Below are 57671 nucleotides of genomic sequence, written 5' to 3'. Positions count from 1 at the left end.
CTGCGCGATGGTCCGCCGCCGCGCAAACCCTGATGTTTTACGACGATTGATCCGATCAAGATGCCGACCGAAACCGCTTATGCCAAGGTGAACCTGGCCCTGCACGTCCGCCGCCGCCGCGAGGATGGCTATCATGAGATCGAAAGCCTGTTTGCCTTCGCGCGCGACGGTGACGTGCTGGCGGCGGAACATGCCCCGCCCGGCATGATCGCGCTGACGATCGACGGGCCGTTTGCCGTCGGGCTGGATGCGGGCGAAGGCAATCTGGTGGTGAAGGCGGGCCGGGCGCTTGCGGCTGCGGCGGGCGGCGGCAGGGGCGCGTATCTGCACCTCACCAAGAAACTGCCGGTGGCGTCGGGCATCGGTGGCGGTTCGGCGGATGCGGCGGCGGCGCTCCGCCTGCTTGCCCGACTGTGGGGATTGGACATCCCGGCGGGCGATCTTGCGGCCATCGCGCTGTCGCTGGGCTCCGACGTGCCGGCCTGCGTTTCCAGCATCACCCAGCGGGTCGGCGGTCGCGGCGAGGCGCTGGCGGCGGCTGAACCCGCCGGGCTTGGGCGCGCGCCGATGCTGCTCGTCAATCCCGGCGTGCCCGTGTCGACCGGGCCGGTCTTTGCAGGATGGGACGGGGTGGATCGCGGACCGCTGGCGGTAGGCGACCTGCCCGGCATCGTCGCGCATGGCCGCAACGACCTTCAGGCCCCGGCCATCCTGATCGCGCCGGTCATTGCCGAGGTTCTTAGCGCACTGGAAATCTGCAAGGGCGTGACGCTCGCGCGCATGTCGGGCTCGGGCGCCACCTGTTTCGCGCTGTTCAACGATATTGGCGCTTGCGCGACAGCGGCCGCAGCTCTGCAAACTGCACGGCCCGACTGGTGGGTGATGGAAACGGAGATCAGGCAGGCATGACCAACGAAGCCTTCACACTGCTGTCGGGCGGCGATGCGCCTATCCTCATCATCGCGGACCATGCCTCCGCCCATGTGCCGGCGGACATCGACCTTGGCATTCCGTCCGCATTGCTTTCCAACCATATCGCCATCGACATCGGCGTGGCCCCGGTGGCCGCGCTGTTGACGCAGGCGCTTGGCTGCACGGCCATTCTTGGCGCTGTCTCGCGCCTTGTCATTGACCTCAACCGGGATGAGGATGCACCCGGATTGCTGCCGGTCATGAGCGATGGCCACGCCATTCCGGGCAATCGCAGCGCCGATCTGGCCGAACGGATGATCCGCTTTCACCACCCCTATCATCATGAGGCGGAGCGCCTGCTCGACGGCATGACGTCACCCTTCATCCTGTCGCTCCACAGCTTCACGCCCTCGCTGGCAGCGAACCCGGAGGAGGCGCGGCCATGGGATATCGGCGTGCTCTATAATCAGGATGATCGCGGCGCGCGCATCGCCATCCCCATGCTGGAGGCCGCCGGCCTGCATGTCGGCGACCAGCAGCCCTATTCCGGGCATGAGTTGAATGCATCGATGGACCTGCACGCGGAAGGCAATGGCATCCCCTATCTGGGGGTGGAGATGCGGCAGGATCTGGTCTCCGACGCTGCCGGACAGGCCCGTTTCGCGAAAATCCTGGCCCCTGTGATCCGCGAATGCCGCAATAGCCTTGCGTAAAGCGTCCCTTTTTGGAAAGAGGCGCGCGAAAGAAGGGTTCTGCAATGACACATCATTTCGACAAGGCAAAACTTCCCAGCCGTCATGTTTCCGTCGGTCCCGAGCGCGCGCCGCATCGCAGCTATTATTATGCGATGGGCCTGACCGAGGAAGAGATCGCCAGGCCCTTTGTCGGCATTGCCTCCGCCGGGAACGACTCCGCGCCCTGCAACACCACGCTCGATCTGCAGGCGGATTTCTGCCGCCAGGGCGTGAACGAGGCGGGCGGCATGCCGCGCCGGTTCAACACCATCACCGTGACCGACGGCATCGCCATGGGCCATCAGGGCATGAAAAGCTCGCTGGTCAGCCGTGAAGTGATCGCGGACTCGGTGGAGCTGTCGGTGCGCGGCCATTGCTATGACGCGCTCGTCACCTTCGCCGGCTGCGATAAGTCGCTGCCCGGCATGATGATGGCGATGCTGCGCCTCAACGTGCCGTCGATCTTCGTCTATGGCGGGTCGATCCTGCCCGGCCGCTATCATGACCGCGACGTGACCGTCGTGGACGTGTTCGAGGTGGTCGGCAAATATGCCGCCGGCACCTGCCCGCTCAAGGAGGTGATCGCGCTGGAGAAGGTCGCATGCCCCGGCCATGGCGCCTGTGGCGGTCAATATACCGCCAACACCATGGCCTGTGTCGGCGAAGCCATCGGCCTGTCGCTGCCCAACAGCAACATGGCGCCCGCGCCCTATAAGAGCCGCGAGGAGATCGCGGTCGCCGCCGGGCGGCAGGTGATGGAGCTGCTGGCGAAGAACATCCGCCCGCGTGACATCTGCACCCGCGAAGCCTTCGAGAATGCCGCGCGGATCGTCGCGGCGACCGGCGGCTCCACCAACGGCGCGCTGCACCTGCCCGCCATGGCCAATGAATGCGGCATCGACTTCAGCCTGTTCGACGTTGCCGAGATATTCAAGACAACGCCTTACATCGCGGACCTGAAACCGGGCGGCAAATATGTCGCCAAGGATATGTATGACGCCGGCGGCATCTATATGCTGATGAAGACGCTGTTCTCCAACGGCCTTCTCCATGGCGACTGCATGACCGTCACCGGCAAGACGCTGGCCGAGAATATCGACGAAGTGACGTGGAACCCCGAGCAGAAGGTGATCTACGACGTCAAGGCGCCGATCACCCCGACCGGCGGCGTCGTCGGCCTGAAGGGCACGCTGGCCCCCGATGGCGCGATCGTGAAGGTCGCGGGCATGCACCGCCTGCAGTTCGAAGGCCCGGCGCGGGTGTTCGAATGCGAGGAAGATGCGTTCCAGGCGGTCGAGCATCGCCAGATCCAGGAAGGCGAAGTTGTCGTCATCCGCTATGAAGGGCCAAAGGGCGGCCCCGGCATGCGCGAGATGCTGTCGACTACCGCCGCGCTCTATGGCCTTGGCATGGGCGAGAAGGTGGCGCTCATCACCGACGGGCGCTTCTCCGGCGCGACGCGCGGCTTCTGCATCGGCCATGTCGGCCCGGAAGCGGCGGAGGGCGGGCCGATCGCACTGGTCGAAAATGGCGACATCATCGCCATCGACGCCGAAGCGGGCACCATCGACTTGAAGGTGGACGAGGCCGTGCTCGCCGAGCGCCGCAAGGCATGGACGCCGCGCCGGAATGACTATCAAGCCGGCGCATTGTGGCGCTATGCCCAGAATGTCGGGCCCGCCTATAAGGGCGCGGTCACGCATCCTGGAGCGAGCGCCGAAACGCATGTGTACGCGGATATTTAGGGTGCAAACCCATTATTGACGAGGATCGAGACATGCTTGTCCGGGATGCTGTGGGAGGAGAAGCGCGAGAAACTGGGTCTTCACCCCGTTTGAGCGTTTCGACGCTCCACAGCGCCCGGACAACCATGCCCTGCGGGTGGGACGGAAATCGGCGCTGCTGCGGTCGGCCGATTGCCAGATACCCCCGGTATCTGGCTGCTCGCCCTCCCTGTCAGCACCGATTTTCGTCTCCATCTCGACCTCGTCAATAATGGGTTTGCACCCTAAAGCCCTGCTGCCGCTCCTCACCCTTGCTGCGTGCAGCGGCGGGGAAGGGGGCGGCAATGCCCTGCAGCGGGTGGAGGCGGAGGCCGCCGCGCGTGGCGACACGCCGCTGCCCTGCCGCACGGGCGGGGCGAAGACTCTTCAGCCCGCCTGCCTTGTCGAGCGGAGCGACGGGCCGGAGGGCGGGATGCTCACCATTCGCCATCCCGATGGCGGCTTTCGCCGTTTCCGTCTTGTCGATGACGGGCGCGGCCTTGTGTCGGCCGATGGCGCCGATCCGGCAAAGGTGCAGATTATCGGCAATCGCATGATCCAGGTCGATGTCGGGCAGGACAGCTATCGCCTGCCCGCGACCATCGGCGCGGCGGGGCGCTGATGTCATGACAGGCCTTGCCATCCTAACCGCCGACGAGATGCGCGCTGCGGAACGCGCGCTGTTCGATACCGGCATTCCCGAATATGACGTGATGGAGCGTGCCGGCGCCGGCGCTGCGGACGCGATCTGGCGTGCGGGCGCGCGCCGGGATGCGCTGATCGTCTGCGGCCCCGGCAATAATGGCGGCGATGGCTATGTCGTCGCCCGGCTGCTGCGCGATCGCGGTGTTCCGGTCCGGGTTGCGGCCTGCGCCGATCCGCGCACGCCCTCGGCCATCGCCGCTCGGGCCGCATGGGGCGGGCCGGTGGAAGACATCATGACGGCGGCGGCGGCGACGCAGCTGGTCGATGCGCTGTTCGGCACCGGGCTTGCGCGCGGGCTGGATGCGCCGCTGGCCGCGCGCCTGAACGAACTGGCGGGCAAGGCCGCGATCAGCCACGCCATCGACCTGCCGAGCGGGCTGGCAACGGACAGCGGGGCATGCCTGTCGCCGGTCCCGACCTTCGACCTGTGCATCACCTTCGGCGCGCTCAAGCCTGCCCATATGTTGAGGCCCGGCAGCGGAACCTTCCGCCGCCTTGTCTGCGCGGAGATCGGCATCGACACCGGCCCTGCCCGCATGCATCGCCTGGAAGCGCCGTCGATCGGCGCGCCGGATGCCGATGCGCATAAATATAGCCGCGGCCTTGTCGCGATCGTTCCGGGGCCGATGGTCGGCGCAGGCGTGCTGGCGGCGTGCGCGGCCGCGCATGGCGGGGCGGGGGCTGTCCGTTATCTGGAACCCCATCCGACCGCCGGGTTGCCGGAGGCCGTCGTCAGGCTGGATGCGCCAACGCCCGCGCATATTTGTGAACGGCTTGCGGAAAAGCGGGTCGGTGCGGTGCTGGTCGGCCCCGGCCTTGGCCGTGACGATGCCGCGCGCGCGCGCCTGCGTGCGGCGCTGGCCGGTGGGCATCCCGCCATCGTGGATGCCGATGGCATCATGTTGCTGGCGGAGATGGATCTTGGCCTGCTCCCCCCGTCCGCCATCCTCACCCCGCATCAGGGCGAATTTGCCAGCCTGTTCGGCGACCTGCCCGGCAGCAAGGTCGACCGGGGCCGCGCCGCCGCCGCACGGAGCGGCGCGGTGCTTGTCTACAAGGGGCCGGACACGGTGATTGCCGCGCCCGATGGGCGTGTCGCCGTCGCGCCGCCCGGCTCATCCTGGCTGTCGACGGCGGGGACCGGCGACGTGCTTGCCGGGCTGTGCGCCGCGCGGCTGGCCGTGGGCGGCGATCCGTTCCGCGCCGCCTGCGAAGCCGTCTGGCTTCATGGGGAAGCTGCGCGTCTTGCCGGGCCGGCGCTGATTGCCGACGATCTTGCCTTTCACATTCCGGCGGCACTCGCTAGTCGCCTGTGATGACCGATACCGACCTGATCCTGCGCGTCGCCGCCAAGGGCGACGGCGTCACGGCCGATGGCCGCCATGTGCCGCTGTCCGCGCCCGGCGACCGGCTGGACGCGGCGAGCGGGCTCATCCCCGGCCCGCACCATGCGACGCCGCCCTGCCGCCATTTCCCCGACTGCGGTGGGTGCCAGCTGCAGCATCTGGACGATGAAAGCTATGCCGCCTTCGTCGCGGACCGGGTGTCGGGCGCGATCTCCGGGCAGGGGCTGACCGTCGATGCGATGCATCCGCCGCATCTCTCGCCGCCGCGCAGCCGCCGCCGTGCCGCGCTGCGGGCCGTGCGTTCGGGGCGGAAGATCGCCATCGGCTTCGCGGCGGAGGGCAGCCATCGCATCATCGACATGACGATGTGCGAAATCCTGCACCCCGCGCTTTTCGCGCTGCTCGATCCGTTGCGCGGCCTGCTGGCCACATTGCTGCCCGACCGCGCCACCGCGCAGGTGAAGTTGGCCCTGATCGACCAGGGCATCGACCTGCTGCTGGAGGGCATAGAGGTCGAAGGGCTGGCGCAGGACGAGGCGCTGACGGACTTCGCGCTGACGCAAAAGCTCGCCCGGCTGACGCTCGACGATGGTTTCGGGCCGCAGACGCGATGGGAGCCCGAGCCGGTCACGATCAGCTTCGGCGGCGTGCCCGTGGGCTTTCCACCCTATGCCTTCCTGCAGGCCACGGCGGATGGCGAGGCGGCATTGCTGGACGCGGTGCGGCCCGCGCTCGCCGGTGCCTCGATCATCGCGGACCTATTCGCCGGCCTCGGCACCTTCGGGCTGGGGCTGGGTGAGGGGCGGGCGGTCTATGTGGCGGAGGCGGCGCGCGATCACCTGCTCGCGCTGAAGGCCGCCGGGCAGCGTGCCGGCCGACGCCTTGCCGCCGATCATCGCGATCTTTTCCGCCGCCCGCTGACGCCGACGGAGATCGACCGCTTCGGCGCGATCATCCTCGATCCGCCCCGCGCCGGCGCGCGCGAACAGGTGGTGCAACTGGCGGCATCGCATGTTCCGGTGATCGCCTATGTCAGCTGCAATCCCTCCAGCTTCGCGCGGGATGCCAGGACGCTGGTCGAGGGCGGCTATGTGCTGGAAAGCGTGCGGCCGGTCGGCCAGTTCCGCTGGTCGACCCATGTTGAACTGGCGGCGATTTTCAGGCGCGCATAGGGGTCGGACTCGTCGGCTATGACGGCGTGCCGCTCCGGTGCGCCGACTAGCCCTGGGCCATGGCGGCATCCACCATGGCCGTCCAGATCGCTTCCACGCTCTCATGCGCCGATACGCCGGCAGGACTCTGCGCTGCGCTGGCCTCATGCCCGATGCGGCACTGGTCCGGACTTGGCGAACGGATGGCGAGAAGGGCGGCGCGGGCGTTTTCGCGATACATGCGGCGGAGCAGTTCCGCATCCGGATCGTCCCAGTCCCAGTCGGGCTGGACGGTATCGTACATGGCGCGCGCCGCGCGTTCGATCGGTGTCATGCCAAAGCCCTGTCAGACGAAATGGATCGCCCCGGCTGCGTTTCTTCCAGAACGCTGCCGGGGCGATCCATTTTCCGATTATTTCTTCAGCGTGACGACCACATTGCTGCGGCGCGGCTTGTCTTCGGCCTCACGGTACAGGCTCGCCATCGGCTCGTCGTCCACGGCGATCACCGCTTCGGCGGAAAAGCCGTTGAAGGCGGTGCGCATCGCGCAGCCATAGGCGCCCAGCATGCCGACCTCGATATAGTCGCCGGCCTTGATGTCGGCGGGCAGCATGAACGGGCCGGCCATGTGATCGGCATCGTCGCAGGTCGGGCCGTAGAAGCTGAACGCCTGCATCGGCGCTTCGCTGTCCTCCTCGCGCAGCAGCGCGACGGGGAAGCGCCAGCCGACATGGGCCGCATCATACAGCGCGCCATAGGCGCCGTCGTTGATGTAGAGTTCGTCGCCACGGCGGCGTTCCACGCGGACGATCAGCGAGCTATATTCCGCGCTCAGCGCCCGGCCGGGTTCGCACCACAGTTCCGACGAATAGCTGACCGGCAGGCTTTCGAACCCGCGATGGATCGCGTCGAAATACAGCTCCAGTGCCGGCGGTTCCATGCCGGGATAGACCGACGGGAAGCCGCCGCCGACATCGAGGATGTCGACCGTGACCGAAGCGTCGACAATCGCTGCGCGCACGCGCTCGATTGCCTGGGTGTAGGCATGGGGGCTCATCGCCTGGCTGCCGACATGGAAGCAGATGCCCAGCGCATCGGCCGCCTGGCGGGTGGCCATCAGCAATTCCCTGGTCTCGCCCGGCTCGGCGCCGAATTTCGAGGCAAGGCTGAGCATCGACATGTCGGAGGAGACGCGCAGGCGCACGCACAGCTCCAGGTCGGTTGCATTGCCGGTGGCGCGCATGATCTTTTCAAGCTCGTCCATCGTATCGAGCGAGAAGGTGCGCACGCCATGCACATGATAGGCTTCGGCAATCGCTTCCTCTGCCTTCACCGGATGCATGAAGCACAGTTTCGCCTCGGGCAGGGTCGCTGCCACCAGACGCACCTCGGTGATGGAGGCGACATCGTAATGCGTGATTCCGCTTTCCCACAGCACCTTCAACAGGTCGGGCGAGGGATTGGCCTTTACGGCATAAAGCGAGCGCCCCGGAAACTTCGTGGAGAAGAATCGGGCGGCGCGGGCCGCAGCCTGCGGGCGAATAAGCGTTACCGGTGCTGCCGGTTTGAGGGCAATTGCTACCCCCAGCGCGCTGGGATGCTCGTACAATTCAAGGGACCTCCAGTGTATTCAAGACTATCAAGCTGCCTTGCGGTGGAAGTCCCATGGGGCAGCGGGGGCTCGATATATGGGGTAGGGGCCCCCCTGTAAAGCGCTGCCGAAAAATTTCTTGTAACAGTAATGTCACGAAAGGCGGTGCTTGAAATCCTCATAGGAAAAGCGCCGAATCTCGCGCAATTCAGCGGTTTGGCTGTTCCACAGCCAGATGTCGGGCAATGGCACGCCGTTGAACATGGTCGTCTTGACCATGGAATAATGCGCCTGGTCGAGGAAGGCGATTCTGCCGCCCGGTTCAGCCGTGCCGGGAATGCGATAATCGCCGATGATGTCGCCGGCGAGGCAGGAGGGGCCGCCAAGGCGCACGACAGCGCCCTCAGAGGGCTCATGGAGCATCGCGGGGCGATAGGGCGCCTCGATCACGTCGGGCATGTGACAGGTCGCGGAAATGTCCGTGATCGCCACCGGCATGCCATTGTCGATCACGTCGAGAATCTCGCCGACAAGGATGCCGGCATCCAGCGCCATCGCCTCGCCGGGTTCCAGATACAGGTCGAGCCCGGTCTGCGCGCGAATCCCGCGCAGGAAGTCGACCAGCCTGTCGCGCTGATAGTCCGCGCGGGTGATATGGTGGCCGCCGCCGAAATTCAGCCATTTGAGCGCGGCGAAATACGGTGCGAGTCGCGACTCGATGGCCGCCCATGTGCGCTCCAGCGGCAGGAAGTCCTGCTCGCACAGCGAATGGAAATGCAGGCCGGAAACGCCCTCCAGATGTTCGGGGCGCAGCTGGTCGATCGGGAAGCCAAGGCGGCTATGTGGTTGGCAGGGGTCGTATTTCGCGACCTCGCCCTCGGCGTGCAGCGGATTGATCCGCAGGCCGATGTCGAACGTCTCGCCCGCCGCCCGCGCAGCCTCGATCTGCGGGCGGAAGCGCGCGATCTGATAGGGACTGTTGAAGATCACATGATCCGAGATGCGCAGGATTTCCGGCAGGTCCTCCGCCTTGTAGCCCGCGCAATAGGTCGCGACTTCCTTGTCACCGTTCGGGCCGGCATATGCCTCACGCCCTAGCCGCGCCTCATAGAGGCCGGACGCGCACACGCCGTCCAGATGCTCGGCCACCAGCGCGCCCAGCGACCACATGGAAAAGGCCTTGAGCGCGCCCAGGATGCGGATGCCCGCCCGATCGCGCACATCCTTCAGGATCAGCAGGTTGCGCTTCACCGCAGCCTCGTCGACGACGAAGCTGGGCGAGGGGACGCTGTAGAGATCGAAGCGCGCAAAGGCGCCGGGATCGCCGGCCTTGGTTTCCATATTGGTTCTCGTCATTCCCGCGAAGGCGGGAATCCATCTCCCGACGTCGCGACTGGGGCTATGGCAGGAGATGGGTCCCCGCCTTCGCGGGGATGACCAGAATCAGAAGTCGAGCGGCGCGTCCAGTTCCTTCACTTGCCAGGGCAGGCCGTGCAGGTTCAGCATGTCCATGAACGGATCGGGATCGAACTGCTCGATGTTGAACACGCCACCACCTTCTGCTTCCGGGGCCTTCCACGCGCCGGTCAGCATCATGGCCGCGCCGATCATCGCGGGGACGCCGGTGGTGTAGCTGACGGCTTGGTTGCCGGTCTCGGCATAGGCGTCTTCATGATCGCAGATATTGTAGACATAGACGGTCTTGGGCTTGCCGTCCTTCTCGCCGGTCGCGATGTCGCCGATATTGGTCTTGCCCTTGGTGGTCGAGCCGAGCGAGGAAGGCTCGGGCAGCACCGCTTTCAGGAACTGCAGCGGGATGATTTCCTGCCCGTTGTAGATCACCGGGTCGATCCGCGTCATGCCGACATTCTGCAGCACTTCGAGATGCTTGAGATAGGCGTCGCCAAAGGTCATCCAGAAGCGGATGCGCTTGATTTCGGGATAGAATTTGGCGAGCGACTCCAGTTCCTCATGATACATGAGGTACATGTTCTTCGGGCCGACCTGTTCGAAGTCGAACGCCTGCTTGTGCTTGAGCGCCGGGCCTTCCACCCACTTGCCGCCTTCCCAGTGACGCGACGGCGCGGTCACTTCGCGGATGTTGATCTCCGGGTTGAAGTTGGTGGCGAAATGCTGGCCATGGTCGCCGCCATTGCAATCGAGAATGTCGAGCGTGTCGATCCGGTCGAGCAGGTGCTTCTTGATGTAGCTGGCGAACACGCTGGTCACGCCGGGGTCGAAGCCCGAACCTAGCAGCGCCATGATGCCGGCGTCCTTGAAGCGCTCCTGATAGGCCCACTGCCAGCCATATTCGAACTTGGGCGTGTCGCGCGGCTCGTAATTGGCGGTGTCGAGATAATCCACCTTGGTCGCGAGGCACGCGTCCATGATGTTGAGATCCTGATAGGGCAGGACGAGGTTGACGACCAGCTTGGGCTGGACCTTCTCGATCAGCGCGATGGTCTGCGCAACGTCATCGGCATCCACCTGCGCCACGTCGATGGTGACGCCGGTGCGCGCCTTCACCGATTCGGCGACTTTCTCACAGCTGACGATACGGCGGCTGGCGAGGGTGATGTGCGAAAAGATGTCGCTGTTCATCGCCATCTTGTGCACCGCGACCGACCCGACGCCGCCCGCGCCGATGACAAGAACCTTGCTCAATTCCACTGCTCCATCTCTGACCGCGCCGACGCGCGAAAGCGCCCATATAGGGGCTCGTCATGACAGCGCAAAGTCAGAGTGAACGGTGCCGGCAAAGGAATGCGCCGGCGCGGGCCATCGCTCCAGCCCGCATCATGATGCGCGGGGGCCGGCGCAAGGCCCATAAAGAACCATAAGCAGCCTTACCGGTCGGCGGCTTCGCCATCGGAAGGTGGCGGCGGCATTTCATCGCGGGTCAGGACGCCGTCATGATTGGCGTCGCGATCGTCGAACAGGGCAAGCGCCGCTGCCGAGAACTCGGCATGGTCGATCATGCCGTCATCGTTGGAATCCTCGTAGCGCGGCATGCCGTTCGGAGGTGCCACGGGTTGCATCGCGGGACCGCGCTGCGCCATGCCGCCTTGCCCGGCCCGGCCGCGACCTTCGCCGGACGATGGCCCGCCGGCGCCGCGATGGCCCCCGCCAAAGCCCTCGCCGCCAAAACCACCACCGCCGCCGAAATCGCCGCCCTGGCCGCCGCCCGGCCCCCTGCGTCCGCGTCCCTGTTGCTGGCCGGCGGGGCGATCTCCACCGCCGCCGCTGTCGGGCGAAATATGCATCAACGCCCGCACCGGGATCAGCCCGTCGCCGTCCGGATCGCGCGCGGCGAAATCGCGATCGAGCCAGGCCGTCATTTCCGCGCGCGTCACCTTGCCGTCGCCATCGCTGTCCGCTGCGAGGATGCCGGCGGGAGGCGGCGGCGGGGGCGTTGCGGCATCGGCGCCGGTGTCGGCCGTCTGGGCAGTGGCAAGAAGGAGCAGCGGCAAGATCATCGTCGGCAAGGGTCTGGTCCTCGAATTATCATCGGCGCACTCCTGCGCAGCGCAGTTTGCCGGCATATTTCAATTCATGTCAGTATTTGGCGAAGGCTCGGACCGGCGCCTGCTTCGGGGGGATGATCCGATCGGGACATCGGGCCCGGTCGGCGCGCGGCGCGATCGGGCGGGGTGTCATGATGCAGCCCATGGTCGCCAGCAGTGGCTATTGGCACCCCTTGCCGGTGGCCTTGCAAAAGGCGGCCATGGTCTCGCCCTTGAAATCGACGGTGCCGACCAGATCCATGGTGGCCTTCATGACATCGGGGGTGGCCGCCTTCATGCGGGCGGCCGCGGGGCTTTCATAAAAGGCGACGAGCGTCTTCAGGTCGTCCTCGCCCAGCCGCTCGGCAAAGGCTCGCCCTTCGGCCTGCAGGATGCGATCCTGCCCCTTGCGGGCGATATCGGCGGCGGTGGCGCGCAATGTCGCCACATCTGCAGCCGACAATTCGGGATGCGCCGACACAAGCTCTTCGGTTTCCCTGGCGGCGACGGCGGGCAGCACGCTCGCAAGCGTGCCCGATCGGGCGAGCCTGATCCCCAGGGCTTCGGCCTGTGCGGTCGGCGCTGCAGCCAGCAGGAGCAGCGCCGCGATCATCACGCGGCCTTCCGCAACTCCAGTTCCAGCCGGTCCCAGATCTCGACCAGGGCATGCACCAGGCCGCGCATCATCGCTTCATCATGGGCGGGGCCGGGGGTGAAGCGCAGGCGCTCCGTGCCGCGCGGCACGGTGGGATAGTTGATCGGCTGCACATAGACGCCATATTCGGCGAGCAGGATGTCGCTGATCCGCTTGGCCTTCACCGGATCGCCCACCATCAGCGGGACGATATGGGTGGTGGACGGCATCACCGGCAGCCCGGCATCCGCCATCAGCTGCTTGAGGAGCGCGGCAGATGCCTGCTGGCCGTCGCGCTCGACGCTCGACTGCTTGAGGTGGCGCACGCTGGCCAGCACGCCCGCGACCAGCACCGGCGAGAGCGACGTCGTGAAGATGAAGCCCGGCGCATAGGAACGGATGACGTCGATGATCATCTGGTCCGCCGCGATATAGCCGCCCATCACGCCAAAGGCCTTGCCCAGCGTGCCCTCGATGATCGTCAGGCGATCGGCCACGCCGTCGCGCTCCGAAATGCCGCCGCCGCGTGGGCCGTACATGCCCACGGCATGGACTTCGTCCAGATAGGTGAGGGCATTGAATTCATCGGCCAGGTCGCAGAGTTCCGCGATCGGGGCGACGTCCCCGTCCATCGAATAGACGCTTTCGAACGCGATCAGCTTGGCCGCTTCGGGATCGGCGGCTTCCAGCAGCTCGCGCAGATGGGCGAGGTCATTATGGCGGAAGACCTGCTTCTCGCAGCCCGAATTGCGGATGCCCGCGATCATCGAGGCGTGGTTCAGCTCGTCCGAAAAGATGATGCAGCCCGGCAGCAGCTTCGCCAGCGTCGCCAGCGTCGCCTCGTTCGAGACATAGCCGGAGGTGAAGAGCAATGCACCTTCCTTGCCGTGCAGGTCGGCGAGTTCGCCCTCCAGATCGACATGGTAATGTGTGTTGCCGCCGATATTGCGGGTGCCGCCGGAGCCGGCGCCGACATCGTGCAGCGCTTCTTCCATGGCGGCGATCACCTTGGGATGCTGCCCCATGGCGAGATAATCGTTGGAACACCATACGGTGATCGGCTTAGGGCCATTGTGGCCGTGGAAGCAGCGCGCATTGGGGTATGCGCCCTTGTTGCGCAGGATATCGATAAAGACACGATACCGGCCTTCACTGTGCAGCCGCTCAATAGCTTGGCTGAAAACATGTTTATAGTTCACTGCGTCTGTCCGCATCGCCATGTCTTTCAATTCCGGCGCATTAGCCTCTGATGGCGCGCAATGCCAGTGATAACGGCTCGCAGACCATAAGTATTATCCCGATCACGCCCTGCGACATGGGCGATCGGGGCGATATGGGAACATCACAGGCCTTCGATCCGGCCAAGGCCATAGGCCGCCAGCGAGGGGCGCAGCGCCTCGATATCGGGATCGAGCCGGGTGAAGACGGCGATGCCGCCCTCGAACGCATCGGGCCATGGCTGGTTGCGGGTCAGGTGTACGACGCGCCGGGCGATGCCGCCGCCGCCATGCAGGAATTGCAGCGGCCGGGGCGAGACGGCTTCCAGTTCCGCCTGCACCAGCGGGAAGTGGGTGCAGGCCAGCACGACGACATCCATGCGGTCCCCGCCGGGCTGGTCGAACAGCCCGTCCAGCGCCTCCCGCGCGATGTCGAGGTCCAGCGGTTCGCCGCGCAGCTTGGCTTCGGCCAGCGCGACCAGCCCGGCGGAACCATGGCGCAGGATCAGGCAGTCGGCGCCATGATCGGCCGCCAGCCGGTCGACATAGGGCTGGCGCACGGTGGCTTCGGTGCCCAGCACGCCGATCACGCGGTCGATCGAGCGCAGCGCGGCGGGCTTGATCGCCGGCACGGTGCCGACGACGGGAATGTCGAGCGCCGCCCGCACCGCCGACAGCGCGATGGTGGAGGCGGTGTTGCAGGCGATGACCGCAAGCCGCGGCCGGTAACGCTCCACCAGCCGGCCCAGCAACGCGGGAACCCGCGCGGCGATCTCCGACTCGCTCTTGGTGCCATAGGGGTAGCCGGCGCGGTCGGCGGCATAGACCACCGGCGCGGTCGGCAGGAGCACGCGGGTGGGCGCCAGAATCGAAAGCCCGCCCACGCCGGAATCGAAGAACAGCAATGGAGCGGTGGGCGACAGCGTCATGATGGCCGGGCTTAGCGCAGATGCCGGGCCGGCAAAAGAGAGCATGATGGGGGCAGATGAGGGCACGCATGACGGGGCGCATGGCGGGATAGGGGGCATGCGTCGCGCGATCATGGCACGCTGCCCCTTTGCGCGGGCGGACGGCCCCCCTATGATCCGCGCCGTTGAACAAAGGGGATATCATGCAGATTCTGTGGTTTGTGCCGGCGCTGGTGCTCGTCATCGGCTATGTGCTCGGCTCGATCCCGTTCGGGTTGCTGCTAACGCGCATGGTGGGCGGCGGGGATCTGCGCGCCATCGGATCGGGCAATATCGGCGCGACCAATGTGCTGCGCACCGGGCGCAAGGGCGTCGCCGCGCTGACGCTGCTGCTGGACATGGGCAAGGGCGCGCTGGCCGTCGCCATCGGCGCACGGCTGCTGGATGGCGGCGGGACGATGTGCGGGGTGATGGCCTTTGTCGGCCATTGCTACCCCCTGTGGCTGCGCTTTGCCGGGGGTAAGGGCGTGGCGACGATGATGGGTGTCGTTCTGGCGCTCTATTGGCCCAGCGGGCTCGTCTTCGCGGCAGTGTGGATCGGCGCACTGCTGGCGCTGCGCTATTCCTCGGTCGGCGGCATGGCGGCGGCGATCAGCGCGCCGCTGGGGGTGCTTGCCATGGGTCGGATCGGGTTGCTGCCTGCCTTTCTGGCGATGGCGCTGATCGTGCTGTGGCGGCATCGCGCCAATATCGCGCGGCTGGTGGCCGGGACGGAACCCAGGGTCGGCAAGGGCAAGGCCGCCGGCACGCCATCGGCAACCCCGCCGGCATGACCTCGCTCACCAGGGATGGGCTGGACATGCTGCGCCTGATCCGCTCGGCGCAGATCGGCCCCGTCGCCTACAGGCAATTGCTTGCCCGCTTCGGATCGGCGGGCGCGGCATTGGCGGCCATCCCGGCACTGGCGGCGCGGGGCGGCGGGCGGGCGCCTCGCCTGGCGGACGAAGGCGCGGTATTGCGGGAAGTGGAGCGGACGCAGGCGCTGGGCGCGCGCTATCTGTTCCTGGGCGCGCCCGATTACCCGCCCCTGCTCAACCATATCGAGACGGCGCCCCCTGCGCTGATCGTCCGCGGCGATGCGGCCCTGGCCGGGCGGGCGACCGTCGGCATGGTCGGCGCGCGCAATGCTTCGGCGGCGGCCTGCCGCTTCGCGCGCATGCTGGCGCAGGATCTGGGCGCGCGCGGCGGGATCATCGTGTCGGGCCTGGCGCGCGGCATCGACACGGCCGCGCATATGGGGTCGCTCGGCAGCGGCACCATCGCCGTGATCGCCAGCGGCATCGACATCGCTTTCCCGCCGGAAAATGCGGCCCTGCAGGAGCGGATCGCGGCGGAGGGCCTGCTCATCACGGAGCAGGCGCCCGGCACGCAGCCGCTCGCCCGGCATTTCCCTTCGCGCAACCGGATCATCGCGGGCATCGCGGCGGGCACGGTGGTGGTGGAGGCCGCGCCGCGCTCGGGCTCGCTCATCACCGCCCGCCTTGCCGCCGAAGCGGGGCGCGAGGTGATGGCCGTGCCCGGCTCCCCGCTCGATCCGCGCGCGCAGGGCTGCAACCAGCTGATCCGCGAAGGGGCGACGCTCGTCCAGAATGCGGCCGACGTGATGGAAGCCATCGGCCCCATCGACCAGCGCATGGTGCGACAGGCCAGGGCCGGCTTCACCAGCGGCCCGGCCTTGCAGGATGCGGGCGAAAGCGAGCGTCGCGCGCTCGTGGCCCTGCTCGGGCCGGTGCCCGTGCCGGTCGATGAACTCATCCGCCAGTCCGGCCTGCCGCCCGCGCTGGTGCAGATGGTGCTTCTGGAACTGGAGCTGGCCAGCCGGCTTGAGCGTCATGCTGGTGCAAGAGTGAGCCTTATATGAGCGGAATATGCGCTGGGGACAGAACGTCTCTGGCAATAATCGTTCGAAGGCTTACTTGACGGCCTTCGAACACCCCCGCCAAACTCGCGCGTACGTGTGAGACTGATTTCGGAGCGTCAATGCAACTCGTCATCGTAGAATCCCCCGCCAAGGCGAAAACCATCGAGAAATATCTCGGAGGGGATTTTCATGTCCTCGCATCCTATGGCCATATTCGCGATCTGCCGGCCAAGGACGGCTCGGTCGATCCCGATGACGGCTTTGCGATGGCGTGGGAAAATTATGGCGACAAGGGCAAGCAGCTCAAGGCCATTACCGACGAGGCCAAGAAGGCTACGCGCCTGATCCTCGCGACTGACCCTGATCGCGAGGGGGAGGCGATCAGCTGGCATGTGCAGGAAGTGCTGCGCGCCAGGAAGGCGTTGCCGCAGAAAGTGGACCGCGTCACCTTCAACGCCATCACAAAACAGGCCGTCACCGAAGCGATGGCGCATCCGCGCGCGCTGGACGAAGACCTGATCGATGCCTATCGCGCCCGCCGCGCGCTGGACTATCTGGTGGGCTTCACGCTCTCTCCGGTGCTGTGGCGCAAGCTGCCCGGCGCCAAGTCGGCGGGCCGGGTGCAGTCCGTCGCGCTGCGCTTGGTGGTGGAGCGCGAGCGCGAGATCGAAAGCTTCACGCCGCAGGAATATTGGTCCGTCTCGGCCGAGATGGAGCAGGGCGGCGTTGCCTTCATGACACGCCTCGTCCGCTGGAAGGGCGAGAAGATCGATCGCCTGACGATCGGCAAGGAAGGCGATGCGATGGCCGCGAAAGCGACTGTCGAGGCCAGCCGCTTCACCGTCGAGCGGGTCGAGACCAAGCCCGTCACCCGCAATCCTCCGCCGCCTTTCACCACCTCCACCCTGCAGCAGGAGGCCGCGCGCAAGCTCGGTTTCTCCGCCAGCCATACGATGCGGATCGCGCAGCAGCTCTATGAGGACGGCGCGATCACCTATATGCGTACCGACGGCGTGCAGATGGACGGCAGCGCCATCAACGCCGCGCGCAAGGCGATCGCGGATCGCTATGATGGCGGCTATCTGCCCGACAAGCCGCGCCAGTACCAGACCAAGGCCAAGAATGCACAGGAAGCGCATGAAGCCATCCGCCCGACCGAATTTTCCCGCGACAAGCTGGGATCGGGCGATCATGCGCGGCTGTACGACCTCGTCTTCAAACGCGCATTGGCGAGCCAGATGGCCTCGGCCCGGATGGAGCGCACGACGGTCGATCTGGTCGACGGCACCGGACAGCACGCGCTGCGCGCAACCGGCCAGGTGGTGATCTTCCCCGGCTTCCTCGCGCTGTATGAGGAAGGCCGCGACGATAGCGACGATGAGGACGGCAAGCTGCTCCCCCGCCTGTCCGAAGGCGATGTGCCGGCGAAGAAGGCTGTCCATGCAGAGCAGCATTTCACCCAGCCGCCGCCGCGCTACAGCGAGGCAAGCCTGGTCAAGAAGCTGGAGGAGCTGGGCATCGGCCGCCCGTCCACCTATGCCTCGACCCTCCAGGTGCTGAAGGATCGCGACTATGTGCGGATCGAGAAGAATCGCTTCTTCGCCGAGGAGAGCGGGCGGCTGGTGACGGCCTTCCTCGAACGCTTCTTCGAGCGCTATGTGTCCTATGACTTCACGGCGGGGCTTGAAGACGAACTGGACGATATTTCCGGCGGCCGTGCCCAGTGGCAGGCGGTGCTGGAAGCCTTCTGGAAGGACTTCAAGCCCAAGACGGCGGAGGTGATGGAGCAGAAACCCTCCGATATCACCGCCGAGCTGGACAAGTTCCTTGAGCCGATGCTCTTCCCGCCCAAGGCCGACGGCAGCGATCCGCGCGCCTGCCCGCTCTGCGGCGACGGCAAGCTCAGCCTGCGCGGCGGCCGTTTCGGCGCGTTCATCGCCTGCTCCAACTATCCCGAGTGCAAATATACCCGCAAGTTCGGGCAGCCGGGCGCCAGCGAAAATGGCGGCGACAACGGGCCTGAGGGGATCGGCCAGCATCCCGAGACCGGACAGGACATCGTCCGCAAGTCTGGGCGCTTTGGCCCCTATATCGAGATGGGCGAGGGCAAGGAGGCCAAGCGCGGCTCGATCCCCAAGGATCTGCCCGATGGCGAGCTGACCCTGGATTGGGCGGTCAAGCTGCTCAGCCTGCCGCGTGAGGTGGGCCTGCACCCGGAAACGGGCCTGCCGATCGTTGCCAATATCGGTCGTTTCGGGCCGTATCTGCTGCATGACGGCAAATATGGCCGCCTGTCGAGCACCGCCGAGATTTTCGAGGTGGGCATGAACAGCGCGGTGGTGAAGCTTGCCGAGGCGGCCAATCGCGGCGCACGCGGCGGTGCCTCACGCGAACCGCTCAAGGTGCTGGGCAAGCATCCCCGGACCGAGGTGGAGATCAAGCTGATGGAAGGGCGCTACGGCCCTTATGTGACGGACGGCACCACCAACGCGACCCTGCCCAAGACGGTGGAAAAGGATGCGCTGACGCTGGAGGAAGCCGCGCAGCTGATCGACGCGCGCGCGGCGGCGGCACCGGCCAAGAAGGGCAAGAAGAAGCCGGCCGCGAAAAAGGCGCCGGCCAAGAAGGCGCCACCGAAAAAGGCGGCTGCTGCAAAGGCGCCCAAGAAGGCAAAGGGAACGGTGGAAGCCTGAACGCGCGATTATGCGGCCCGGACCGGCGGCGCTTTCATAGCGGGATGGAAATGGCGGAGGAGGTCAATGCCCCCTCCGCTCCCTCTCCAGCTCAGAAACGCGTGCTGACCGATAGGCCCCGGATGCCGGGGGCGTTGGCCATTGTCGCGATATTATGGAAATCGACGGCGCCCGTCATGCGGATTTGATCGGGCAGAGTGCGCACGTCAGCGGCTCGTTCTGCGCGATGGAATGCGGTGGCGACGATTTCGCCGTTGCGGCCGTCATCCTGGGATGGTGTCGCCTGCTTCCCGGCGGCCGCGTCCGTTGGCGCAAATAGCGGGAATGGCGGAGCGGCTGCCATGGCCGGCATCGCTGCGGCGGAGGAAAAAGTCTGGAGGAGCCGGGGCGTGCCCGGCAGGAACATCATGGCCATTGGGTTCCCTTTGACTGTCTTGTTTCCCTCCTGCTCCCGATCTCGCCCCGTCATCGGGCCATGATCGAAGCGTAGCGTCTTAGCGGGCCCGCGACAATTGCGCCAAATTGCTGAAACGACGAGGCGTTTTACAGCTGCGGTCAGTCTACCCAGTCGAGCCCGATGTCGCGATAAAGACCGCGATCGTCCTCCCAGTCCTCCTTCACCTTGACGTGCAGGTAGAGGTGGACCCGGCGCCCCAACAGCTCGCCAAGTTCCGCCCGCGCGCGGGAACCGATTTCTTTCAGGCGCTGGCCGCCCTTGCCCAATATGATGGCGCGCTGGGTCGGGCGGGCGATCAGGATCTGCTGGTGGATTTCCACGGACCCGTCTTCACGTTCGGAATATTTCTCGGTCTCCACCGCGCTGGCATAGGGCAGTTCGGCGTGCAGCTGATGATAGAGCTGTTCGCGCGTGATCTCGGCGGCCAGCATCCGGTCGGTGGCGTCGGAGACCTGATCTTCGGGGAAATGCCACGGCCCTTCCGGCATGGCGTCGGCCAGCGCGGCCTTGAGTTCGGCCAGGCCATCGCCGGTCGCCGCGCTCACGAACCAGATATGCTCGAACGCGGCCATGGCGTTCAGCTTCTCGGCATGGACCAGCAGCTTCTCCTTGATGGAGATATCCACCTTGTTGATGATGAGCCACTTGCGTTCGGTGCGCCCCGCAAGCCCTTCCACGATGCCCTCGACCTTGGGGCCAAGGCCGCCCTTGCCGTCGATCACCAGCGCGATCAGGTCCGCGCCCTGGGCGCCGCCCCATGCCGCCTGCACCATCGCCCGGTCGAGCCGCCGCTTGGGCTGGAAGATGCCGGGCGTGTCGACCAGCAGCAGTTGCGCCTCCCCCTCGATCGCGACACCCATCAGGCGCGTGCGCGTGGTCTGCGCCTTCGGGCTGGTGATCGCCACCTTCTGGCCGACCAGCGCGTTGACGAGGGTGGATTTGCCCGCATTGGGCGCGCCGACAATGGCGACAAGGCCGCAGCGGGTGGTCATTTCAATTGCTCCAGAAGCGCCTTTGCGGCGGCAGTTTCGGCTTCCTGCTTCGATCCGCCCTCGGCGGAGGCTTCGCCCACGCCCTTGATCGCAACGGTGACAGTGAAGCGCAGATTATGGTGGGGGCCGGTGCGGCCGGTCATGACATATTCGGGCGGGCGCTTGCGGTTGGCGGCGGCCCATTCCTGCAGTGCGGACTTGGGGTGGCGCGGCGCGGCGGCCTGGGTATCGACCCGGCCGGCCCAGAGCTTGCGGATCAGCGCGCGCGCGTCGTCCAGCCCGGACTCCAGATAGAGCGCGCCGATCAGCGCCTCCATCACGTCGCCCAGCACATTGTCGCTGTCCGACGCGCCATCGTCGCGCGCCTGCTTGCCCAGGATCAGATGCTCGGGCACGCCCACATCGCGCGCGATCTCGGCGCAGGTGCCGCCCGACACCAGCATGTTGAACCGGCGGGAGAGGGCGCCTTCGGGCTCGCCAGGGAAATGCGCGAACAGCCATTCGGCCATGACCAGGCCCAGAATGCGGTCGCCCAGAAATTCCAGCCGTTCGTAATTATGGGCGTTGGCGCTGCCATGGGTCAGAGCCTGCCGGTACAGTTCAGTGCGCGCGGGCGCCTTTCCGATCAGGTCCGTCAGCCACGCGATCAAAAACCTTCTCCGATCCTGTCCCAGCGGGCCGCGGTGAACCAGGTCCAGGGCAGCAGCCAGTTGGCGCTGCCGTCCGTCGAAAAGACCGAGATCAGCGCCTTGCCGACCAGGTTCTCCTGCGGGACAAGGCCGATGCCGCCGCCTTCTTCCGCGGCAAAGCGGCTGTCGGCGCTGCGATCGCGATTGTCGCCCATCAGGAACAGCTTGCCTTCCGGCACCATGATGGTGTCGCGGTTGTCGGCCGGGCCGTTCTGCTCCAGGTCGAATACATTATAGCTTTTGCCGTTGGGCAGCGTCTCGCGATATTGCGGATAGCGGCACTGGCGCTTGCCGTCCTTCGTGCGCTCTTCGAATTCGGGGCGATAGCAGGGGAAGGGGCTGCCGTCCTGCGTCGCCTTGTCGATCATGTTCTGGGACACGGGCAGGACAAGGTCGGCGATCTTCTGCTTGGGAATGGCCTGGCCGTTCAGGATCACCTGGCCGTTCTGCACGGAAATCAGGTCGCCGGGCAGGCCGATGACGCGCTTGATATAATCGTCGCGCTGGTGCGGCGGCGCCTTGAACACCACGACATCGCCCCGCTGCGGCGTGGAGGCGAAGATGCGGCCAGGGATCAGCGGCACGCTGAACGGCAGCGAATAGCGCGAATAGCCATAGGGCCATTTGGCCACCAGCAGATAGTCGCCGATCAGCAGCCGGGGCTGCATCGATTCCGATGGAATATTGAACGGGGAGACGATCAGGCTGCGCAACAGCAGCACGAAGATGGCGAGCTTGGCGAGAAACCAGATGAAATCCCGCGTTTCAGATGTTTTGCTCATTCGCGATCCATGCATATCCGTCCGTTCAGCGCGGCTTTGATGCTTCCTGCGGCTCAGGTCAAGCAAAGCCATGGAAGCGGCCTGTATTGCGGCGGGACATTCGCTAGGATGGCGCAGGGAATCGGGTGCAGCCGATGCCGATGATCGAACCGCCGGAAGGACCATGATGTCGACTGAAGCCTGGAACATGATTGCTGCCCTGCCCGTCCCGGAGCTGAAGACGATCTTCGAGCGCGATCCCGATCGTTTGACCAGGTTCAGCCTGTCCGTGGGGCCGGTGCGGTTCGACTGGGCGAAGACCCATCTGACCGACGGGCTGGTCGACGCCTTTGTGGCACTGGCGGAAGGCAGCGATTTCGCGGCGAAGCGCGACGCCCTGTTTGCCGGCGCGAAGGTGAACGTCACCGAGGGGCGCGCTGTCGAGCACACCGCCGAACGGGGCGAGGGCAATGCCGAGAGCGTGGCGCTGGCCCGCAATTTCCATGCCCGCATGCGCGCGCTGATCGACGCGATCGAGGCGGAAGCGCTGGGGCCGATCCGTCATATCCTGCATATCGGCATCGGCGGATCGGCGCTGGGGCCGGACCTGATCGTGGAGGCGCTGGGGCGCGACGCCGGGCGTTATGATGTCGCAATCGTCTCCAATGTGGATGGAACGGCGCTGGAAACGGCGATGGACCGGTTCGATCCGCATGCGACCATCCTCGCCATCGCCTCCAAGACCTTCACCACCACCGAAACCATGCTGAACGCGGCGAGCGCGATCAACTGGATGGTCGAGGCCGGTGTCGAAGACCCCTATGGCAAGGTGGTGGCGCTGACCGCCGCGCCGGACAGGGCGATGGAATGGGGTGTCGATGAAACCCGCGTCCTGCCTTTCTCCGAAAGCGTGGGCGGGCGTTATTCGCTCTGGTCGTCCATCGGTTTTCCCGCCGCGCTCGCGCTGGGCTGGGATGCGTTCGAAAGCCTGCTGGAGGGCGCCGCGTCGATGGACCGGCATTTCCGCCTGGCCCCGCCGCGTGAAAATGCGCCGATGCTCGCGGCCTTTGCCGATCTTTATTATGCCCGCACGCTCAAATGCGAAACCCGCGCCGTCTTTGCCTATGACGAGCGGCTGAAGCTGCTGCCTTCCTATCTCCAGCAGCTGGAGATGGAGAGCAACGGCAAGGGCGTGACCGTGGACGGCAAGCCCGTGGATGGCCCGACCGCGCCGATCACCTGGGGCGGGGTGGGGACGGACGCGCAGCATGCGGTGTTCCAGCTGCTGCATCAGGGCACGCATCTGGTGCCGGTGGAATTCATCGCCTCGCGCGAGCCCGGCCACAGCCTGGACCCCGCCCATCACCGAGCGCTGCTGGTCAACTGTTTCGCGCAGGGGGCGGCGCTGATGCGGGGCAAGGACAATGCCGCCGATCCCGCCCGCGCCTATCCCGGCAACCGCCCGTCGGCCACGATCCTGCTGGACGATGTGACGCCGCATGCCCTTGGCGCGCTGATCGCCTTTTACGAGCATCGCGTATTCGTTTCCGGCGTGCTGATGAACATCAACAGCTATGACCAGTTCGGCGTCGAGCTGGGCAAGGAGATCGCCAGGTCGATCGAGACCGAGGGGCCAAAGGGTTTCGATCCCTCGACCATGGCGCTGATCGACCTCGCGCTGGGCTGATCGCGCCCACGACAGGGTAAAGCGATCAGCCAGAACGTGAAAACCCATTTGTCTAACATGCCGCGCGTCGCCATATCCGCACGCAACAGCGGAAAGGCGTGTGCATGAGCGACTATGAGTATGACCTGTTCGTCATCGGTGCGGGATCGGGCGGCGTGCGTGCCGCGCGGATATCCGCCGCGCATGGGGCGAAGGTTGCGATTGCAGAGGAATTCCGCGTCGGCGGCACCTGCGTCATCCGCGGCTGCGTGCCCAAGAAGCTGCTCGTCTATGGCGCGCATTTCGCCGAGGACCTAAAGGACGCCCGCCGCTTCGGCTGGAACGTGCCCGATTGCGATTTCGACTGGACGACCCTGCGCGACAATGTGCTGAGCGAGGTCGACCGGCTGAACGGCGCCTATACCAACACGCTCGACAGCCATCATGTGGAAGTGTTCCACGAGCGGGCCACCGTGTCCGGCCCGCATGAGGTGACGCTGGCGAGCGGCCGCACGATCAGCGCGCGCTATATCCTCATCGCGACCGGTGCCTGGCCGATGATCCCGCCGATCGAGGGCGCCGAACATGGCATCACCTCGAACGAGGTCTTCCATATCGAGAAGGCACCCAAGCGTGTCGTGATCGCGGGCGGCGGTTATATCGCCAATGAATTTGCCGGCATCTTCCACCAGTTCGGCGCGCATGTGACGCTGGTCAACCGCTCCGACACGATCCTGCGCAGCTATGACGCGCAGATCCGCGACCGGCTGCTGCAGATCAGCATGGCGAAGGGCATCAATTTCCGTTTCAACGCGCAGATGGAGCGGATCGAGAAGAATGAGGACGGCACGCTGTGCATCCGCATCAAGGGCGGCGATCCCATCCCCTGCGACCTGCTGCTGTTCGCCACCGGACGCAAGCCCAATAGCGATGGTCTGGGCCTTGAAGCTTTGGGCGTCGAAATCGACGATCAGGGCGCGATCAAGGTGGACGAATATAACCGCTCCAATGTCGAGAGCATCTATGCGGTGGGCGATGTCACCAACCGGGTGCAGCTGACGCCGGTGGCGATCCGCGAGGGTCATGCCTTTGCCGATACCGTGTTCGGCAACAAGCCGCGCACGGTGGACTATGGTTGCATCCCATCGGCGGTGTTCAGCCATCCGCCGATCGCCGCCGTCGGCATGACGGAGAGCGAGGCGCGGCACAAGCTCGGCACCGTGAAGGTCTATACGTCCGACTTCCGGGCGATGAAGGATGTGCTGGCCGGGCGCAACGAGCGCGCGCTCTACAAGATGGTCGTGGACGCGACGACGGACAAGGTCGTCGGCCTGCACATGATCGGCCCGGATGCGCCGGAAATCCTGCAGGCGGCGGCCGTCGCCGTGAAGGCGGGCCTGAGCAAGCAGGATTTCGACGATACCGTCGCCCTGCACCCCAGCATGGCCGAGGAACTGGTGCTGCTGAAATAGGGGGCCGCAACGCGCCTGCAAAAAAATCTGCGATCGGTATCTTTCGTCCGGGCGCAACACTGTTATGCCTGCGGCCATCCACCAACAGGGAGGCCGCAGGCAAGGCCATGAACATCAAGACAATCCAGTTCCTCGTCGCCACCAGCATGCTGGCCGGCATCGTCTCGCCTGCCGCCGTGATGGCGCAGACCGATCCGATGACGCCGGACATGGTGAAGGTCTACGACCCAGCGCGCGCGCAGGCCGATTATATCCGGCGCGAGGTGATGATCCCGATGCGCGACGGCGTAAAGCTGTTCACCGTGATCGTGATGCGCAAGGGTACGAAGAACGGCCCGATCCTGCTGAGCCGGACCCCCTATGATGCGGGCAAGGCGACCAGCCGCAACCGCAGCCAGAAGATCGAGGAAATCCTGCCGATCTCCGACGCGGAGTTCGTGAACGACGGTTATATTCGCGTCTATCAGGACGTGCGCGGGCTCGACGGGTCGGAAGGCGACTATGTGATGACCCGGCCGCTGCGCGGTCCGCTCAACAAGACCAATGTCGACCATTCGACCGATGCCTATGACACCATCGAATGGCTGGTGAAGAATGTGCCGGAAAGCAACGGGAAGGTCGGCATCACCGGATCGTCCTATCTGGGCTTCACGTCGCTGATGGCACTGATCGATCCGCACCCCGCGCTGAAGGCCGCCGTGCCGCAGAGCCCGATGGTCGATGGCTGGATGGGCGACGACTGGTTCCACAACGGCGCGTTCCGCCAGCCCAATTTCGCCTATATCCTGGGCCAGACCGCCAAGAAGGGCGGCGGCGCCGTCCCCTATGGCACGGGCGACGAATATGACGTGTTCCTGAGCGCCGGGTCGGCAGGCGACTTCGCCCGGCTCTATGGCCTCGATCAGTTTCCCTTCGCGAAGAAGCTGATGGAGCACCCCGCCTATGACAGCTACTGGCAGGCGCAGGCCGTCGACAAGCTGCTGGGCGCGCGCAAGCTGACGGTGCCGACGATGCTGGTCGTGGGGCAGTGGGACCAGGAAGACAGCTATGGCTCCCCGGCCGTCTACAAGGCGCTGGAGCCGCAGGACAAGCGCAACGACATGGTGACGCTCGTCATCGGCCCGTGGCGGCACAGCGGCGTCAACTATGACGGGTCGAAGCTGGGCGACCTGGATTTCGCCGGCGATACCGGCCTGCAGTTCCGCCGCGACTATATGAAGCCGTTCCTCGACAAATATCTCAAGGACAGCCCCGCGCCGTTCAAGACGCCCGGCGCGCTCACCTATGCGACCGGCGTCAACCAGTGGGAAGTGACGCCCAAATGGCCGGCCGGCCAGGCAAAGCCGTTGTATCTCAATGGCAAATTCGGCCTGTCGTGGAGCAAGCCGGGCGATGCGGGCAAGGACAGCTATGTCTCGGACCCGACCAAGCCCGTGCCCTATCTGCCGCGCCCGGTGCTGCCCAACAAGGATGACGCCTGGCGGACATGGCTGGTCAAGGACCAGCGCTTTGTCGACGGGCGCACGGACGTCATCAGCTATACGACGCCGGTGCTCGACAAGGCCGTCCATATCGCCGGCGCGCCGATGGTGGACCTGTTCGCGGCGACCAGCGGCACCGACAGCGACTGGGTAGTGAAACTGATCGACGTCTATCCCGAGCAGCTGTCGTCGCAGCCCAAGATGGCCGGTTATGAACTGGGCCTTGGCATAGAGATCTTCCGGGGCCGCTATGTCCATGGCTTCTCGACCCCGGCGGCGCTGGTGCCGGGCAAGGTGGAGAATTACAAGTTCGGCCTGCCCAATGTGAACCATGTGTTCCTGCCGGGGCACAAGATCATGGTGCAGATCCAGTCGAGCCTGTTCCCGCTCTACGACCGCAACCCGCAGACCTTCGTGCCCAGCATCTTCGACGCGAAGCCGGGCGACTATAAGCCCGCGACCCAGAGCATTTCCTGGGGCGGCGGCGAGGCAAGCGCCGTCTGGCTGCCGATCGTCGAATGAAATGAACAGGGAAGGGGCGGTGCGCGGACATGCCGCCGCCCCTTTTTTCCGATCCCGATCGACCCGATCAATAGGTGACGATCTTCACCCTCTGCCCCGGCGTCAACTTCTGGTTTGCGCTCAGCCCGTTCAGCACCTGAAACCGCTGCAGCCGATAATCGGTAAAGGCCATGCGCCCGGCAAGCGACGCTTGGGTATCGCCCGCCTTCACCGTCACCACCCGCACGAAGCGCGGTTTGACCGCCGCCGCCTGTGCCGCCGTGATCCTGCGGAAGGACTGGACCATGGAGGAAAAGGCGCCAAGGCCGCTGCCGGCGGGCGTGAGCGTGACGAAGTGGAATGCCTTTCCGGCCGCCGGCGTATAGGCGAAGACGGTCACGTCCAGCTGGCCCGATCCGCTATTGGCCCGCACCTGCGTATAGGCCGCGGACATGCCGTTGACCGTCGTCCTACTGACAGTGAAGGACGGCGCCGTGCCGCCGCTGCCGGAGATGCCGCGCAGCACGCCGCCGATATACTCCTCCATATTGCCGTTGAACGCGGCGGTCGAAAACTGGGCCTGGCCGCCGGTCCCCTGGATGGAGACGGCATCCGCCCCGTTCTGCATCGTAAAGCCCTGGGGGATGGTGAAGGCGATCCGTTCCGGCGGGTAGAGGAATTCGCGTCCGTCGATGAAGCCCTGCCTGGGGTCTTCGCCATACATCATGCCGTCGATGGCCGTCAGGAAGCCGTCCCGGTTGCGGATGCCGTTGCGGATACCGGTGGCCGTTGCCTGCTGCGCGGCGCGCTGCACGCGGGCGCCGGGGTCCGGGTGGGTGCTGGCCCATGCCGGCACCGTCTTTGCGTCACCGGCGATCTGCTGGTCGAGCGTTGTCTGGGCGGCAAGGCTGCGGAGCATGGTGGAAAGCGCCATCGGGTCATAGCCCGCCCGCGCCAGATAGCGCACGCCAAGGTCGTCCGCCTCCGTCTCCTGCCCGCGCGAATAGCCGAGCGTCAGCAATTGCGTGCCGGTGCCGATGCCCCGGTTCAACAGCCCGCCGATCTGGGAATCGCCCGCGACCGCGCCGACCAGCACCTGGCCCAGCACGCCGAGGATGGAGTTGCGCGTCGCCGTGTTCTGGCGCTTGGCGCTGTGGCGGGCGGCGACATGGGCGACCTCATGCCCCAGCACGGCGGCCAGCTCCGCCTCGTCGTTCATCAGCGCCATCAACTGCCGGGTGACATAGACATAGCCGCCGGGGATGGCGAAGGCGTTGTTGATCGCACTGTTGAGCAGGGTCACGTCGAACGCGCCGGGCGAGGAGGCAAGGCCGGATTGCACCGCGATCTTCTGCCCCACCTTCGTTGCATAGGGCGCCTGGCTGCCATTATAGGGGCCGCCGAATTCGGAGAGGATGCCCGGATGCGCCTCGCTGCCCTGCTGCCGTTCCCTGGCGGTGATCGGCGACGCGGTGCCGGCGGCAAGGGCCGCGCGCTCCCGTTGCGATGCCGACTGCGCCTGTGCCGCCGGCCCCGTCGGCGCCAGCATCGCGGCGCCGGCCATCAGCATCGTCTTGCGGATCATTCCCTGTTCTCCCTTATCTTCGTCGCAACTGTCTTTGTCGCACCAAAGCGCATGTCGAGGCTATCCGTTCCCGCAGCGAAACGGCATTGGCGGTTCGTCCAGTGGTTCGTCCATCGGCATCAGTCGATCCAGTAGGGGACGGCCTGGCGATGATCGGGATCGACCCGGATCACGCGGTCGGCGGGCGGAAAGGCACGCTGGTCGCAGGTCTGGCGCGGGCACAGGCGGCAGGTGACGCCGATCGGCGTCGCGGCGGCCTCGTCATGCAGTTGCAGGCCGTCGGCATAGATGAAATTGCCGGCATGCTCGATCTCGCAGCCCAGCGCCACGGCATAGCGGCGCGGGGAACGGGCATAGGTGCCCGATGGCTTCACCAGCCCCTTGGCCATGGAGACATAGCGCACGCCGTCCGGGGTTTCGCCCAGCTGCACCAGGATGCGATCCGGGATGGCGACGGCCTCATGCACGATCCACAGCGGGCAGCCGCCGCCGAAACGGGCGAATTGCAGGCGGGTGGCGCTGTGGCGCTTGGTGATGTTGCCCGCCATGTCGACCCGGCAGAAGAAAAAGGGGATGCCGCGCAGGCCGGGGCGCTGCAGGGTCGAGAGGCGATGGCAGGCCTGTTCGAAGCTGACGCCGAAGCGCCGGGCCAGCCGGTCGATATCGTGCCGCAGCTCCCGCGCCGCCTCACGGTAGCGGGCATAGGGCATCAGCAGCGCACCGGCGGCATAGTTTGCAAGGCCGACGGCGAGCAGGCGGTCGGCACCCGGCATCGGAAAGGCCGCCTGTGCGACCGTCTGCGCGATCAGGCCGGCGCCCTCCGTCATCATCAGCTGATGCGCCATCATGAAGGTGCGGCTTTCCGCCGGCAGCGCGCCATTGATCGACAGCCGCCGCGACCCGCCGTCATAGGTGCGCAGGGATGTGTCCCGCGCTTCCTGTACGATCACCTCTATGCCGTGGCGCTCCTTCAGCGTCGCGATCAGCATGGTTTCGGTCAGCTTGCCCGCCGGCGCCATGCCGGCCGACAGGTCTTCCGCCAGGCAGTCGATCGCATGGACATAATTGCCCGCATCATGGAACCAGTCGCGCACTGCTTCCCACGGCATGCGCGCCTGTGTCGCCATGTCGCTGACAATCGCTTCCTCCATCATGTTCAGCCGCTCGGTGGAGCGGGCATAGGCACGGTGGAGATCGACATAGCGGGCGGCGAATTCGGGATATTGCAGGTGCAGCTTCTCGATCCGCTCGGCTTCCAGCGGGGCGCTTGCGACTTCGGGATGGGCGAGCGCGAAGGTGAAGGCGCCCAGCAGCTGTTCCTCCTCCCGCGCATCGAATGAGGCCCAGTCGAGCGGGAAGGATTCAGCGAGCGCCGCCTTCACCTTTGCGGTCAGCGGCCGGTCGTCATTCTCCAGCTGACTGAGATAGGAGACCGAAATGCCCAGTGTCCGGGCCATGGCGGCCTGATCCATGCGCAGATCGAGACGGAGTTGCCGGAGCTTCTGCCCGGCGAAGATGCGGGTGCCGCGTGCCATGGCTTCGCTGTAATTTGCAAAGTTTGAATTTGCAAATCCGCAAGTTCACATTTGCGCTTCTTTGCAAAATGCGGAAATGGACGCTGAATCGCCTCAAGCCGGAGAGAATGCCGCATGTCGAAGCTCGCCATCATCGAACAGCTGGAAGCCAAGCGCGAGGCGGCGCGCCTGGGCGGCGGCGAAAAGCGGATCGCCGCGCAGCATGGCAAGGGCAAGCTGACCGCGCGCGAGCGGATCGAGGTGCTGCTGGACGAGCACAGTTTCGAAGAACTCGACATGTATGTCGAACATAACTGCGTCGATTTCGGCATGCAGGACAATATCATCCCCGGCGATGGCGTCGTGACCGGATCGGGCACCATCAACGGCCGTCTCGTCTTCGTGTTCAGCCAGGATTTCACCGTGTTCGGCGGCGCGCTTTCGGAGCGGCACGCGACCAAGATCTGCAAGATCATGGACATGGCGTTGAAGGTCGGTGCGCCCGTCATCGGCCTGAACGACAGCGGCGGCGCGCGCATCCAGGAAGGCGTGGCCTCGCTGGCCGGTTATGCCGAAGTGTTCCAGCGCAACGTGCTGGCGTCGGGCGTCGTGCCGCAGATCAGCGTCATCATGGGGCCATGCGCAGGTGGCGCGGTCTATTCGCCCGCGATGACGGACTTCATCTTCATGGTGAAGGACAGCAGCTATATGTTCGTCACCGGCCCCGACGTGGTGAAGACAGTCACGAACGAAGTCGTCACCCAGGAGGAACTGGGCGGGGCGGTCACGCATACGACGAAGTCGGGCGTTGCCGACGTGGCGTTCGAAAACGATCTCGAAGCGCTGCTGTCCGTCCGCGATTTCGTCGATTTCCTGCCGGCCTCGAACAAGGAGGCGGTGCCCGAGCGGCCGACGGCGGACCCGTGGGACCGGATCGAGGACAGCCTGGACACGCTGATCCCGGCCAATGCCAACCAGCCATACGACATGCACGAGCTGATCCGGAAGGTCGTGGACGAAGGCGATTTCTTCGAGGTGCAGCCGGCCCATGCGGGCAACATCATCTGCGGCTTCGGCCGGATCGAGGGGCGCACCGTCGGCTTCGTCGCGAACCAGCCCTTCGTGCTTGCCGGCGTGCTCGACATCAACTCCTCGAAGAAGGCGGCGCGGTTCGTGCGCTTCTGCGATGCGTTCGAAATCCCGATCGTGACCTTTGTCGACGTACCCGGCTTCCTGCCCGGCACCGCGCAGGAGCATAATGGCATCATCAAGCATGGCGCCAAGCTGCTCTACGCCTATGCCGAGGCGACCGTGCCGAAGATCACCGTCATCACCCGCAAGGCCTATGGCGGCGCCTATGACGTGATGAGTTCCAAGCATCTGCGCGGCGACCTCAACTATGCCTGGCCGACCGCCGAGATCGCGGTGATGGGCGCGAAGGGCGCGGTGGAGATCATCTTCCGCGGCAAGACGCCCGAGGAAATCGCCGAGCGCACGGCCGAATATGAGGCGCGCTTCGCCAATCCCTTCGTCGCTGCCTCGAAGGGCTTCATCGACGAGGTGATCCAGCCGCATTCCACCCGTCGCCGCATCGCCCTGGGCCTGCGCAAGCTGCGCAACAAGGCCCTGGAGAACCCCTGGAAGAAGCACGACAATATCCCGCTTTGACGGGCATGTGACGGTCGGCTCCCTATAGAAAGCGCAATATCATAATGACACAGGTGCAGGATGTTTTCATCGTCGGGGCCGTGCGCACGGCGATCGGTGATTTCGGTGGCGCGCTCAAGGACGTGCCGCCTTCGGAACTCGGCCGGACGGTCGCGGTCGAGGCGATCGGCCGCGCTGGCCTGACCCCCGCCGACATCCAGCATGTCATCATCGGGCAGGTGATCCAGAGCGAGCCCAAGGATGCCTATCTGGCGCGTGTCATCGGCATCAATGCCGGCGTGCCGGTGGAGGCGCCCGCGCTGACGCTCAACCGCCTGTGTGGATCGGGGGTGCAGGCGATCATCTCGGCGACGCAGACGCTGGCGCTGGGCGAGGCGGATGTCGCGCTGGCCGGCGGCGCCGAGAGCATGAGCAGCTCGCCCCATGTGGTGAAGGCCGCGCGCTGGGGCAGCAAGATGGGCAATGTCACCATGCTGGACGCCATGCTGGAAACGCTGGCCGACCCGTTCGACGGTTCCCACATGGGCGTGACCGGCGAGAATGTCGCCGAGCGCTATCAGATCACCCGCGAGGCGCAGGATGCGCTGGCGGTGCAGGGGCACAAGCGCGCCGCCGCCGCGATTGCGGAAGGGCGCTTCAAGGACCAGATCGTCCCGGTCGAGATCAAGACCCGCAAGGGCACCGTCTCCTTCGACACGGACGAGCATGTCCGCGCCGATGCCAGCATGGAGGACATGGCCAAGCTTCGCCCGGCGTTCAAGAAGGATGGCGGCACCGTCACCGCCGGCAACGCCTCGGGGCTCAATGACGGCGCGGCCGCCGTGGTGCTCGCGACGCGCAAGGCGATTGACGAAAAGGGGCTGAAGCCGCTGGCGCGCATCCTCGGCTGGGGCCATGCGGGCGTGGAACCCAATGTCATGGGCGTCGGCCCGATCAAGGCGGTGCCGATCGCGCTCGCGCGGGCCGGGATCGCGCTTGCCGATGTCGACGTGATCGAGGCGAACGAGGCCTTCGCCGCGCAGGCCTGCGCCGTCGCGAACACGCTGGGCTTCGACAATGACAAGCTCAACCCCAATGGCAGCGGCATCGCGCTGGGCCATCCCGTGGGTGCGACCGGGGCGATCCTGACGGTCAAGACCATCTATGAGCTGAAGCGCATCGGCGGCCGATATGGTCTGATCACGATGTGCATCGGCGGCGGCCAGGGCATTGCCATGGTCATCGAGAATGTGACGGAGGCATAGGCCATGAAGCTGGGGCGTCTCAATCATGTGGGCATCGCGACACCGTCGCTCGAAGCCTCCATCGCTTATTATCGCGACGTCATGGGCGCGACGAAAATCCATGAACCCTTCGACCTGCCGGCGCAGGGTGTGAAGGTGTGTTTCGTGGACACGCCGGGCGAGAATGGGACCGCCGGCACCCAGATCGAACTGATCGAGCCACTGGGTGAAGCCTCGCCCATCCATGGCTTCATCGCCAAGAACCCGGCCGGCGGCCAGCATCATATGTGCTATGAAGTGCCGGACATCCACCAGGCGAAAGCGTGGTTCGAGGGGCTGGGCAAGAAGGTGCTGGGCGAGCCGCGCATCGGTGCCCATGGCACGTTGATCTTCTTCGTGCATCCCAAGGACATGAACGGGATACTCACCGAAATCATGGAAACGCCGAAAGAGGGCGCGCACTGATATGACCGAGAAGCCGACGCTGGATCAATGGACCGCCGCCGCCGCCAAGGAAGTGAAGGGCAAGGACCTTACCTGGCGCACGCCGGAGGGCATCGACGTCAAGCCGCTCTACACGGCGGACGACGTGACGGCCGACCCCGGCATTCCCGGCTTCGCGCCGTTCACGCGCGGCGTGCGCGCCAGCATGTATGCCGGCCGCCCCTGGACCATCCGCCAATATGCGGGCTTCTCCACCGCCGAGGAATCCAACGCTTTCTACCGCCGCAACCTGGCCGCCGGGCAAAAGGGGCTTTCGGTCGCCTTCGATCTGGCCACCCATCGCGGCTATGACAGCGATCATCCCCGCGTGGTGGGCGATGTCGGCAAGGCCGGCGTCGCGATCGACAGTGTCGAGGACATGAAGATCCTGTTCGACGGCATTCCGCTCGACCAGATGTCCGTCTCCATGACGATGAACGGCGCGGTGATCCCGATCCTCGCCTTCTTCATCGTCGCGGGCGAGGAGCAGGGCGTCGACCGCAAGCTGCTGGACGGGACCATCCAGAACGACATCCTCAAGGAGTTCATGGTCCGCAACACCTATATCTACCCGCCCGAGCCGAGCATGCGGATCATCTCCGACATCTTCGGCTACACCTCGCGCGAGATGCCGAAGTTCAACTCCATCTCGATCTCCGGCTATCATATGCAGGAAGCCGGCGCGACGCAGGTGCAGGAACTGGCCTTCACCATTGCCGACGGCGCCGAATATGTGCGCTATGGTGTGGCATCGGGCCTGGATATCGACAAGTTCGCAGGGCGGCTGAGTTTCTTCTTCGCCATCGGCATGAACTTCTTCATGGAGATCGCCAAGCTGCGTGCCGCGCGCGTGCTCTGGCATCGGGTGATGACGAACCTTGGCGCGCAGGACGAGCGCAGCAAGATGCTGCGCACCCACTGCCAGACCAGCGGTGTCTCGCTCACCGAGCAGGACCCGTACAACAACGTCATGCGCACCACGATCGAGGCGATGGCGGCGATGCTGGGCGGCACCCAGTCGCTGCACACCAATGCGCTGGACGAGGCGATCGCGCTGCCCACCGATTTCTCCGCCCGCATCGCCCGCAACACCCAGATCGTCATCCAGGAGGAAACCGGGATGACCAAGGTGGTCGATCCGCTGGGCGGCAGCTATTATGTCGAGGCGCTGACGCAGGAACTGGTCGACAAGGCGTGGGAGATCATCGAGCGCGTGGAAGCCGAAGGCGGCATGGCGAAGGCCGTGGCGGCGGGCTGGCCCAAGTCGATGATCGAGGAAGCCGCCGCTGCCCGTCAGGCCCGCGTCGATCGCGGCGAGGACGTGATCGTCGGCGTCAACAAATATCGCCTCGCGAACGAAGACCTGCTGGAAACGTTGGAGGTCGACAACGCCAGGGTCCGCGAAGGCCAGATCACGCGCATCAACCAGATGAAGGCCACGCGCGACGCGGCCAGGTGCGAAGCGGCGCTGCAGGCGCTGCGTGACGGCGCGGCTCAGCCTTCCAGCATCGAGAATAATCTCCTCGCCCTCGCCGTCGAGGCGGCCCGCGCCCGCGCGACCCTGGGCGAGATCTCTTCCGCCATGGAGGAGAGCTTCGATCGCTACGGTACGACGCCAACGCCCGTGAAAGGCGTTTATGGGGCACCCTATAAGGGGGACAGCCGCTGGCAACAGGTCCTTGACGGTGTGCAGGCCGTCGAGCGGCGCCTCGGTCGCAAACCCAAACTGCTTGTCGCCAAGATGGGCCAGGACGGGCATGACCGGGGCGCCAACGTCATCGCTTCCGCATTCGGGGACATGGGCTTCGACGTGGTGTCGGGCCCGCTGTTCCAGACGCCGGAGGAAACCGTGGTGCTGGCGCTGGACAGCGGCGTCGATGTCGTCGGCGCGTCCAGCCTTGCGGCGGGGCACAAGACGCTGATCCCGGAATTGATCCGGCAGCTCAAGGCGCAGGGCCGTAGCGACATCAAGGTGATCGCCGGCGGGGTCATCCCGCCGCAGGATTATGATTATCTGCGCGACGCGGGCGTTCAGGGCATTTATGGACCGGGCTCCAATGTCGTGGAATGCGCCGCCGACGTGCTGCGCCTCCTCGGCCACAACATGCCCCCCGCCGGGCTGGAGGAAGCCGCTTGACCCAGAATACCCCCCAAATCTCGGGGCGCACCGACTGGACGCGCGCAGAAATCGCCGCGCTGTTCGACCTGCCGTTCAACGACCTGATGTTCGAGGCGCAGTCGATCCACCGCGCGAACTTCCCGCGCAACGAAGTGCAGCTTTCCACGCTGCTCTCCATCAAGACCGGTGGGTGCCCGGAGGATTGCGGCTATTGCAGCCAGTCGACCGAAGCGGAAAGCGGCCTGAAAGCCACCAAGCTGATGGATGTGCAGGCCGTGCTTCAGGCCGCCGCACAGGCGAAGGACCATGGTTCGGGCCGTTTCTGCATGGGCGCCGCCTGGCGCAGCCCCAAGGAACGCGACATGCCCGCCATCATCGAGATGGTGCAGGGCGTGCGCCAGATGGGCATGGAAACCTGCATGACCTTGGGCATGCTGAGTGCCTCCCAGGCGAAGCAACTCGCCGATGCGGGGCTCGATTATTACAACCACAATATCGACACCTCGCCGGAAAATTACGCCAACGTCATCACCACCCGGACCTTCGAGGACCGGATCGAGACGCTGGAGAATGTCCGTTCGGCCGGCATCAACGTGTGCTGTGGCGGCATTGTCGGCATGGGCGAGACGCGCGAGGACCGCATCGGCTTCCTGCATGCGCTGGGCACGATGCCGCATCCCGAGAGCGTGCCGATCAACGCGCTGGTGCCGGTGAAGGGCACGGTGCTGGGCGACATGCTGGCCGACACGCCGCTCGCGAAGATCGATGAGATCGAGTTCGTCCGCACGGTGGCGGTCGCGCGCATCGTGATGCCGCACAGCATGGTGCGCCTGTCCGCCGGGCGTGAGAGCATGAGCGAGGCTTGTCAGGCGCTGTGCTTCATGGCGGGCGCCAACAGCATCTTCACCGGCGATAAGCTGCTGACGACGGCCAATGCCGGCGACAATGCCGATGCGGCACTGTTCGCCAAGCTGGGTGTCACGGCGATGCAGGCGCAGCCGCATGGGCATCTGGAGGCGGCTGAATAGCCTATGTCCTTCGATTGTCTGAAATCTGACAAACGTCGGCCCAGCATCCTTTCAGATTGGGAAAGCTGGCTTCGAGAGGCGGATAAAATCTATTGCCGCTATCTCAATGAGATCGAAGAATCACCCTTTGACTTTAATGAAGTCTCTGCAGTTGGATTTCTATCGGCAGCGGCTGCGCGAATTGGGTTTCTCACTCTCAATGAGTATGAAATTATTAAGCGCGATCAAAGGGACAAGCGTCGCAAGCGGCCGGGACGGGCCGACCTCTGGCTGAATGGCGAAGAGCGATCCTACTCATTTGAATTCAAGCGCGCGAAATATGAAGCAACAGCAAGCAATCTTGAAGCGGCATTGAGAGCTGCTCGCCGCGATATCGACGTTATTGACAAAGATGAGTCTCATCACGCTGCTGGTGTTGTGCTGGCCTATGTTCGCGATGAACACCGCGTAGAAACATACCGTCACTTTGCGAGGCATAGGGATGTCCATGCTGCTTATAGAATAGGCCCAGAGGGCTCGACGGGTGGGTATATTTTCTTTTCGATCAAAGGCTAATCCATGATAACCAAAATCCTGATCGCGAACCGTGGCGAAATCGCGTGCCGCGTTATCCGCACGGCGCGGAAGATGGGCATCAAGACGGTGGCGGTCTATTCCGATGCCGATGCGCGTGCCCCCCATGTGCTGCTGGCGGACGAGGCCGTGCATCTGGGTCCGCCGCCCGCCGCCCAGTCCTATCTGCTGGCCGACAAGATCATCGAGGCATGCAAGGCGACCGGCGCGGATGCCGTCCACCCGGGCTATGGCTTCCTCTCCGAGCGTGAGAGCTTCCGCAAGGCGCTGGACGAAGCCGGGATCATCTTCGTCGGCCCGCCTGCCAATGCCATCGCAGCGATGGGCGACAAGATCGAGTCCAAGAAGCTCGCCATGGAAGCGGGCGTCAATGTCGTCCCCGGCTATGTCGGCGTGATCGAGGATACCGAGCATGCGGTGAAGATCTCCAACGAGATCGGCTATCCGGTGATGATGAAGGCGTCTGCCGGCGGCGGCGGCAAGGGCATGCGCCTTGCATATTCCGAGCAGGATGTGCGCGAAGGCTTCGAGGCGACCAAGCGCGAGGGGCTCAACAGCTTCGGCGACGACCGCGTCTTCATCGAGAAGTTCATCGAGAGCCCGCGCCATATCGAAATCCAGATCCTGGGCGACCAGCACGGCAATATCCTTTACCTCAACGAGCGTGAATGCTCGATCCAGCGCCGCCACCAGAAGGTGGTCGAGGAAGCGCCTTCGCCTTTCGTCACGCCCAAGATGCGCAAGGCGATGGGCGAACAGTGCGTCGCGCTCGCCCGCGCGGTCGGCTATTTCAGTGCGGGCACGGTCGAGCTGATCGTCTCGGGCGCGGACAAGACCGGGGAGGGCTTTTACTTCTTGGAAATGAACACCCGCCTGCAGGTGGAGCATCCCGTCACCGAAGAGATCACCGGCCTCGACCTGGTCGAGCAGATGATCCGCGTCGCCAATGGCGAGAAGCTGGCTTTCACGCAGGACGATGTGAAGATCAACGGCTGGTCGATCGAGAACCGCGTCTATGCCGAAGACCCCTATCGCGGCTTCCTGCCGTCGACCGGCCGCCTGTCGCGCTACAATCCGCCCGAGGCTGTCGATGGCGTGCGTGTCGATGACGGCGTGCAGGAAGGCGGCGAGGTCAGCATGTTCTACGACCCGATGATCGCCAAGCTCATCACCTGGGCGCCGACCCGGCTGGAAGCGATCGACAAGCAGATCGCCGCGCTGGATCGCTTCGAAATCGACGGCCCCGGCCATAATATCGATTTCGTCTCGGCCCTGATGCAGCATGAGCGCTTCCGTTCCGGCAACATCACCACCGGCTTCATCGCGGAGGAATATCCCGATGGCTTCACCGGTGCGCCGGCATCGCCCGAACTGCTGAAGAAGCTGGCCGCCATCGGGGCGTTCGCCGCCATGGCGCAGGCCGACCGTGCCCGTCGCATCGACGGCCAGCTGGGCAAGCGCCTGAAGCCGCCGACGGGCTGGCAGGTGAAGATCGGCAAGGGCGATGAAGCGGCGCTGCACGATGTCACCATCGCGCTTGACGAAGTGACCGTCGATGGCGAAGTGCTGGAGATGAGCCTGGAATATACGCCCGGCGATCGCCTGATCGAGGCGAGTTTCGGCGAGGAAGAGCTGGCGGTGAAGGTCGCGCCCGTGCGCGGCGGCTTCCGCCTGACCGCCCATGGCGCCAGCCACGACCTGCGCGTGCTGCCCGCCCATGTCGCGCCGCTCGCCACGCACATGATCGAGAAGATTCCGCCGGATCTGTCGCGCTTCCTCATCTGCCCGATGCCCGGCCTGCTGGTCGCGTTGAACGTGCAGGCAGGCGACAAGGTGGAGGCCGGCCAGCCGCTCGCCGTGATCGAGGCGATGAAGATGGAAAACATCCTGCGCGCGCAGAAGGCGGGCACGGTGAAGTCCGTCTCCGCCAAGGCTGGCGAGAGCCTGCCGGTGGACGCGGTCATCCTGGAAATGGAATAGCCGGACCGGGGCAATCTGCTTTCCGTTCATCCGGAGGCTTGTCGAAGGACCGTTCTTTCTCCCAAAGGGAAGGGCGGTCCTCGACTGGCCGGCTCCGATGAACGAGACATAAGCGATGCACATCCATCACGATCCGTCGGCGGAAGCCGGCCCGGAGATCGGTTTCGACGATTTCCTGCGCGTCGACATCCGCGTCGGCACCATCATTTCGGCCGAGCCATTTCCCGAAGCGCGCAAGCCCGCCTACAAGCTGCTGATCGATTTCGGGCCGACCATCGGCCGGAAGAAGAGCAGCGCCCAGATCACCGAAAACCATGCGCTGGAGGGCCTGCCCGGCCGGCAGGTTGCCGCCGTCGTCAATTTTCCACGCCGGCAGATCGGCACGTTCATGTCCGAAGTGCTCACCCTTGGTTTTGCCGATGAGGCAGGCGCGGTGATGCTGTTCGCGCCCGACCGCCCGGTCCCCGACGGTTCCCGCCTCTTCTGACCCCAGCCTCTTCTGATTCCTCCCGGTTCGCGCCCTTGCCAGCGCCCCGCAACTGGGCGACACAGACGGGAGATATAAAAATGCGGGGATGGAGATGGTCACGACATCGGCGGCGGCTGAAGACTATGTGATGGATGTGAAACGTGACCGGCTGGTCATCGCGGCATCCTCGCTCGGCACTGTTTTCGAATGGTATGATTTCTTCATCTACGGCACGCTGGCGCCGATCATCGGCCGCACCTTCTTCCCCACCGACAACCCCAGCGTCGAGCTGCTCTATTCGCTTGCGGGCTTTGCCGTGGGCTTCGGCTTCCGGCCGCTGGGCGCGGTGCTGTTCGGTTTCCTGGGCGACAGGCTGGGCCGCAAATATACCTTCCTTGCGACGATCATCCTCATGGGCGTGGCGACCGCATTGGTCGGGCTGTTGCCCTCGGCGGCCACCATCGGCTGGATCGCGCCCGCCATCCTCATTCTGCTGCGGATCATGCAGGGGCTGGCGCTGGGCGGCGAATATGGCGGCGCGGCGATCTATGTCGCCGAACATGCGCCAGGGGAAAAGCGCGGTTTCTACACCAGCTTCATCCAGGCGGGCGTGATCGGCGGCTTCATCCTGTCGCTGCTGGTGGTGCTCGGCACGCAATGGGTGGTCGGGCAGGCCGTCTGGAATGACTGGGGATGGCGCCTGCCGTTCGTCTTCTCGCTGCTGCTGCTGGCGATATCGCTCTGGATGCGGCTGAAGCTCAAGGAAAGCCCGGTCTTCCTTGCGATGAAACAGGCGGGGAGGCAGGCGAAGAACCCGCTGAAGGAAAGCTTCACCTATCCCGGCAACAAGAAGCGCATCTTCGTCGCCCTGTTCGGTGTCGCGGCGGGGCTTACCGTTATTTCCTATACGCTGATGTTCCAGGCGATGTATTTCCTGCAGAACAGCCTGCGGGTCGACCCGACGCTGACACGCCTTCTGGTGGGCGCCGGGACGTTCTTCGGCCTGTTCTTCTTCATCTATTTCGGCTGGCTTTCCGACCGGGTGGGCCGCAAGAAGCCCATCGTGATCGGCTATGCCGCAACCCTGCTGCTGCTGTTCCCGATCTTTCACATGATGGGCAATGCGGCCAATCCCGGCATTGCCCGGCTCGCGCGCACGGCGCCCGTGGTGGTGAGCGGCCCGGATTGCAGCTATGATCCCTTTGCCAAGGTCCAGGCGACGCCCTGCGGACGGTTGCTCGATCATCTCTCCAAAAGAGGGGTGCATTATACCAAGGCGACGTCGGCGGTGACGCAGGTCAGCGTTGCCGGCGCGGTGCAGGCGGATGCGACGCCTGAGGCGCTGGACCGGGTACTGGCCGCAAAGGGCTATGATTTCGCGACGGTCAGGCCACCTGTCGGCAGCCTGGTCATCATCTTCCTGTGCATGCTGCTGCTCTCCGCATTGTCCGGCGCGACCTATGGCTCGGTCGCCGCCCTGCTTTCGGAACTGTTCCCCGCGCGCATCCGCTACAGCTCCATGTCGATCCCCTATCATATCGGCACGGGCTATTTCGGCGGATTCCTGCCGCTGGTGAGCCAGTATATCGTCGCCAGGACGGGCGATCCCTATTCGGGCCTGTGGTATACGATCGTCGTGGTGGCCTTTGCCCTGGCCGTCGCCCTGTGGGGCCTTCCGGAAACGCGCGGCCGCCCATTGACGGCCGGGGTCGACGGCGCGGGTTGAGGCCGCTATCGGAAGGACAATGCCCGACACCGCCGATATCGCCGCTCCGCTCCGCTTGCTCATCGACGGCCAGGCGCTCGCCGCGAACTGGCGGTGGCTGCGCGACCGGGGCGGCACGGCGGATTGCGGCGCGGCGATCAAGGCCAATGGCTATGGCCTTGGCGCGGCCGGGGTCATGCATTGCCTTGCTGAGGCGGGATGCCGGGACTTCTTCGTCGCGACCTGGGCCGAGGCACAGGCATTGCTGCCGCTCGCCGACGGGATTGCGCTGTCCGTCCTGCATGGCGTCCGCGAAGAGGATGTCGCCTTTGCCGCGGGTTCGGGCGTGCGCCCGGTGCTGTCTTCGGCCGAACAGGTCGCGCGATGGCAGCAGGCGGGCGGCGGCGCCTGCGACGTGATGGTCGATACCGGCATGAACCGGCTGGGCTTCGACTGGCAGGACGACCTGTCGCCCCGGATCGAGGGGCTGGACGTGCGCACCCTGCTCAGCCACCTGGCCTGTGCGGATGAGGATCACCCGCTCAATCGCCTGCAGCGCGATCGCTTTGCCGATCTCGCCGCGCGTCACCCGGAGCTGCGCGCCAGCCTGGCCAACAGCGCGGGCATCTGCCTTGGCCGCGACTATGGCTTCGGCCTGACCCGGCCCGGCATTGCGCTCTACGGCGGCATTCCGCGCGCGGAGGCGGAGGGGCATATCCGTCAGGTCGTGCAACCGCAGGTGCAGATCATCCAGCGCCGCCATATCCGTGCGGGGGAAGGCATCGGCTATAACGCCACCGTCACCGCGCCGCATGATCTGGAAGCGGCCATCCTGAACATCGGCTATGCCGATGGCTATCTGCGCGGCTTTTCGGGGCGCGGCGCGGCGGTGGTCGCGGGCAGGCGGCTGCCGGTGCTTGGCCGGGTTTCGATGGACCTGTTGATCGTGGATGTCAGCGCCCGCCCCGATCTGTGCGAAGGGGACTGGCTGGATCTCGCTTATGCGCTGCCGGAGGCTTCGGCCTTGTCCGGCCTTTCCCAATATGAGCTGCTGACGGGCCTTGGCGCACGCTATGAGCGGCGCTGGGTCTAGCTGTCCAGCCGGAGCGCTGGTCCGTTAGCGGGGCGTCGCCCCGAACAGTTGCCGTGCCCAGTCCACGATGGCTTTTTGGCTCATGGCGCCGGCATTGCGTGCGATCTCCTTGCCGTCCGCAAAGGCGATGATCGTTGGAATCGCGCTGATGGCATAGCGGCCCGCAATGGCTTCCTGCGCCTGCGTGTCGACCTTGAGCAGCCTGACATCCGGTTCCAGCGCGCCGGCGGCGGCGGCATAGGCGGGCGCCATGGCCCGGCAGGGGCCGCACCAGCTGGCCCAGAAATCGACCAGCACGGGCAAGGAGCCCTTTTCGACATGGCGCTGGAAGGCCGGCGCATCGACATCGGTCGGCCTGCCGTTGAACAGCGGCTTTCCGCATCGGCCGCAGCCGGGCGCCTGTGTCAGTCGTGTCGCCGGAACCCGATTGACGGCGGCGCACTGTGGACAGACCACCAGCGCGGGGGCGGGCGATGCAGGGTCTGTATGCGGCATTCCCATGGCAGCTTTACTCGCACGCTTTTATTGATTACACAACTTATGTAATCAAAGGTCAATGTTTGCCAATAGGTGCGGACTGGAAAATTCCATGAATGACATGTCGGCCGGCTATCCGGTGTCACATTCCCTGCAGATCGGCGATGTCGCGCCCAATTTCCTTGCGCGCACCACGATGGGGACGATCAACCTGTCCGACTATCGCGGCCGCTGGCTGGTGCTGTTTTCGCATCCCGCCGATTTCACGCCCGTCTGCACCAGCGAATTCATCGCCCTGTCGAAGGCGAAGGCGCGTTTCGATGCGCTGGGCTGTCAGTTGCTCGCGGTGTCCGTCGACAGCCTCTACGCGCATCTGGGCTGGATCAGGGCCATCCAGGATGCCTTTGGCGTTACCGTCAGCTTCCCGATCGTGGAGGATGCGTCGCTGGCCATCGGCAGAGCCTATGGCATGATCTCCGAAGGATCGACCGATGCGGCGACCATGCGGTCGACCTTTTTCATCGATCCTGAAGGGATCATCCGGGCCATCATCTGTTATCCCGCGACGGTCGGCCGTTCGGTGGAAGAGATGCTGCGCGTCCTGGCCGCCCTGCAGCGGGTCGATATCGACGATGTGGTCACGCCGGAAGGATGGCATCCGGGCGACGACGTCCTGCTGCCGCCCCATGCCGACCAGGCGTCGATGCTGGGTGAGGGCGATGCGTCCTGCTGGTTCCATCGCACCCGGCCAGACCGCAGGGGAGGGGGGCAATGACATCGTCGCAGGGGCTGACGGACGGCGAACTGGGCGCCATTGCCGAGGTCATGCGCATTCTTGGCCATGAAACGCGCCTGCGGCTGGTCGATACGCTGCGGGTGCAGGGGGAACTGGCCGTCGGCGAGTTGGAGGCGGCAACCGGCATTGGCCAGCCCGGACTGTCGCAGCAGCTCGCGGTCCTGCGCAAGGCGGAGTTGGTGAACGCGCGCCGCGCCGCAAAGCAGGTCTATTACAGTCTTGCGCCGCAAGCCCTGGTCAGCGCCGTCGCCTTGCTGACGAACATGGCGAGCGATGGGAAAACGGCATCCCTGCCGCCGGGCGTTTCGTCGGACAAGGAACTTCCCGCCCGTGGCTCGGCGGCGATGTTTGCGAGAATCCTTTAATTCTGTAATCCAAGGCGCTGTTCGGCCAGCACCAGCATGGCCGGACGGTGGGTGACGAGGATCAGGCCCGTTCCCTTGTTCCGCAGCCATCGGTCGAGAGTATGGCACAGCGCCGCCTCGGTCTCCGCATCGAGCCCTTCGCTCGGTTCATCCAGCAACAGCCATGGGCGCCCCGCCAGCAGCGCGCGGGCAAGGGAGAGGCGTTTGCGCTGCCCGCCGGACAAGTGCGCGCCGCCGTCCCCCACCCATGTCGCCAACCCTTGCGGCATCGCCCTGACGTCGGCGGCAAGGCACGCGGCCTCCAGGGCCAGCCAAAGCGCGTCATCGTCCAGGCCGGGCCGCGCCAGCCGGAGATTGTCGGCAACCGTGCCGGCGATCATCTGCGCGTCCTGCGGGGAAAGCGCGAAGATGGGGCGGCGGGCGCTCGCATTGTGCCGGTCCAGCACCTGGCCATCCATGGTCATGCCCGGCATCCGGCCGTCCCGCCACCCGGCCAAGATCTCCAGCAGACTGGTCTTGCCCGCACCCGACCGCCCGGTAATGGCCAGCCTGTCGCCGCGTGACAGGCGGATGGTTGCGGACGGGGCGGTGAGCGTGATGCTGTCGCCGGTGAATATCGGGGCATCATGGGGCGCGGGCGCCGCTTCGGACGCGAGCCGGGACAGGCGCGACAGGCCGGCGGCAATCACCGCCTCCCGCCCGGTCGCGCGGATCACCGATCCCAATGCCTCCAGCGCGCCGGCGGCGGCCAGCGCGGCCAGCATGGTGACGGGCGGGCTGGCCCGCGAAAATGCCAGCACCAGCGCGATGGCAAGGCTGCCCATGACCGTCGTCATTGCAGCGAGCGCGGCTTCCTTCCGGGCAAAGGCCGCCTTTGCCCTGTCGAGCGCCGCTGCCTGCCGCGCGATCTGCGTTTCGAGGGGCGCGGCAAAGCGATAGGCCGCAATCTCGGGAGCGGCGGCGGCATAGTCCGTCAGGTTCCGCTTCAGCGCGGCCATAAGCTGCTGGATGTCGCGGGCGGCGGCGGGCAGGGTGTGCCTGGCAAACAGCCGTGCGCCGACCAGCGTAACCGCGATGACGGCAAGCAGGGCGAAAAACGCCGCCCATCCCGCCAGCAGGGCCAGCACAAGCGCGACCGCGCCACCGGAAAACGCGCCCGCATGGGCGGGCGTGCGCACGAAGCGATCCTCCAGCGCCTGGACATCCTGCATCAGCAATGCGGTCATCTCGCCCGACGATGTCCCGTCGGCGGGGAAGGGACGGCGCAGCAATCGCTCGAACAGCCTGACGCGAAGAGTGGCGAGGGCGAAGAGCGCGCTTTTGTGGCTCAGCAGCCGCTCGCCATAGCGCGATACCGTGCGGATGATCGCCAGCAGCCGGATCGCCGCGCTGGGCAGCAGATAGTTGAATGTCTGCACCGCGGCGATCCCGGCCGCGCCCGCCATGGCCGCGCCGGTGATGAACCATCCGGAAAGACCAAGCAGCAGGATGCCCGCCATGGCCGCGGCAGCTGCGCAGAGCGCAGCCAAACGGCCGTTGCTGCACTGGGGGCGGGAGACCTCCGCCAGAAGGGAGTGAAGCGCCGGGCTCATGCAAGGGTGATCCTGTGGTCGGCGCGGGCGGCGATGGCTTCGCTGTGGGTCACGAGCAGCACGGTCCTGCCATGGGCGGCGGCCAAAATCTCCGCGATCACGGCCGCTGCGGATGCCTGGTCGAGATCGGCCGTGGGTTCGTCGAGCAGCCAGAGTTGCGCGTCGCGCAGCAGGGCGCGGGCGATGCCGATCCGCCGCCGCTCGCCGCCGGACAGGCCGGAGCCCCGGGCATCGATGACGGTCGCGAGACCTTCGCTCCGGCTTTCGGCCAGCGCCGTCAATCCGGCCCTGTGCGCGGCCATTTCCACCTCGCGCGCCTGTGCCGCCGGGCGGGCGAGGCGGATATTGTCGGCGATGGTGCCGGGGATCAGGGCCGTCGCCTGGCTCGCCCAGCCGACCGCGCCGCAAAGCGCGCCCCGCACAAGGGGCATGCCATCGACGCGAATGACTCCGGACGCCACCGGGGCAAGGCCGAGCAGGCTGTGGAGCAGGCTCGATTTGCCCGCACCGGTCGGTCCGAGCAGGGCCGTCACCTGTCCCGGTGCGATGGTCATGCTGAAGGGCCCGATGGCGCGTTCGCCATAATCGATGACAACCTTCTCGAAGCTGATCGCGGGGGCGCTCTGCAATAACAGTTCTTGTGCCGGTCTGCCTGCCCGCCCATCGGCCAGCATGGCCAGCCGCTCGTGCGCGGCTTCGCCCACCTGCTTGTCATGATAGGCGGCGGCAAGACGCCGCATCGGCAGGTAGAATTCCGGGGCGAGGATCAGCACGAACAGCGCGCGGGCCAGATCGAGCGTTTCGGGCGCGGGGAAGGGCAGCAGGCCAAGCAGGGTGAAGCCGCAATAGACCGCGACCAGCGCGACCGAGAGCGCCGCGAAAAATTCGATCACCGCCCCGGACAGGAAGGCGACCCGCAGCACGGCGATCGTCCGCCGGGCGACATCCTGCGTGGCTTGCGCCAGTTGCCTGCCGATCCGATCTTCGGCGGCAAAGCCGGTGATGACAGGCAAGGCGCGCACCCGGTCCACGAACAGGCCGGAAAGGCGCCCGAGCGTTTCCAGCTGCCGCGCCGCCACGCGCCCGGCGGCGCTGCCGGCCAGCATCATGCCAAGGGCGAAGGGGATGAGGGTCGTCAGCAAAATGGCCGCCGAAACCCGGCTGGCGGTCGCGACGGCCCCGGCGATGATCAGGGGCGCCAGCATGGCGGCCAGCCGCAACGGCATGAACCGCGCATGATAGCCTTCGACATCCTCGATCCGGTCCGTCGCGTCGGCAATCTGTTCGCCCAGCAACCGGCGTGCGCCCGGCGCCGCGCCGAGCACGGCCAGGAATATCCCCTTTCTCCAGCGTTGCTTGGCGCGGGCGGCATCCCATTGGCCATGCGCCGCCGCGGCTATCTGCAAACCCCCGCGCATCAGGCCGGTGCATCCGATGGCCAGCAACGCGATGGCGGACAGGCCGCCACGGGCCGTCATGCCCGCCACCGCCCAGGCGACAGCGGCGGCGAAAGCCGATGCCAGCCCGGCGTCGAGCAGCCAGAAGAGGGAGGTTCGTGTCAGTCGCATCCGGTTCACAGCAATTCTGCCTTGCTCATATACACAATTAATCCTAGTGAATAATCATTATCGCGACTGACTCGTTTCCGGGGGGCCGCGACCGACCGCACAGGAGTTCCGCCATGGTCGATATGGCCGTCATCGAACTGTCGCGCCTGCAATTCGCATTGACCGCGCTCTACCATTTTCTCTTCGTTCCCCTGACGCTTGGCCTCTCCTTCATGCTGGTCATCATGGAGAGCATCTATGTGATGACCAACCGCCCGATCTGGCGGACGGTCACGCGGTTCTGGGCCAAGCTGTTCGGCATCAATTTCGTCCTTGGCGTTGCCACCGGCATCACCATGGAATTCGAATTCGGGACGAACTGGGCCTATTTCTCCCATTATGTGGGCGATATCTTCGGCGCGCCGCTGGCGATCGAAGGGCTGATGGCCTTCTTTCTAGAGGCGACCTTCGTCGGCCTCATGTTCTTCGGTTGGGACAAGCTGTCGAAACAGGCGCATCTCTTCACCACATTCATGGTGGCGCTCGGTTCCAACCTCTCGGCCCTGTGGATTCTCATCGCCAATGGCTGGATGCAGCATCCCGTGGGCTCGCGCTTCAATCCGGACACGATGCGGATGGAAGTGACCGATTTCATGGCGGTGCTGTTCAATCCGGTCGCGCAGGCGAAGTTCGTCCATACCGTCAGCGCCGGTTATGTGACCGCGTCGGTTTTTGTGCTGGGCGTGTCGTCCTGGTATCTGCTCAAGGGCAAGTGGACGGCGGTCGCCAAGCGGTCCTTCACCGTGGCCGCGGCTTTTGGCCTGGCCTCGTCGCTCTCCGTCGTCGTGCTGGGGGACGAGTCCGGCTATGCGCTGACCGACAACCAGAAGATGAAGCTCGCCTCGCTGGAGGCCATGTGGCACACCGAGCCGGCGCCGGCGGGGATCTCGATCTTCGGCATCCCCAGCCTTGCCGGGCGCGAGACCTTGTATGAGGTCAAGATCCCCTATGTGCTGGGCCTCATCTCGACGCGCAGCCTGACGGGCGAGGTGTCGGGCATCTTCGAACTGGTCGCCAGGGCGCAGGGGCGGATCGAAAGCGGCATCCAGGCCTATGACGCGGTCGAAAAGCTGAAGGCCGACCGCACCGATCTGGCGGCGCGTGAACAATTCGAGCGGCATAAGCTCGATCTTGGCTATGCCATGCTGCTCAAGCGCTTCGTGGCCGATCCGCGGGCGGCGACCCCGCAGCAGATCGAGCGGGCGGCCTGGACGACCGTGCCCAATGTGCCGGTGATGTTCTGGGTGTTCCGCGCGATGGCGGCCCTGGGCTTCCTGTTCATCGGCTTTTTCCTGACCGCCTTCTATTTCTCGACGATCCAGCGGTTCAATGCACGCTGGTTCCTGCGGGCGGCGGTGTGGATCATGCCCTTGCCCTGGCTGGCTGTGGAATTTGGCTGGGTATTGGCCGAGATCGGCCGGCAGCCCTGGGCGATCGACGGCGTGCTGCCGACCTTCCTGGGCGCATCCAGCCTCACGGTGGGGCAGTTGTGGACGACCATCATCGGCTTCACCCTGCTCTATGGCACGCTGGCGGTGATCGAGGTGCGGCTGATGCTCGCCACGATCCGCAAGGGGCCGGTCGAGCATCATGATGAAGCGCAGGATGAACCGGCGAGCGGTTATGCGCCGCTCCCCGCCGAATAAGGAGACCCGATATGGCACCTCCCATTGACTATGAGACATTGCGGCTGATCTGGTGGGCGCTGATGGGCATCCTGCTGATCGGCTTTGCCCTGACCGACGGCTTCGACCTTGGCACCGCCGCGCTGTTGCCCTTCGTTGCGAAAAGCGACGAGGAACGGCGCATGGTGATCAATGCCATCGGCGCGACCTGGGAAGGCAATCAGGTCTGGTTCATTCTGGGCGGCGGCGCGATCTTCGCGGCCTGGCCGTTCGTCTATGCGGTGAGCTTTTCCGGCTTCTACCTGGCGATGTTCCTGGTGCTGGCCGCGTTGATCCTGCGGCCGGTGGGGTTCAAATATCGTTCCAAGAAGGCCGATCCCGCCTGGCGCAGCCGCTGGGACTGGGCGCTGTTCGTCGGCGGTTTCGTGCCGGCGCTGGTCTTTGGCGTGGCGGTCGGCAATGTGCTGACGGGCATTCCCTTCCGGCTCGATAGCGATCTGCGCTCCTTCTATGATGGCAGCCTGCTTGGCCTGTTCCATCCCTTCTCGCTGCTCGCGGGCCTGCTGTCGGTCGCGATGCTGGTGCTGCATGGCGCGGGCTGGCTTTCGATCAAGATCGAGCGGGGAGTCGTGCATGACCGGGCGCAGCGCTATGGGCAGGTCGCCGCGATCCTTGCGATCGTCCTGTTCGCGCTTGGCGGGCTGTTCGTCGCGATGGGAGGTATCGGTTTCCGCGTGACGGGGCCGATCGATCCGCTGGGGCCGTCCAATCCGCATCTGACCGCGATGGCGGCAGCGCCCGGCGCCTGGCTGGCGAATTATGGCCGCTATCCATGGATGGCGATCGCGCCGGTGCTGGGCTTTGCGGGGCCGGTGCTCGCCTTGCTGGGCATTCGCAGCGGGCGGGAAGTGCTGGCCTTTGGCGGGTCGTCCATCGGGACGCTGGGCATCATCGCGACCGTCGGGCTCTCGATGTTCCCCTTCATCCTGCCCAGTTCGATCGACCCGGCATCCAGCCTGACGGTCTGGAACGCGTCCTCCAGCCATGTGACCCTGTTCATCATGCTGTTGGTGACGCTGATCTTCCTGCCGATCGTGCTGCTGTACACAGCATGGGTCTACAAGGTGCTGTTCGGGCGCGTGACGCTGAAGGATGTCAGCACCAACCCCGATTTCTATTGAGCGAGGCGAAGAAGGCCATGTGGTATTTCAGCTGGATATTGGGCCTTGGCCTGGCGGTTGGCTTCGGCATCCTGAACGGGCTCTGGCATGAATTCCATTCCGACCCCGACGAGATGTAGGGGCATGCGATGGCGCTTCATGCGCCCGGCACCTGGGTGACGGGCGCAGACGGGCCCTGGTCGATCAGGCCGGATGATGTGCGGGGATCAGGCGCAGTTGGCCGGCTCAGCCAAGCTTGCTCAGGATGATCGTGGCAATGCCGGTCATCATCCCCAACAGCATGCCCGTCAGGAAGATGATGTCGACGGAGCGGCGGACCCGGTCGATGGCTGCCATGATGATGGTTCCGATCATGCTCATGCACGCAGCTTCTCCTATCGCGCCGTCATTCCCTATTCGTAATGTTCCATAGGGATGGATGGTCCATATCTGTCCGGCCGGCAGGCGCGCAGGTGTGATTGAATCGACCCCGCACGTCGTTTTGAAGGCGGGGGCGTCGCCGAATATCTCCGGCGATCCTGTCGTCGCCGTCGCCTCCATATCGGAGGTTTCCCGCGGAATGCCGGGGTGATTGTCATCAATATGCAATATTTGAAACAAATTCGTCATTAAAGTGACGCTCAAATGACGCGTAAACGGCATCCGGCTGTCATCGCCGTCTCCTACTCGCCGCTTCCGAGGGCGGCAGGGGGCAGGTCCGATTCGCATGCTATTTCCCCTGGCGCTCCGCATCCTGTTCACAGACCGGCGCGGCCGGAGCGGAGACGATATGGCCATGATTTCACGCGTTTCGACGATCTTGCTGGCAAGCTGCGCCTGCGCCGCGCTGAGCGCCTGCGGGGCTGACGACATCGCCTCGCCCGGCACCGGTGGAGACGTCATCATCAACCCCGCGCCGACCCCCACGCCGACGCCCACGCCCACGCCGACCCCCACAGTCACCCCGGCCGGTGGCTGCCCGACCCTGCCGGCAGGCGCCAATCCGTTCGTGGACAGGGGCGTGACCCAGACGACGCCGACGGGCGTGTGGCGCATCTGCGAGCTGCCCGCCACGATCAACCAGTCGATCACGCTCACCAAGGTCGCCGGCCTGCTCTATTCGCTTCCCGGCCGTGTGAACGTCGGCTGCGATCGCGGTCCGAGCGACAGTCAGGTTCCGGCGGCCTGCACGATTCCGTCCGTCACCCTCAGCATCGATCCGGGCGTGATCGTCTATGGCAACACCGGCACGTCCTGGCTTGCCGTCAACCGCGGCAACAAGATCAACGCCGTCGGCACCGCCAGCAAGCCGATCATCTTCACCAGCCGCGACAACGTCCTGGGTCTCACCACCGACGCTTCGATCGGCCAGTGGGGCGGCGTTGTGCTCATGGGCCGTGCGCGCATCACGGACTGCACCACGGGCTCGGTCGGCGCGGGCACCTGCGAACGTCAGACGGAAGGTTCGGCCGACCCGGCGATCTACGGCGGCCTCATCGACAATGACAACAGCGGCACGATGAAATATGTCCAGATCCGCTACTCGGGCTATGTGCTTGGCGCCAACACCGAGCTGCAGGCGCTGACCACCGAAGGCATCGGCAGCGGCACCACGCTGGACTATATCCAGAGCCACAACAGCTCGGACGACGGCGCCGAATTCTTCGGCGGCACGGTGCGCTTCAAGCATTATATCGCCACCGGCGCCGACGACGACAGCCTCGACATCGACACCGGCCTGCAGGGCTTCTTCCAATATGTCCTGCTGGTCCAGCGTCCGGGCCAGGGCGACGCGCTGATGGAAGTCGACAGCAACGGCTTCGAAGGCGACACGCCGCGCCAGAAGACAATCATCGCCAACTTCACTGCGATCCAGAGCCAGGTGAGCAGCAACAACGAAGCCAATGACCTGGCGTCGGTCCTGCTGCGCGGCAATGCGGACCTCACATGGGTCAACGGCATTGTCGCCACGCCGAACAACGAGTGTCTGCGCATGAACGGTTCGGGCACGACACCGGCGACGCTGATCGCGCGGTCGACGGTCCTGCAGTGCAACGCGACCAAATATCTGGGCAGCGGCAGCATCACCGCCGCTCAGGTCGCGACCGCTTTCGGCACCGGCGCGAACGGCAACAACGACGGGTTCTCGGTGTCGCTGGCCAGCGTGTTCATCAACGGCGCGAACGAGACGGCGGTCGCCGCGACCGACCCCAAGACGCTGGACGCCTTCTTCGACACGACGACCTATATCGGCGCCGTCAAGGATGCGAACGACACCTGGTATGCGGGCTGGACCTGCAATTCCGGCTATGCGCCGTTCGACAGCACGAGCAATGCGAACCGCGCCTGCACCTCGCTGCCGATCAACTGAGATCGGACTGAGCCTCTCTGCGGGGCGGGATGCGGCCTTCACCGGCTGTATTCCGCCCCGATCGCGCAATTACCATATCTAGGGGACATTCGATGGCGACGCCGCTCACGTTCGCGGGCTTGCTGCTCCTTTCTTCCGCGCTGGTCGCGCCGGCTGCGCTCGCGCAGCAGACCGCGGCGCCGTCCGGCGATCAGCAATCGCCCGATCCGGCGGCAGCCGCCGGCCAGTCCGCCACCCAGGCAGGCCAGGCCGAGCCGGACGTGTCGATCCCCGGTGCCGACATCATCGTCACCGGCCGCAGCGACGCCAATATCCAGAAGAGCGCGCCCGCCGTCGTCTCGGTCCTGTCCTCGCAGGACATCGCGCGGACCGGCGAAGGCAACATCGCCGGCGCGCTGGGCCGCGTCACCGGCCTCAGTGTCGTGGGCAACGGCTTCGTTTATGTCCGCGGCCTTGGCGACCGCTATTCGCTGGCGTTGCTCAACGGTTCGCCACTGCCCAGCCCCGAACCGCTCAAGCGCGTCGTTCCGCTAGACCTGTTCCCGACCAATATCGTTTCCTCCTCGCTGGTGCAGAAGAGCTATTCGCCCAACTTCCCGGGCGAGTTCGGCGGCGGCGTCATCAACCTGACGACCAGTGCGGTGCCGGCAGAGAGCTTCCTGACGGTGAGCGGCGGCATCGGCGCCAATGACGAGACGACCTACCAGATCGGCTACACCTATTATGGCAGCAAGAGCGACTGGACCGGATTCGACAACGGCACCCGCGACATTCCGCCGGCGCTGGCCGATTTCTTCAAGAGTGGCGAGCGGATCAGCTCGGGCACTGTCGACACCGGCGTGATCGCCGGCCAGATGGTCCGGTTCGGCAATTCCGTCGTGCAGCGCATCCATGACATCGAGCCCAATTTCACGGCGGCCGTCTCCGGTGGCACCTCCTTCGACCTGGGCGGCGCGACGCTGGGCCTGATCGCGACCGCAGGCTACAGCAACAAGTGGGTGACGCGCGACCAGATCCAGCAGAATTCGTTGACGCCGGACCTTTCGACGCTGGAAAATGATTTCCATCGAGTCACCACCGACAACCGCGTCGTCGTCAACGGCCTGCTGGGTCTCGGCCTCGAATTCGGCGACAATAAGATCCGCTGGACCAATCTCTATATCCGCGACACGCTGAAGCATACGCGCCTGGGCATCGGCAACCGCCAGCAGACGACCGTCGACTTCATGCAGCAGGATACCGCCTGGTACGAGCGGCAGCTGATGAACACGCAGCTTGTCGGCGAGTTCAAGCTGACGCCCGAGGTCAAAATCGACCTGCGCGGGGGCTATGCCAATTCGCAGCGTGAGGCGCCGGACGAGCTGACGCTGGAATATGTCCGCACCAATTCCGCGGCGGACCCCTATGGCAATTATTTCGTGAACCGCCTCAACAACGGCAATGGCGGCGATGCCACGATCAGCTTCTCCGACCTCAACGAGGATTTGTGGTCGGCGGGCGCGGACTTTACCTACCGGCCGCTCGACAGCCTGTCGATGACCGCGGGCTATGCCTATCTCGACACCAACCGCACCAGCTCGCGCCGCGACTTCCAGTTCACGGCACCCAGCAGCTTCCCCGAGGGTGTCGGCATGCTGCGGCCGGACCTGTTGCTGGCGCCCAATCTTATCGACTATTTCAACATCGTTCTGATCGAGACCAATGAGGGCAATCCTGCCTTCCGGGCGACGCTGCGCAATCATGCGGGATATGGCAAGGTCAACTGGGAGGCGACGCCCGGGCTGACGATCGACGCGGGCGTGCGCTACGAGACCGCCAAGGAAGTCGTCTCGCCGTTGCAGGTGTTCAACACGCCGGGCGCGAGCACGGCCGTGACCAGCCTCGACAATAATTACTGGCTGCCCGCGGTGACGGTCACATGGCAGGTGCAGCCTGACATGCAGGTCCGCCTGAATGCATCGAAGACGATCGCGCGGCCGCAGTTCCGCGAGCTGATCTACCAGTTCTACTTCGATCCGGACACAAACCGCCGCTATCAGGGCAACCCGCTGCTGCAGGACAGCAAGCTGTTCAACGCGGAAGCGCGCTACGAATGGTATTTCGCCCGCGACCAGCGCTTCTCGCTGTCCGCCTTCTACAAGAAGATCGACAATCCGATCGAAACCTTCATCACCGGCAGCGAATTCATCACCAGCTTCGCCAACGCCCCCACGGCCGATCTCTATGGCGCGGAGGTCGAGGTTCAGAAATATTTCGACCTGTCGACCCTGTCGGCCTCTGATTTCTTCATGAGCCGCCGACTGGTCGCGATCGCCAACTATACCTATACCAAATCCAAGCTGAAGGTCGGCGCGGACGACAAGGTGGCGGTCTTTGGCGCATCATCGACGAATGCGACCGACTTCTTCCGCGACGGCGCATCGCTGACCGGTCAGTCCGACCATCTCGTCAACCTGCAATTGGGCCTGGAGGACACGGACAGGCTGTCGCAGCAGACCTTCATCCTCTCCTATGCCAGCAAGCGCGTGACCAGCCGTGGCCTTGCCAACCAGGATCAGCCCGACGTCTATGAATATCCCGGCTTCAACCTGGATTTCGTGGCGCGCCAGGGCGTGCTTGTGGCGGGTCGCCAATTCGACGTGAAGCTGGAGGCGCGCAACATCACGGGCAACGTCTATAAGGAAACCCAGTCGAACGGGACCAACACCGTCACCTACAACCGCTACGCCCTGGGGACGACGCTGAATTTCTCGATCTCGACGACCTTTTGATCTCCACCGATCAGCTGGACCCGAAAGGGGCGCCGCAACCGGCGCCCCTTTGCATATCAGATCAGCTCCAGGGGCGTTCGCGATACCATTTGGTGATCACATATTTGACACCGCCGCGCACCTTCATGCCATGATGGATCGTGGCATTGTTGTAGCCGCTGCCATCGGCCAGCCGATTGTTCCAGGCGAGCAGCTTGCCGGTTTCGGGCTGGATCGTCTTTCCGACCTTTGTGAAGCGCGTCGCGCCGCCGGCGTCGGGCGTGTTGAGATAGACCATCAGCGTCCAGGTGCGGTTGCCGGCGACCGAACAGTAGCGGGCATAATCGGCGCCCTTGGGCTCGAAATAATCGGTATGCGCCTTGAACTCCTGCCCCACGGCATAGCGCTGGCCCTGAATGGGTTCGCCATAGGCCGGGGCGATGCCGCTCCAGGCGGAGAGCCTGGCGTCGATATCCGCAACGAAGGGATCGGCGCCATCCAGGTCGCAGGTCTCGCTGGTGCGGAAATAATGGTCGCCATTGGCATCCGCGATGGTGGATGGCCGGCGCTGCGATTCGATCCGGGCGACCAGCCCATCGCATTCGGCAGCGGAGAGGAACGCGCGCTGGATGAACAGGGTCAGGTCGCGCCCCGGAAAGCGCTGCACCCCGGCATGCCCCGCAATATGGGCGGGGTCCGCGTCGGAAAGAAGGGCCGGGCCGGGTGGGAGCGACATGGTGACGGCCTAACGTCCGGGCAAGGAAATGCAAGGGGTGGCGGGACGGCTTGCGTGATGCAATAAAACGGTCACAAAAAAGTCATTCGAGGGTAAGAAAGTCTGCCTAGCGGGGGCAGATGGGTGTGCGCTGCAATATGGCGCAATTTCAGGGGGCAAGTCGTTCATGCGCGCGACGACCAACAGTGCGGCCGGCCATGCGGGTCACTGAGCGCGTCGGCGCATCCCTGGATGCGGCGCGTCGGTTCATCGCGCGTCCGTCGGTCCTCCGTTCCGGCGCGGGGCGTGGGCGCGACTGGCTCTCGCTGGGCGAAATGTTGCTGCTTGCCCTGCTGGCGGTGCAACTGGCGCGGCTGGTCTGGGCGATCGTGACGCCGGTGGGCGCTTTTGGCGCATGGACCGGCAGGCAGGCCGTGATCGCCCCCATGGCGGCGCGGCAGGCCCTGTTCGCGGCCTATGATCCCTTTTTCCCCGGCACCGCGGCGGCCCAGGGCGGCAATGCGGTCGTCACGTCGCTTTCGATCACCCTGTTCGGCACGCGCGTCAACGAAGGGTCGGGGCAGGGATCGGCGATCATCGCGACGCCCGACGGCGTGCAGCAGAGCTTTGCCGTGGGTGAGGAGATCATGCCCGGCGTCATCCTGAAATCGGTGCATTTCGATCATGTGACGATCGACCGGGGCGGCACGGAAGAGACGGTCTTCATCGACCAGTCCCAGGCGGCCCCCATTGCCGATCCGGCCGCGGGCGGGCAGGGCGGCGCCGTACCCGCTGCGCCGCCGCCGCCCGGAGCATCCCAGGCGCCCGCCGCGATCACCGCGCAGGCGGTGAAGGCCGATATCGGCCTGGCGCCCCGCATGGATGGTGGCCGGGTGACGGGCCTCGTCCTGCAATCCAAGGGCCCGGCCTTTCAGGCCGCCGGCTTCCGGCCGGGCGATATCGTGACGGAGGTCAATGGCCGCCGGATCGGTTCCGCCGGTGATATCCAGACGCTGCAGGGCCAGATCGTGCCCGGTGCGCGCCTTTCCCTGACTGTCGAGCGCGGCGCGGCCGTGGTTCCCATCGCTCTTATCCTGCAAGGCCAATGACGCGACATTTCCTCTCCCTTTCCACCGCGCTCGCGCTGGCCATGGCGCCTGCGCTGCTGCCGTTCGGCGCAATTCCGGTCCATGCGCAGCAGACGCTCAACGTGCGGGATGCGGATATCCGCGCCTTCATCCAGGATGCCGCCCGCGTCACCGGGCGGACGTTCATCATCGATGCGCGGGTGCAGGGGAAGGTTTCGGTCGTCACCGACCGGCCGCTCAGCCGCTCTGAATATTTCGAGATTTTCCTGTCGACGCTGCGGGCGAACGGGCTGGTCGCGGTGCCCGCGCCGGGCGGCGCCTTCCGCATCCAGCCGGCCGATGGCGCGGCGGGGCAACCAGGCGCCGTGGGCGGTGGCACGAACCGCAACCAGTTCGTGACGGAGGTGTTCCGCCTGCGATCGATCGATGCCGCGTCCGCGCTGGAAACGCTGCGCCCGCTGGTCAGCAAGGATGGATCGGTCACGGCCAATCGTGCGGGCAACAGCATCGTCGTTGCCGACTATGCCGACAATATCGCCCGTATCCGGCAGGTCATCGCGCGCATCGACCGGGACACCGCCGCGACCG

51 protein-coding genes (2 of these 51 cut by a window edge) are annotated in these 57671 nt (G+C 65.3%); 32 read left to right on the top strand and 19 right to left on the bottom strand.

What is annotated here, in order from left to right; translation table 11 throughout:
* From WFP78_RS07045 to WFP78_RS07015, 7 genes are all read left to right on the top strand, one after another.
* On the top strand, window positions 1–33 hold the 3' portion of the coding sequence (locus WFP78_RS07045; protein WP_336960150.1) for a tetratricopeptide repeat protein. The gene continues 1614 nt to the left of window position 1, outside the view; the window shows 33 of its 1647 coding nt (coding positions 1615–1647); its start codon lies off the left edge, out of view; the stop codon is at window positions 31–33.
* Between the two features lie 27 nt (window positions 34–60).
* Window positions 61–909 carry a 4-(cytidine 5'-diphospho)-2-C-methyl-D-erythritol kinase gene (locus tag WFP78_RS07040; protein ID WP_336960148.1) on the top strand — a complete coding sequence of 283 codons (849 nt, stop codon included), beginning with the start codon at window positions 61–63 and terminating at the stop codon, window positions 907–909.
* Window positions 906–1625 carry an N-formylglutamate amidohydrolase gene (locus tag WFP78_RS07035; RefSeq protein WP_336960146.1) on the top strand — a complete coding sequence of 240 codons (720 nt, stop codon included), beginning with the start codon at window positions 906–908 and terminating at the stop codon, window positions 1623–1625. The genes WFP78_RS07040 and WFP78_RS07035 overlap by 4 nt, the downstream gene beginning before the upstream one ends.
* A 44-nt stretch (window positions 1626–1669) precedes the next feature.
* The gene (gene ilvD / locus WFP78_RS07030; RefSeq protein WP_336960144.1) at window positions 1670–3391 is read left to right on the top strand and encodes a dihydroxy-acid dehydratase; all 1722 of its coding nucleotides are present in this window, start codon (window positions 1670–1672) and stop codon (window positions 3389–3391) included.
* 250 nt (window positions 3392–3641) lie between these two features.
* The gene (locus WFP78_RS07025) at window positions 3642–4031 is read left to right on the top strand and encodes a hypothetical protein (protein WP_336960142.1); all 390 of its coding nucleotides are present in this window, start codon (window positions 3642–3644) and stop codon (window positions 4029–4031) included.
* 4 nt (window positions 4032–4035) lie between these two features.
* Window positions 4036–5430 (top strand): NAD(P)H-hydrate dehydratase, encoded by a 1395-nt coding sequence (locus WFP78_RS07020; RefSeq protein WP_336960140.1) that lies wholly within the window; start codon window positions 4036–4038, stop codon window positions 5428–5430.
* On the top strand, window positions 5430–6632 hold the full coding sequence (locus WFP78_RS07015) for a class I SAM-dependent RNA methyltransferase (RefSeq protein ID WP_336960138.1): 1203 nt from the start codon (window positions 5430–5432) through the stop codon (window positions 6630–6632). Before WFP78_RS07020 ends, WFP78_RS07015 begins: the two co-directional genes overlap by 1 nt.
* A gap of 46 nt (window positions 6633–6678) precedes the next feature.
* Here the strand turns inward: WFP78_RS07015 and WFP78_RS07010 are convergent, their stop codons facing one another.
* The 8 genes from WFP78_RS07010 to murI form a co-directional block, all read right to left on the bottom strand.
* Window positions 6679–6945, bottom strand: coding sequence for a hypothetical protein (locus tag WFP78_RS07010; RefSeq protein ID WP_336960136.1), 267 nt, complete (start codon window positions 6943–6945; stop codon window positions 6679–6681).
* Between the two features lie 78 nt (window positions 6946–7023).
* Window positions 7024–8220, bottom strand: a complete 1197-nt coding sequence (locus WFP78_RS07005) for a type III PLP-dependent enzyme (protein WP_336960134.1) — start codon at window positions 8218–8220, stop codon at window positions 7024–7026.
* A 135-nt stretch (window positions 8221–8355) separates the two neighbouring features.
* Complete coding sequence (locus WFP78_RS07000) at window positions 8356–9543, bottom strand: carboxynorspermidine decarboxylase (protein WP_336960132.1); 1188 nt, start codon at window positions 9541–9543, stop codon at window positions 8356–8358.
* 102 nt (window positions 9544–9645) lie between these two features.
* The gene (locus WFP78_RS06995) at window positions 9646–10866 is read right to left on the bottom strand and encodes a saccharopine dehydrogenase family protein (protein WP_336960130.1); all 1221 of its coding nucleotides are present in this window, start codon (window positions 10864–10866) and stop codon (window positions 9646–9648) included.
* Window positions 10867–11048: 182 nt separating this feature from the next.
* Entirely contained in the window at window positions 11049–11678 is a 630-nt protein-coding gene (locus tag WFP78_RS06990) for an EF-hand domain-containing protein (RefSeq protein WP_419722938.1), read from the bottom strand.
* Between the two features lie 208 nt (window positions 11679–11886).
* Window positions 11887–12318: a DUF2059 domain-containing protein gene (locus WFP78_RS06985; RefSeq protein ID WP_336960125.1), complete on the bottom strand. Its 432-nt coding sequence runs from the start codon at window positions 12316–12318 to the stop codon at window positions 11887–11889.
* On the bottom strand, window positions 12318–13538 hold the full coding sequence (gene hemA / locus WFP78_RS06980; protein ID WP_336960338.1) for a 5-aminolevulinate synthase: 1221 nt from the start codon (window positions 13536–13538) through the stop codon (window positions 12318–12320). Before hemA ends, WFP78_RS06985 begins: the two co-directional genes overlap by 1 nt.
* 143 nt (window positions 13539–13681) lie before the next feature.
* Window positions 13682–14485 carry a glutamate racemase gene (gene murI / locus WFP78_RS06975; protein WP_336960123.1) on the bottom strand — a complete coding sequence of 268 codons (804 nt, stop codon included), beginning with the start codon at window positions 14483–14485 and terminating at the stop codon, window positions 13682–13684.
* A 182-nt stretch (window positions 14486–14667) separates the two neighbouring features.
* On the opposite strand from murI, the gene plsY reads away from it, so the two are divergent.
* From plsY to topA, 3 genes are all read left to right on the top strand, one after another.
* The gene (plsY, locus tag WFP78_RS06970) at window positions 14668–15297 is read left to right on the top strand and encodes a glycerol-3-phosphate 1-O-acyltransferase PlsY (RefSeq protein WP_336960121.1); all 630 of its coding nucleotides are present in this window, start codon (window positions 14668–14670) and stop codon (window positions 15295–15297) included.
* Window positions 15294–16385, top strand: a complete 1092-nt coding sequence (dprA, locus tag WFP78_RS06965; RefSeq protein ID WP_336960119.1) for a DNA-processing protein DprA — start codon at window positions 15294–15296, stop codon at window positions 16383–16385. Before plsY ends, dprA begins: the two co-directional genes overlap by 4 nt.
* A 119-nt stretch (window positions 16386–16504) precedes the next feature.
* Window positions 16505–19078 (top strand): type I DNA topoisomerase, encoded by a 2574-nt coding sequence (topA, locus tag WFP78_RS06960; RefSeq protein ID WP_336960117.1) that lies wholly within the window; start codon window positions 16505–16507, stop codon window positions 19076–19078.
* 91 nt (window positions 19079–19169) lie between these two features.
* Here the strand turns inward: topA and WFP78_RS06955 are convergent, their stop codons facing one another.
* The 4 genes from WFP78_RS06955 to lepB form a co-directional block, all read right to left on the bottom strand.
* Entirely contained in the window at window positions 19170–19493 is a 324-nt protein-coding gene (locus WFP78_RS06955) for a hypothetical protein (protein ID WP_336960115.1), read from the bottom strand.
* Between the two features lie 140 nt (window positions 19494–19633).
* On the bottom strand, window positions 19634–20527 hold the full coding sequence (gene era, locus WFP78_RS06950; RefSeq protein ID WP_336960113.1) for a GTPase Era: 894 nt from the start codon (window positions 20525–20527) through the stop codon (window positions 19634–19636).
* A complete protein-coding gene (gene rnc / locus WFP78_RS06945; protein ID WP_336960111.1) occupies window positions 20524–21177 on the bottom strand; it encodes a ribonuclease III in 654 nt (217 codons plus the stop codon). The genes era and rnc overlap by 4 nt, the downstream gene beginning before the upstream one ends.
* Window positions 21174–21998 (bottom strand): signal peptidase I, encoded by an 825-nt coding sequence (gene lepB, locus WFP78_RS06940; RefSeq protein ID WP_336960109.1) that lies wholly within the window; start codon window positions 21996–21998, stop codon window positions 21174–21176. Before lepB ends, rnc begins: the two co-directional genes overlap by 4 nt.
* Window positions 21999–22161: 163 nt before the next feature.
* Here lepB and pgi point away from each other — a divergent pair, with 163 nt between their 5' ends.
* From pgi to WFP78_RS06925, 3 genes are all read left to right on the top strand, one after another.
* Entirely contained in the window at window positions 22162–23664 is a 1503-nt protein-coding gene (gene pgi, locus WFP78_RS06935) for a glucose-6-phosphate isomerase (RefSeq protein WP_419722928.1), read from the top strand.
* A 104-nt stretch (window positions 23665–23768) separates the two neighbouring features.
* Window positions 23769–25115 carry a glutathione-disulfide reductase gene (gorA, locus tag WFP78_RS06930; RefSeq protein ID WP_336960107.1) on the top strand — a complete coding sequence of 449 codons (1347 nt, stop codon included), beginning with the start codon at window positions 23769–23771 and terminating at the stop codon, window positions 25113–25115.
* Window positions 25116–25261: 146 nt separating this feature from the next.
* Window positions 25262–27118, top strand: coding sequence for a CocE/NonD family hydrolase (locus WFP78_RS06925; RefSeq protein ID WP_419722937.1), 1857 nt, complete (start codon window positions 25262–25264; stop codon window positions 27116–27118).
* 67 nt (window positions 27119–27185) lie between these two features.
* Here the strand turns inward: WFP78_RS06925 and WFP78_RS06920 are convergent, their stop codons facing one another.
* Together WFP78_RS06920 and WFP78_RS06915 are read right to left on the bottom strand one after the other, a co-directional pair.
* Window positions 27186–28682, bottom strand: coding sequence for a M48 family metalloprotease (locus WFP78_RS06920; protein ID WP_336960103.1), 1497 nt, complete (start codon window positions 28680–28682; stop codon window positions 27186–27188).
* Window positions 28683–28801: 119 nt separating this feature from the next.
* On the bottom strand, window positions 28802–30217 hold the full coding sequence (locus tag WFP78_RS06915; protein ID WP_336960101.1) for a helix-turn-helix domain-containing protein: 1416 nt from the start codon (window positions 30215–30217) through the stop codon (window positions 28802–28804).
* A gap of 114 nt (window positions 30218–30331) precedes the next feature.
* Between WFP78_RS06915 and WFP78_RS06910 the strand changes: the two genes are divergently transcribed.
* From WFP78_RS06910 to alr, 10 genes are all read left to right on the top strand, one after another.
* On the top strand, window positions 30332–31864 hold the full coding sequence (locus tag WFP78_RS06910) for an acyl-CoA carboxylase subunit beta (protein WP_336960099.1): 1533 nt from the start codon (window positions 30332–30334) through the stop codon (window positions 31862–31864).
* A 44-nt stretch (window positions 31865–31908) separates the two neighbouring features.
* Entirely contained in the window at window positions 31909–33108 is a 1200-nt protein-coding gene (gene bktB, locus WFP78_RS06905) for a beta-ketothiolase BktB (protein ID WP_419722927.1), read from the top strand.
* Window positions 33109–33111: 3 nt separating this feature from the next.
* Window positions 33112–33552 carry a methylmalonyl-CoA epimerase gene (gene mce, locus WFP78_RS06900; protein ID WP_336960097.1) on the top strand — a complete coding sequence of 147 codons (441 nt, stop codon included), beginning with the start codon at window positions 33112–33114 and terminating at the stop codon, window positions 33550–33552.
* Window position 33553: 1 nt separating this feature from the next.
* On the top strand, window positions 33554–35707 hold the full coding sequence (gene scpA / locus WFP78_RS06895; RefSeq protein WP_336960095.1) for a methylmalonyl-CoA mutase: 2154 nt from the start codon (window positions 33554–33556) through the stop codon (window positions 35705–35707).
* Window positions 35704–36717 carry a biotin synthase BioB gene (gene bioB / locus WFP78_RS06890; protein ID WP_336960093.1) on the top strand — a complete coding sequence of 338 codons (1014 nt, stop codon included), beginning with the start codon at window positions 35704–35706 and terminating at the stop codon, window positions 36715–36717. The genes scpA and bioB overlap by 4 nt, the downstream gene beginning before the upstream one ends.
* Window positions 36718–36720: 3 nt before the next feature.
* The gene (locus tag WFP78_RS06885) at window positions 36721–37272 is read left to right on the top strand and encodes a hypothetical protein (RefSeq protein WP_336960091.1); all 552 of its coding nucleotides are present in this window, start codon (window positions 36721–36723) and stop codon (window positions 37270–37272) included.
* A gap of 3 nt (window positions 37273–37275) precedes the next feature.
* Window positions 37276–39270: an acetyl/propionyl/methylcrotonyl-CoA carboxylase subunit alpha gene (locus WFP78_RS06880; protein WP_336960089.1), complete on the top strand. Its 1995-nt coding sequence runs from the start codon at window positions 37276–37278 to the stop codon at window positions 39268–39270.
* A gap of 115 nt (window positions 39271–39385) precedes the next feature.
* The gene (locus tag WFP78_RS06875; RefSeq protein WP_336960087.1) at window positions 39386–39757 is read left to right on the top strand and encodes a tRNA-binding protein; all 372 of its coding nucleotides are present in this window, start codon (window positions 39386–39388) and stop codon (window positions 39755–39757) included.
* A gap of 94 nt (window positions 39758–39851) precedes the next feature.
* Window positions 39852–41465 carry an MFS transporter gene (locus tag WFP78_RS06870; RefSeq protein WP_336960085.1) on the top strand — a complete coding sequence of 538 codons (1614 nt, stop codon included), beginning with the start codon at window positions 39852–39854 and terminating at the stop codon, window positions 41463–41465.
* A gap of 19 nt (window positions 41466–41484) precedes the next feature.
* A complete protein-coding gene (gene alr, locus WFP78_RS06865) occupies window positions 41485–42537 on the top strand; it encodes an alanine racemase (RefSeq protein ID WP_336960083.1) in 1053 nt (350 codons plus the stop codon).
* 24 nt (window positions 42538–42561) lie between these two features.
* Here alr and trxC read toward each other — a convergent pair whose 3' ends face one another.
* Complete coding sequence (gene trxC / locus WFP78_RS06860) at window positions 42562–43032, bottom strand: thioredoxin TrxC (protein WP_336960081.1); 471 nt, start codon at window positions 43030–43032, stop codon at window positions 42562–42564.
* Window positions 43033–43126: 94 nt separating this feature from the next.
* Between trxC and WFP78_RS06855 the strand changes: the two genes are divergently transcribed.
* A complete protein-coding gene (locus WFP78_RS06855) occupies window positions 43127–43789 on the top strand; it encodes a peroxiredoxin (RefSeq protein WP_336960079.1) in 663 nt (220 codons plus the stop codon).
* Window positions 43786–44175 (top strand): ArsR/SmtB family transcription factor, encoded by a 390-nt coding sequence (locus tag WFP78_RS06850; RefSeq protein ID WP_336960077.1) that lies wholly within the window; start codon window positions 43786–43788, stop codon window positions 44173–44175. Before WFP78_RS06855 ends, WFP78_RS06850 begins: the two co-directional genes overlap by 4 nt.
* On the opposite strand, the gene WFP78_RS06845 is transcribed toward WFP78_RS06850, so the two are convergent.
* Window positions 44172–45767 (bottom strand): ATP-binding cassette domain-containing protein, encoded by a 1596-nt coding sequence (locus tag WFP78_RS06845; RefSeq protein ID WP_336960075.1) that lies wholly within the window; start codon window positions 45765–45767, stop codon window positions 44172–44174. The genes WFP78_RS06850 and WFP78_RS06845 overlap by 4 nt on opposite strands.
* Window positions 45764–47335 carry a thiol reductant ABC exporter subunit CydD gene (cydD, locus tag WFP78_RS06840; protein ID WP_336960073.1) on the bottom strand — a complete coding sequence of 524 codons (1572 nt, stop codon included), beginning with the start codon at window positions 47333–47335 and terminating at the stop codon, window positions 45764–45766. The genes WFP78_RS06845 and cydD overlap by 4 nt, the downstream gene beginning before the upstream one ends.
* A gap of 113 nt (window positions 47336–47448) precedes the next feature.
* Between cydD and WFP78_RS06835 the strand changes: the two genes are divergently transcribed.
* From WFP78_RS06835 to cydX, 3 genes are read left to right on the top strand one after another with little or no spacing between them, the layout of a single operon-like run.
* The gene (locus tag WFP78_RS06835) at window positions 47449–49020 is read left to right on the top strand and encodes a cytochrome ubiquinol oxidase subunit I (protein ID WP_336960071.1); all 1572 of its coding nucleotides are present in this window, start codon (window positions 47449–47451) and stop codon (window positions 49018–49020) included.
* An 11-nt stretch (window positions 49021–49031) separates the two neighbouring features.
* On the top strand, window positions 49032–50180 hold the full coding sequence (gene cydB / locus WFP78_RS06830) for a cytochrome d ubiquinol oxidase subunit II (protein WP_336960069.1): 1149 nt from the start codon (window positions 49032–49034) through the stop codon (window positions 50178–50180).
* 17 nt (window positions 50181–50197) lie between these two features.
* Window positions 50198–50299, top strand: a complete 102-nt coding sequence (cydX, locus tag WFP78_RS06825) for a cytochrome bd-I oxidase subunit CydX (RefSeq protein ID WP_336960067.1) — start codon at window positions 50198–50200, stop codon at window positions 50297–50299.
* Between the two features lie 106 nt (window positions 50300–50405).
* Here cydX and WFP78_RS06820 read toward each other — a convergent pair whose 3' ends face one another.
* Entirely contained in the window at window positions 50406–50789 is a 384-nt protein-coding gene (locus WFP78_RS06820; protein ID WP_336960065.1) for a hypothetical protein, read from the bottom strand.
* Between the two features lie 160 nt (window positions 50790–50949).
* On the opposite strand from WFP78_RS06820, the gene WFP78_RS06815 reads away from it, so the two are divergent.
* Together WFP78_RS06815 and WFP78_RS06810 are read left to right on the top strand one after the other, a co-directional pair.
* Window positions 50950–52530, top strand: a complete 1581-nt coding sequence (locus WFP78_RS06815; RefSeq protein ID WP_336960063.1) for a hypothetical protein — start codon at window positions 50950–50952, stop codon at window positions 52528–52530.
* A 92-nt stretch (window positions 52531–52622) separates the two neighbouring features.
* Complete coding sequence (locus tag WFP78_RS06810) at window positions 52623–55301, top strand: TonB-dependent receptor domain-containing protein (RefSeq protein WP_336960061.1); 2679 nt, start codon at window positions 52623–52625, stop codon at window positions 55299–55301.
* Between the two features lie 61 nt (window positions 55302–55362).
* Here WFP78_RS06810 and WFP78_RS06805 read toward each other — a convergent pair whose 3' ends face one another.
* Window positions 55363–56016: a prolyl hydroxylase family protein gene (locus tag WFP78_RS06805; protein WP_336960059.1), complete on the bottom strand. Its 654-nt coding sequence runs from the start codon at window positions 56014–56016 to the stop codon at window positions 55363–55365.
* A gap of 197 nt (window positions 56017–56213) precedes the next feature.
* On the opposite strand from WFP78_RS06805, the gene WFP78_RS06800 reads away from it, so the two are divergent.
* Entirely contained in the window at window positions 56214–57104 is an 891-nt protein-coding gene (locus tag WFP78_RS06800) for a type II secretion system protein N (protein ID WP_336960057.1), read from the top strand.
* Window positions 57101–57671, top strand: partial view of a type II secretion system secretin GspD gene (gspD, locus tag WFP78_RS06795; RefSeq protein ID WP_336960055.1) — the 5' portion only. Its footprint extends 1646 nt past the window's final position; only the first 571 of its 2217 coding nucleotides appear in the window; it begins with the start codon at window positions 57101–57103; its stop codon lies off the right edge, out of view. The genes WFP78_RS06800 and gspD overlap by 4 nt, the downstream gene beginning before the upstream one ends.

The sequence above is a fragment of the Sphingobium aquiterrae genome (assembly GCF_037154135.1).
GTDB classification, from domain to species: domain Bacteria; phylum Pseudomonadota; class Alphaproteobacteria; order Sphingomonadales; family Sphingomonadaceae; genus Sphingobium; species Sphingobium aquiterrae.
This window is presented reverse-complemented; position numbering and strand designations above follow the sequence as displayed.

Bases quoted from the DNA above. Each gene is read 5' to 3' on its own strand.
- WFP78_RS07015 (WP_336960138.1), top strand. From the start codon at position 5,430: ATGACCGATACCGACCTGATCCTGCGCGTCGCCGCCAAGGGCGACGGC.
- cydX (WP_336960067.1), top strand. From the start codon at position 50,198: ATGTGGTATTTCAGCTGGATATTGGGCCTTGGCCTGGCGGTTGGCTTC.
- dprA (WP_336960119.1), top strand. From the start codon at position 15,294: ATGACCTCGCTCACCAGGGATGGGCTGGACATGCTGCGCCTGATCCGC.
- plsY (WP_336960121.1), top strand. From the start codon at position 14,668: ATGCAGATTCTGTGGTTTGTGCCGGCGCTGGTGCTCGTCATCGGCTAT.
- cydB (WP_336960069.1), top strand. From the start codon at position 49,032: ATGGCACCTCCCATTGACTATGAGACATTGCGGCTGATCTGGTGGGCG.
- WFP78_RS06870 (WP_336960085.1), top strand. From the start codon at position 39,852: ATGGTCACGACATCGGCGGCGGCTGAAGACTATGTGATGGATGTGAAA.
- WFP78_RS06990 (WP_419722938.1), bottom strand. From the start codon at position 11,678: ATGATCTTGCCGCTGCTCCTTCTTGCCACTGCCCAGACGGCCGACACC.
- trxC (WP_336960081.1), bottom strand. From the start codon at position 43,032: ATGCCGCATACAGACCCTGCATCGCCCGCCCCCGCGCTGGTGGTCTGT.
- WFP78_RS06855 (WP_336960079.1), top strand. From the start codon at position 43,127: ATGAATGACATGTCGGCCGGCTATCCGGTGTCACATTCCCTGCAGATC.
- mce (WP_336960097.1), top strand. From the start codon at position 33,112: ATGAAGCTGGGGCGTCTCAATCATGTGGGCATCGCGACACCGTCGCTC.
- WFP78_RS07020 (WP_336960140.1), top strand. From the start codon at position 4,036: ATGACAGGCCTTGCCATCCTAACCGCCGACGAGATGCGCGCTGCGGAA.
- WFP78_RS06810 (WP_336960061.1), top strand. From the start codon at position 52,623: ATGGCGACGCCGCTCACGTTCGCGGGCTTGCTGCTCCTTTCTTCCGCG.
- WFP78_RS06805 (WP_336960059.1), bottom strand. From the start codon at position 56,016: ATGTCGCTCCCACCCGGCCCGGCCCTTCTTTCCGACGCGGACCCCGCC.
- WFP78_RS06850 (WP_336960077.1), top strand. From the start codon at position 43,786: ATGACATCGTCGCAGGGGCTGACGGACGGCGAACTGGGCGCCATTGCC.
- WFP78_RS06985 (WP_336960125.1), bottom strand. From the start codon at position 12,318: ATGATCGCGGCGCTGCTCCTGCTGGCTGCAGCGCCGACCGCACAGGCC.
- WFP78_RS07000 (WP_336960132.1), bottom strand. From the start codon at position 9,543: ATGGAAACCAAGGCCGGCGATCCCGGCGCCTTTGCGCGCTTCGATCTC.
- WFP78_RS07035 (WP_336960146.1), top strand. From the start codon at position 906: ATGACCAACGAAGCCTTCACACTGCTGTCGGGCGGCGATGCGCCTATC.
- WFP78_RS06885 (WP_336960091.1), top strand. From the start codon at position 36,721: ATGTCCTTCGATTGTCTGAAATCTGACAAACGTCGGCCCAGCATCCTT.
- pgi (WP_419722928.1), top strand. From the start codon at position 22,162: ATGATGTCGACTGAAGCCTGGAACATGATTGCTGCCCTGCCCGTCCCG.
- WFP78_RS07025 (WP_336960142.1), top strand. From the start codon at position 3,642: ATGGGTTTGCACCCTAAAGCCCTGCTGCCGCTCCTCACCCTTGCTGCG.
- era (WP_336960113.1), bottom strand. From the start codon at position 20,527: ATGACCACCCGCTGCGGCCTTGTCGCCATTGTCGGCGCGCCCAATGCG.
- WFP78_RS06820 (WP_336960065.1), bottom strand. From the start codon at position 50,789: ATGACGAATTTGTTTCAAATATTGCATATTGATGACAATCACCCCGGC.
- WFP78_RS06925 (WP_419722937.1), top strand. From the start codon at position 25,262: ATGCTGGCCGGCATCGTCTCGCCTGCCGCCGTGATGGCGCAGACCGAT.
- WFP78_RS06910 (WP_336960099.1), top strand. From the start codon at position 30,332: ATGTCGAAGCTCGCCATCATCGAACAGCTGGAAGCCAAGCGCGAGGCG.
- WFP78_RS06815 (WP_336960063.1), top strand. From the start codon at position 50,950: ATGGCCATGATTTCACGCGTTTCGACGATCTTGCTGGCAAGCTGCGCC.
- WFP78_RS07010 (WP_336960136.1), bottom strand. From the start codon at position 6,945: ATGACACCGATCGAACGCGCGGCGCGCGCCATGTACGATACCGTCCAG.
- alr (WP_336960083.1), top strand. From the start codon at position 41,485: ATGCCCGACACCGCCGATATCGCCGCTCCGCTCCGCTTGCTCATCGAC.
- WFP78_RS06920 (WP_336960103.1), bottom strand. From the start codon at position 28,682: ATGATCCGCAAGACGATGCTGATGGCCGGCGCCGCGATGCTGGCGCCG.
- murI (WP_336960123.1), bottom strand. From the start codon at position 14,485: ATGACGCTGTCGCCCACCGCTCCATTGCTGTTCTTCGATTCCGGCGTG.
- WFP78_RS06835 (WP_336960071.1), top strand. From the start codon at position 47,449: ATGGTCGATATGGCCGTCATCGAACTGTCGCGCCTGCAATTCGCATTG.
- WFP78_RS06880 (WP_336960089.1), top strand. From the start codon at position 37,276: ATGATAACCAAAATCCTGATCGCGAACCGTGGCGAAATCGCGTGCCGC.
- scpA (WP_336960095.1), top strand. From the start codon at position 33,554: ATGACCGAGAAGCCGACGCTGGATCAATGGACCGCCGCCGCCGCCAAG.
- ilvD (WP_336960144.1), top strand. From the start codon at position 1,670: ATGACACATCATTTCGACAAGGCAAAACTTCCCAGCCGTCATGTTTCC.
- WFP78_RS07040 (WP_336960148.1), top strand. From the start codon at position 61: ATGCCGACCGAAACCGCTTATGCCAAGGTGAACCTGGCCCTGCACGTC.
- lepB (WP_336960109.1), bottom strand. From the start codon at position 21,998: ATGAGCAAAACATCTGAAACGCGGGATTTCATCTGGTTTCTCGCCAAG.
- WFP78_RS06845 (WP_336960075.1), bottom strand. From the start codon at position 45,767: ATGAGCCCGGCGCTTCACTCCCTTCTGGCGGAGGTCTCCCGCCCCCAG.
- cydD (WP_336960073.1), bottom strand. From the start codon at position 47,335: ATGCGACTGACACGAACCTCCCTCTTCTGGCTGCTCGACGCCGGGCTG.
- WFP78_RS06800 (WP_336960057.1), top strand. From the start codon at position 56,214: ATGCGGGTCACTGAGCGCGTCGGCGCATCCCTGGATGCGGCGCGTCGG.
- bktB (WP_419722927.1), top strand. From the start codon at position 31,909: ATGACACAGGTGCAGGATGTTTTCATCGTCGGGGCCGTGCGCACGGCG.
- gorA (WP_336960107.1), top strand. From the start codon at position 23,769: ATGAGCGACTATGAGTATGACCTGTTCGTCATCGGTGCGGGATCGGGC.
- WFP78_RS06955 (WP_336960115.1), bottom strand. From the start codon at position 19,493: ATGGCCATGATGTTCCTGCCGGGCACGCCCCGGCTCCTCCAGACTTTT.
- WFP78_RS06875 (WP_336960087.1), top strand. From the start codon at position 39,386: ATGCACATCCATCACGATCCGTCGGCGGAAGCCGGCCCGGAGATCGGT.
- topA (WP_336960117.1), top strand. From the start codon at position 16,505: ATGCAACTCGTCATCGTAGAATCCCCCGCCAAGGCGAAAACCATCGAG.
- WFP78_RS06915 (WP_336960101.1), bottom strand. From the start codon at position 30,217: ATGGCACGCGGCACCCGCATCTTCGCCGGGCAGAAGCTCCGGCAACTC.